A 57,671-nucleotide genomic window follows, 5' to 3' on the forward strand; every position below is an offset into this window, starting at 1 on the left:
AGCAGTGGAAGCTGAGCAAAAGCGATCTAGAAGAGCGCAAATTCTGGGGCGACTACATGCAGGCGTATGAAGACGCCATCAACGCCACGGCTACCAAACAGAACCCCTGGTACGTGATTCCGAGCGACGACCGGATGAACCAGCAGCTAATCATTGCGCATATCATGACCGACATTCTGGAATCGCTGCCGGTGTCGTTTCCGGAGAAGGATGACGAAGAAGCCAAAAAGCTGATTAACGTAATTAAACGCCAGGACAGTAAGTAGCCCGGACGTTGGTCCGGGCTACAGCGCCTTTACGGTATAACCTTCTTTTTTCAGCAACGCAATCAGACCATCGGGGCCGGGCAGGTGCAGTGCTCCAACGGCCACGAACGTAGGGCGCAGGGCCATCAGCGCCGGGAGCTTCTTCATCCAGTTCTCATTACGTTCTTTCACCAGGTACGATAGATCGCCGTGTTTCTTTTCGTACTCCTGGCCAAGCTTCCACATCGCGTTCAGGTCGCCCTTGAGGTATAGGTCGGTAAGCTGCTTGCTGTCGCCCCGCATCGAGTCTTTTTCCTTCACCATCTTCACGAGATCGTCGGCCTGCTTCTCAACCGGATCATGGTCGAGCAGCATTGTCATTTGCTGATCCATGGTTTCGAGCGCCGAAACCGTCTTGCCCAGCTTTTTACCCTCCGACGCAAAATATAGATCGAGGGGCTGGCCCGTGAACCGGCGTAACGTATCCGATTCTTTTTCAGCATACCCCATGCTTAACATGGTCGACGTCATGATTGGCTTCATCATGTTAAATAAAGCCAGGTCTGCGCCCGTTACTCGCCTGAACTCATCGGCTACCAGTTTGTAGTCGGCTGCCGAAAGCATCCGATCCAAGCTCTTGCCAGGCATGATCGCCCGCATAGCCATGCTGAACATTGCCGACGAATCGATGGTGGTTTCAACGACTACCCCCTGCGACCTAGCATAGGCGTCGCGAACAGTGGGCTTCTGATTCAAATAGCTGTCTTTCAGGATATGATACGTACCGAATAGATACGAAGGTTGTTTCAGGCCGTTACCAGATACCTCCCACAACAACGACTGGGCGTAGGTGGGGCTGGTTAGCAAAAAGAGTGCAACGAGAAGTTTTCGCATTGAATATGAACTAATTATTAATTAAAACGATGAAGCCTGTCTCTTTCTTATCGATTTTATCCTATTAATAAGACCATTCAGCACTTGATTTCGTGGGTTTATCTAATTTCTGAATAAGCCATAACCGATCGCGTCTACTTTTGTACGGTGCTCAACAAAGGGAGGAGCCATTGGTTAACTACTGTACGCTCACCAACTACAACTGTATGTATTACAAACAATTACTTTGGCTACTTGTTGCAACGTTTTTAGCCCTGCCGATGCAGGCACAGACAACCCAGAACGCACTCCAGCCAACTACCAGTCAGGATAAACAGACCATCAGCGGATACATCAAAGACGCGGCTAATGGGGAAGGATTGATTGGCGTCTCCGTTTATGTCAAAGAAACCGGTACAGGGGCTGTAACAAACAGCTATGGATTCTACGGCATCACGCTCCTGCCCGGCACCTACACCGTCGTGATCTCCTACGTAGGCTACGAAACACAAACCAAGACAATAACGCTCGGTGGCCAGAATGTTCGGCTGGATATGGAGTTGAGTCAGGAGGGCCGGAACCTGCAGGAGGTTACCGTATCGGCCGAGCGCGAAGCCAACGTCAAGAACATTGAAATGAGCGTCAACCGCATCGATACCAAAACGCTCCAGCGTATCCCGGCCCTGCTGGGCGAGGTTGACGTTGTGCGGAGTATTCAGTTGCTGCCGGGAGTTTCGACCGTGGGCGAAGGCGCTACCGGCTTCAACGTGCGGGGCGGTAGCATCGACCAGAACCTAGTCCTGCTCGACGAAGCACCGGTCTACAACTCGTCGCACCTGTTCGGCTTCTTCTCCGTATTTAACCCTGATGCGGTCAAGGACGTCAAGCTGATCAAGGGAGGGATTCCCTCAAACTACGGCGGTCGGATCGCGTCTATTCTCGACGTACGACTTAAGGAAGGTAACGCGAAAAAGCCGGAACTAAACGGCGGCATCGGCCTAATATTTAGCCGTTTGTCTTATGAACGCCCGCTGTTTAAAGGCAAAGGTTCGTTCATTGTGGCCGGACGCCGGTCCTACGCCGACATTCTGGCGCAACCGTTTCTGAACAACGACCTTCGGGGTTCGAAATTCTATTTCTACGACCTTACGGCTAAAGCCAATTACCGCATCAACGACAAGAACACGGTGTTTTTGTCCGGCTACTTCGGCCGCGATGTGTTCGGGGCTGACTTTGGTTTTAACTGGGGGAGTGCTACGGCCTCAGTGCGCTGGAACCACGTGTTCAGCGACAAGCTGTTTCTTAATACGACGGCCTACTACAGCAACTACGACTACTCGCTCGACAGCGACCTGAAACGCAAAGAGCCCAATGACTTTTTCCGCACCGATTCGCGCATCGTCGATTACAGTCTGAAGCCGGATTTCTCGCTGTTCCTGGGCAAAAACACCATTACGTTCGGCGGGCAGGCTATTCTGCACGATTTTCAGCCCGGCACGGCTACTGCTGCCAGTTCGGGAAGCATCCGGACGTTTGGATTAGAAAGTAAATACGCCCTGGAAAATGCCCTCTACATTGGCAATGATCAGCAGATTTCGCCCCGGCTGCAACTTCAGTATGGTCTGCGTTATTCGCTCTTCAACTACATCGGCCCCGGCGAAGCGTATGCCTTCACGACGGACGTACCGCTCGGAACCAGACGGTTACCCATCACAACGGTTCAGTACCGATCGGGTAATAACATACAGACTTACGGCAACTGGGAGCCTCGTTTCTCGGCTAAATACGAACTGACCGACAACAGCTCACTCAAACTGAGCTACAACCGACTAGCCCAGTACATTCATTTAGTATCCAACACGACGGCCTCAACGCCACTGGACATCTGGACACCGTCTACGAACAACATCAAGCCCCAGATCGCCGACCAGATTGCCGGGGGCTACTTCCGCAATTTTGGCCGTTCGCGCAATGAGTTCGAAGCGTCGGTGGAGGTATATTATAAGTGGCTGCAAAACCAGATCGATTACATCGATGGCGCTAACCTGATTCTGAACAAATTTCTGGAAGGCGACCTGCTGAGTGGACGCGGCCGGGCCTACGGAGCGGAGTTTTACCTGAAACGAAACACGGGGGTTGTGAACGGCTGGATCAGCTACACGCTGGCCAAAACTGAACGACAGGTCGAGGGCATCAACAATGGCAACTGGTTCCCAACCCGCTTCGACAAGCGGCATACACTGACGTCGGTGCTTCTGTTCGACCCGGCCAACGCCAAGCGCTGGAACTTCTCGGCTACGTTTACGCTCGCCAGCGGTACGCCCGCTACGTTCCCAACTAACCGGTTTGAGTACCAGGGCTACGTCGTTCCGCAGAACTTTGGGAATACCCGCAACAACTACCGCATTCCGCCTTATCACCGGCTCGACCTGGCCGCTACGTTGCAGGGGCGCCGTCGGCCGAGCAAGCGGAAAGAAGACAACTGGGTGTTTTCAGTGTATAACGTCTATGCCCGCAAAAATCCGTTCTCAGTGTATTTCCGCCAGAACGAAGACAACCCGCGCGTAACGGAAGCGGTTCGCTATTCTGTGTTTGCCACGCTTATACCATCGGTAACGTACAACTTTAAATTCTAGTGGCTGATGCCAGCCAACAGAAACACCATGAAGAAACTAACTAGATTATCCATTCACCCAGCTCTCCTCCTTGCCTCCCTTCTTCTCTTAGGAGGTTGCGAAACGGTGATAGACGCAAACCTGGACGAAGGCCCGGCGCAGTTGTCGGTCGACGGTTTCATTACCGATCAGCCTGGTCCGCAAACGATCCGCCTGACGCAAACGACCAGTTACTTTAACAATGGAACGCCCCCGGCCGCTACCAGCGCAACTGTTACGTTGACTGATAATGTCGGTAATACGTTCTCCTTCACCGATTCCGACAACGATGGCTATTACGTCTGGCAACCCCCGACGCCGTCTGCTACGCTGGGTCAGATCGGCCGGACGTATCAGTTATCAATCCGGTATCAGAACGACGAGTACCGCGCCACGTCGACCATCAACCGGGTACCCGTTGTGGATTCCATTATTTTTCGCGAGGAAAAGCTAAACCCTTTGTCCGACGAGACCGGTTATCAGGCCGAATTCTTTGCCCGCGACCTACCCGGTCAAACGGACTACTACCGCGTTCGGTACTTCCGTAATGGCGAGCTTCAGAACCGCCCGGGAAACATCATTACGCTCGAAAACGCGTCGTTTCAGGGCAGTGCCGATACGGATGGCCTGGTCTTCATTCGCCCCTTCCGGCAATCAATCAACCCGGAAAATTTTTATGACATGGGCGATTCCGTTACGGTCGAAATTCAATCGATTACCCCCGATGCGTTCAGCTTTTTTCAGTCGGTGAGCGGGCAGATCACCAACGGTGGTTTGTTTGCTACCCCAGCCACAAACGTACCTACGAACGTTGTCAACACCACCCCAAACGGCCGACCGGCTACGGGCTATTTCATTACGTCGGCGGTGCGGAGTAAAACCGTTCGTGTTGGCTCCGAAACGATTCGAGAGTAAGTTTGAACAATCGGCAGCGCTGGTAACTACTATTTGTATAAATGAGACTTTAGAGTATATTTCTCGAGGTATAGTCTAAAGTCTCATTATGAAAATCGTTACTTTATCCATCCTGTTCACATTCCTATTGTTAACTAGTCAGTTGGCACAGGCACAAGGCATTGTGTTTGAGCAAACTAACTGGCCCGAAGTAATCAAAAAAGCACAAAAACAAAAGAAGCTAATCTTTCTGCACTTCGACAAACCTGGGTGCACCGGCTGCAACGAAGTAGCCTCCAAGGCTTTCAATAGTCCATTAATCCGTGAGAAGTTTTCGTTAAATTTTATCAGTTTCCGCACTGATGGCTCCGTTGGAATTGGTAAGGAATTAGCCGATAAACTGGAAGTGGAGTGCCTGCCTTCTTCGGTTTTTCTGGATACGGACGAGACCCCGCTGGCTCGATTCTGCGGAAGTACAACCATGGACCGGGTATACCTGGAAAAGGCCGAGGAAGCCCTGACAACGCATCGGGATTCTCCTCTTAAACCAATAGCCGAAGCTTACAAAAAAGGGGACCGATCGGCAACGTTGATGCGTACATACATCGAGTACCGGCGCAATGCGGGCTTATCGCATTACGAGCTTTTAGATGAGTACATCCGTAGTCTTCCAAACGATTCGTTACGTTCAGCGGATCTACTGCGCTTCCTTTTTGAGCAGGGTCCGATTGTAGGTAGCCGAGCCGATTCAGTATTCCGGCTGAATCGCTACCGGCGCGACAGTCTTTATCGGGCCGTTGGCTGGAACAAAGCCGTTGAATTGAATAACCGAATCATTAACGGGTCTATTAAAAAAGCGATTCGGGACAAAGACGTTAAGCTTGCTTATCAAACAGCCTATTTTACGCGCGGAACACATACAAACAATCCGAAAGCTGGAGCGGCTGCATTTGAATGGACCATGATCAGATACTACAAAGGTGTCAAAGACACGGCCAACTACCTGTCCACCGCTGTACGCTACTACGATACGAATTTCATGCCTGCCAGAGTAGACTCAATTCAGAAGTTAGACGAATTAGAGAATCAACGCCGGATGAGGGGTATGATGCCACCAGTCTCTAAAGGTCAAAAACCAGGTACTATGGTGTCATTTATGGCAAATCCAAACACGCAACGTTTTGTATCCGCCTTAAACCAAGCCGCCTGGGATTTTTACGAAATGACCCGCGAGCCAAGATACCTCGAAAAGGCACTTGAATGGTCGAAACGAACGCTTGAATATCGTGAAGACGCTAGTTTTATGGACACATATGCCCACATTTTATACCGTCTCGGACGAAAGCAGGAAGCGTTGGAATGGCAAGAGAAAGCGGTTAAACGTGAACAAGAAATGAGTTCTCCACTGCTCAGTTCAATTCAGGAGTCGTTACGCAAGATGAAAGACGGATCTTTATAGCCGACTACCGCTTATTTCCAAAGGACAAGTCCAACCGGCTTGTCCTTTTTCTGTTTCTTTGGTTTATGAATTATATTGAACTCCAGGTGCAGGTTTCTCCTGATTTTACCGACATCCTGATGGCCGAACTGGCCGAACTGAATTTCGAGTCGTTTGTCGAAACGGACGAGGGCCTGAATGCATACATCATCGAGTCTGAGTTTAATGCCGTGGCCGTCGATGACCTGATCGCGAAATACGGTTCGCAGACCGCAATAGCCTACCAAGTCAGTACGTTAGAGAAACGTAACTGGAACGCCGAGTGGGAACAGAGCTACCAGCCTATCGAAGTAGCTGATCAAGTGCGGGTTCGGGCGTCGTTTCATGAACCGGACGACCGGTTTCAATACGACATTGTCATCAATCCGAAAATGTCGTTTGGTACAGGGCACCACGAAACCACGGCCATGATGCTGGAACAGCAGCTTCGGCTCGATCACCAGGGCAAAACGGTGCTGGACGTGGGTACTGGAACCGGCATCCTGGCAATTCTGGCGGCTAAAATGGGCGCGCGGGCGGTGCTGGCATTTGATATTGAGGAGTGGGCCGTCGAAAATACCCGTGAGAATGCGGACCTGAACCACTGCCCGCAGGTTACGGTGTTTGAAGGGACAATCGCCGACGTAAGAAACGCAGAACGGTTTGATATCGTCCTTGCTAATATAAACCGGAACGTGTTGTTGGCCGAAATTCCAGCCTATGTGTCGTTGCTCAACGACGGTGGCCAGTTAGCGGTCAGCGGCTTTTACGAAATGGATGCCCCTGATATTGAACAAAAAGCAACCGAAGCCGGTCTAAAATCAGTGCAGCTACTGACTAAGAATCAATGGGCTTCGATATTATTTGAGAAAACACAATAGAGTGCGGCCAGGTCGCCGGTCCGTTCCGTCAACTATGCTAATGAAACGTATTTACTACATACTTCTGTTAACAGCCGCGGCAACGACAGGCGCTTATGCGCAGGCCGTCCGAATATCGGATAAGCCTGAGCAGTTTATGACCGATGTGCAGAAATTGATGGCAACGGGCGGGCCGGTGGCTGTCAAGGCCGGGACTGACCTACAAGCGCTGTGGAGCGAAAACCGGCTTTCACCTCAACAGAAGGAACGCGTGATGGCACTGAGCCGTAAGCTGAATCAAAAGCGGCTGCTGGCGGCTTCACATTTTGCGCCGTTCTACGAGTCGTTGTACCACGCCCTGTATACGCAGCAACCCGCCGTTGCAGCATCTGAAATTGACAACCTCCTTACTATCGCCGAGAAACTAGTTGATGCAGGCGATCCAAAAGCGTTTGCCCGGAGCTTACAAACCATTCAGCGGTTCCTCGAACGGCGCGAATTCTACGCCAGCAACTACAATCGGCTCTATGCACAAGGTGGGACGTTCGGCTTCCGCTACGTTGATGGTACCCAGCCAACCAGCACAACCGGCACCCCAGCCACGGCCGACTCGTTGGCTCAAGCCAAGGCGGCTCAGGAACGGTCTCGCTTTGATGGCTGGGACGATCCGATTGCCGCCGACTCAAGCGCTCCCCGGGCTGTGGGGGCTATTTTCATTCCCCAACGCCGTCCGATACCAACGGTATCGGGGCCGGTTATTACCGTCAAAGACGTATCACTGGCGATGGTGGCCAACGGCGATTCGGCCGTGCTGACCAGCACCAGTGGTAATTTGCTGCTGAAAGACGGGCTGTTTGTCGGCAAAGGCGGTAAGTTCACGTGGGAGTCGGTAGGTCGTCCGGACATCTTCGTTACGTTCAGCGACTACGCCATGACCACGATGAGCCCCAAGCTCTCCGCCGACGACGTGACGCTGACGTATGGCACGGCTACCAAGCCGGTCAAAGGCGTTTTTGAATACGTCTGCAAGAAGAAAGCTGGCCCGGCAACGTACCCCCGTTTCATGTCGTGGCAGAACGACGCGAAAATTCCCGGCCTCGGTACCGACGTTGACTATCAGGGCGGTTTGGCGCTGTCCGGCACGCAGATGGTCGGATCGTCGGCCAGTGGGCAGCCGGCTGTCATCACGGTTAAGTTCAAAGGCAAACCAGCCCTCAAAGCCCTTAGCCGCCGGTTTGATTTCAAAGATTCGACCATTTCGGCCCCCGTGGCTGCTTTCACGGGCTATATCGAAGGCGATTCAGTGACGCACCCGGCCGTGGAGTTCCGGTATGATAAGGCCCAGCGAATTGCGTGGCTGAACCGGATCGACCGAACAAACTACGCCTACGTACCCTTTGCCGATACGTACCACAAATTTTACATCAATCCGGAAGTAGCCCGCTGGGACCTGGCGCGGCAGAAGGTTGATTTTTATCAGATCGGTGCCAAACGTGAGGTACCGGTACGTTTCGAGTCATTCGACTACTTCCATCCGCAACGGTACTCCGACCTGACGATGGACTACGGGTTCCACCCGCTCCAGATTGTCGGCAACTTCGTGTCCACGAAAAAACAGCAGACGTTTCTAGACGACGATATTACCCAGTTTGCCAAAAACATAAATCCGGTGGCCCTGCGCGGGGCACTCAACCGCATGGTGATGGAAGGCTATATTGACCGTGATCTGAAAACCGGGCAGATGCGCCTGAGCCGCAAGGGTGTTCTCTACGTGCTGGCCAACGTACGGCAACGCGACTACGATAGCTTCCAGGTGCGGTCAACGTTTTCGTCGAACGACAGTATCAAGAACGCGACTATCAACCTCAACGACAAGATCCTGACCATCCGGGGGGTGGATGCGTTCACCATCTCCGACTCACTGAAGATCTTTGGCGTTCCCTCCGATAAAACCCTGCGGATTGGCAAAAACCGGGCCTTTACGCTCAACGGTCAGTTTAAAGCCGGAACACTTCGCTACGCAGGATCGGGCCTGAAATTCGATTACGATAAGTTCTCGATGAACCTGAGTAAGATTGACTCCATTACGTTCCAGTCGCAGAAAGCGGTCGCGCAGGGGAAATCAGGCGAAGTAGGTGGTGATATCAAGTACGAAACGCCGGGAACGGTCTTCCTGGGCAGCGCTGATAACAAATCGGGGCGTATTAAGGGTAAAAAAACAACCCAACGCCTGGTCGTACCTGAGGGTATTACGGTCTACTTCAATCAGCCGGTTCGGGGTAATCTGACGTACAACCCGAAGGTTTACTTCAAAACTCCTCCTATTGACAACGATAGCCTTGGCAACGGTGATATTGCGTTTGTCGGTACGTTCTATTCGGATGGTATGTTCCCGCCGTTTAAAGCGGAGCTAAAAACCATGCCCGACAACACCCTCGGTTTTGTGCATAAAGCACCGGCTACAGGTTATTCGCTTTATGGTGGAAAGGCAAACGTAAAATTCGCGGGCGATCTGGTGATGGACAAAAATGGGCTACGAGCCGAGCAGGGCACCCTGACTCACCTGACCACCAACCTCGACGCCAAAGGGATGCTGTTCATGACCGATTCACTGCTGGCTTCGGGCGAGAAAGGGGAAATCAGGGAAGGACTCGTTGGCAAAACGTATTTCCCACAGGTACAATTCACCAACTACAGCCTGAAGTGGTTACCCAAGGCTGACAGCATGGTCATCGTTACGCAGAAAAACAGCTTCAATTTTTACAACGCCACCACAAACCTGGAGGGTAATCTGGTCGTGCGGTCAACGGGCCTGTTTGGTCAGGGAACGCTGCGCCGGAAAGATTCGGAGGTTGTTTCAAACAGCATCAAGTTCAATAAAGAGGGTTTCCTGGCCGACAATGCCAAGTTCAAAGTACTGTCGGACAAAGATGCGAACCGTCCTATGTTGCTGGGTAATAACGTAGACGTCGACTTCAATCAGGCAAAAGGAATTGTTGGGCTGGCTATTAATCAGCCAAAGCAGCAGAGCATCGACGATACCTTGTCTCAATCCAGTCTGGAGCTTCCGTTTGCCGCTTACAAAACCAGCATCAGCAAAGCGCAGTGGAATCTGAACGCCAAAACCATCGCCATGAAAGGCGATGTGAAAACATCAACCTTTACCGCCACGGCCGAGGATCAGGAAGGGCTTACGTTCAACGGGGCAGCGGCTATCTATGATGTCGACAAAGCGACCCTGAACATCAGTGGTGTTCCGTACATCACCTCCGCCGACGCCCGCATTTACCCCGATAAAGGCCTGGTGAGTATTAAGCGGAACGGCGAGATGATGGCGCTTAAAAACGCCCGGCTCGAACTGGATACCGTCAGCCTTCACCATAAGCTCAAAAACGGCAACATCCAGATTCTGTCACGAACCAAGTTTGCCGGCGATGCATCTTATATGTTCGCAACGGCCAAAGGTGATACGGCTACGATCAAGATGGGCAGCTTTGAGTTGAAAGAAGCGCCCGTACTCACCGCCGACAACAGTAAGCAACCCAGCCGCCGACGGAATTCACAGAAACCGTTGACCACGTACTTTACCGTTGCCCGCGCCGACGTAGAAGAAACTGATAACCTGCAACTGGCCCCGCAGATGCTGTTCAAGGGTAGCATTGTGATGCAGGCGCCGGACAAAGACGTTGCACTGGATGGTGCGATCAAGCCGGCACTCAAAAAACGGCCGGATCTTGTCGGCGACTGGATTCCGTTCAAAGAGAAAGTAGTCGAACGGCTGGAAATCAAAGTTGATAAGAACCTCAAAAATGAGGGCGGTCAGCAATTAACGGCCGGGATTCACTTCCGCGGAGGCAGTGGAGGGCTATATCCGACCTTCCTCTCGGCAAAGGAAGACCCACGCGACGATGATATTTTCACGGCAACGGGTGTAATGCGCTATGACGACAAAGCCAAGGTTTACCGCATTACGTCAACCACGGCAACGGTGGTTGAAGAAACGGACTCTACCACAACCGCTGCCGACAGTACGGCCAATGATGACGAGGTAGCCGTCAATACCAACGTATTCACGTTTAATGATGCCAAGGGTATCATGACGTTCAGCGGCAAGCTCAACCTGCTGAATGTCGCTCCACGCGAGTTTCTGCTGGCATCCGGCTCGGCCCGCGTGAATATCGACAGCATCCAATACCGGATGAATACATTGATGGCGTTCACATTCCCGGTGCCGGAGCCGATCAATGCCGCCATTGGGCAGAAAATTGTGGCTACCAATCAGGAAGAAAACAACGATGAGGCAGCCGACGATGATTTGAATCGGCTCTCAGATAAACTGACTCCGCTGATCGGCCAGCCCGCAGTTGACGCGTACCGGCTCAAGGCCCAGAACCAGCACGTACCGCTCAGCCAGGCCTCACCCAAGCTGAATTCGGCTTTAGTACTGGCCAACGCAAACCTGCGGTGGTCGGATAAATTCGGAGCTTTCTACAGCACCGGTCAGTTGGGCGTATCGAACATTGGCGCAACCGATATCAACGCACAAATGGACGGTTTCGTGGAAATTCGTAAATCAGCGAACGGCGACGAAGCTAGTGTGTACCTTGAGTCTTCGCCTGATGTATGGGTCTTTTATGACTACAAACCTGGTAATGGTCCCGGCTCAATCGGACAACTGGCCATCATTACGTCAGAGCAAAGTATTAACGATCAACTGCTAGCCGGATCAAAGAATAATAACAAGGCTGCTGTCGAGATCGTAGCGGCTACGGTTGATGAAAAAACCACTTTCGTTGACCGATACCTCGATCAGTACAAAACAAGGGCAAAACCCGCTCCCAAAGCGAAAGCAAAGCCCGGCGAGAAAACTCTGACGAAGGAGGAAAAGAAAAAAGAGAAGGAAAAAAAGAAGAGGAGAAGGAAGGCTTCTGACTTCTCCTATTTAAACAGAAAGTCCGGCCAAATGTGCCGGGCTTTTTTGTTTATACAAGAGCAGTTCATAGCTTATAACATTACTTCAGACTAGCTTTTACGCGTGTCCGTATCCTCACTCCAACCCTTAATGTGGTCGACGGTTGCCGGGCTTAGCTCCGCCATTTAAGGCGTCTGGATCAGCAGCGCTAAACCCGGCGACGGTCGACCGCTTTAGGGGGTTATGGTTAAGCGCATTACAAAAATGAAACTGATACTAACAACCTTGATCTTGATTGAGGTAAGAATTTATATGAATTTTTCAATCATTTTAAATATTTGTTTAAAAAAACTATTCAAAAGTGTTGCGTGTTAAAATGTGAACAAATACTTTTGAAGCGTCAAATGAAAAGAGACATGAATTGTCCCCCTTTCCAGAAAACAGAGGAGAAAATCAAGGAAGCTGCCAAGAAGGTATTCTTGGAGAAGGGGTTTGATGGTGCCACGTCTCGCGATATTGCAGAAGCGGCCGGTATCAACATTGCACTGACTAATTATTATTTCCGGAGCAAAGAGAAGCTGTTTATGAACATCTTCGAAGACATGATTCAGTTATTCTTCGAAGGTTCGGTCCAGATCCTGAACAAGCCAATCAGCCTCCGCGACAAGATTGTAGAGCTGATTGAGCATGACTTCGAATTGATGAAGAAGAACCCTAATCTGGTCATATTTATCATGAACGAAGTACATCGGAATCCAGAGCGATTGGTAAAAGCAATTGGCTATATAAAGCAATTGCACCATACGCTATTTAAGGTTCAGGTTCAGGAAGCGATTGATAAAGGTGAGATCCGCCCAGTCAACTCTCTGAACCTGATGACTATGATTGTAGCGAGCGTCCAGTTTCTGTTTGTCAGCAAACCGATGCATATGCAGATCTGGCAGATGTCAGAGGCTGAATTTGACCAGTTTACTATCAACCAGAAGCGATTGATCATTGACATGGTCACCAGCTATTTATTTGAAACCGAAAAAGCTTAACAATTTTTTTTGCCCGCCTTTTAAACAAATATTTAAAATGAATACTTATTGATCATGTTTAAAATAACTCTTTAGCACCAGCCATGAAATCCTCTCAACGGTTCCTCTTTGCCGTGTTATATCTGAGTGGTACACTAACGCAAGCTCAGGACTTAACACTAGACCAGCTAATTAACAAGGCATTATCCAGCAATTTCGATGTGCAGGCAGCGCGACTTGACGAACAGAGAACAGAAGCGCAAATTGCCGAAGTTAGAGCAGGTGCCCGCCCCCGCGTGAATGTATCGGGCGATTACCGACGTTACCTCAAGATTCCGGGCCAGGTTATTCCAGCTTCGTTGTTCGGAGGGCCAGAGGGGTCCTATGCCGTAGCAGCATTCGGGCTTCCGTATAATTTGTCGACAACGGCTCAGGTTACGCAGCCTTTGTACAATCAATCGCTAACCATCGGGCTAAAGGCGGCCAAAGTAAGCCGTGACCTAACGGCTTTACAAACGCAAAAGACGAAGGAAGACGTAGCCTACGATGTGGCTGCTACGTACTATAACCTCCAAACGACGGCTCAGCAGATCGCGTTCCTGCGTAGCAATCTGGCTTCGACAGAACGGCTTATTCGCATCACCGACCTATTACGTCAAAACCAACTGGCAAAGGGCGTTGACGTTGACCGGCTGCAAATCAGCAAAACATCAGCGCAGGCACAAATTGAATCCGCTCAGGCGACTTACAATCAATTACTTAATGCCCTCAAGTTGCTGACAGGAACTCCACAGGCAGACTCATTACAGATCCGAACGACTATCGAAGAAACCACCCCTGTCGCCCCCGGAAACGAGTTCGTGATCAACCGAACTGACCTGCAGCTACTGGATCATCAGAAAGAACTGAACAGTTTAGAGCAACGTAACATCAAGGCTGGTTTTTTTCCGACCGTTTCGGCCTATGGTACGGCCAACAGTTCAGTCTATGCCATTGGTGGTGATAATTCGTACATTAAAAACATACCGGGGTACTGGTTTGGTCTGCAACTTAACTGGAGCGTATTCGATGGCCTTGAGCGGAAAGCCAAATTAGGTCAGAAGCGCATCGACGATCAGAAATTAGATATACAGCTCCGGCAACTGCGCGAAGCTGTAGCGATGGACATTGCCAACGCCCGCAACCAGTTTCTGGTTGAGCAACAGAACATAGCCACGAATCGCGGTCAGGTGACACTGGCCGAAAAAGTTTACGCACAAACTCAACTCCAATTCAAGGAAGGCACGGTCGATATTACGGACGTAGTGCAGGCCGAGAACTCACTCCGCGAAGCCCAGAATAACTACCTGACCACCCTGGTCAAACTCCGCACCGCTGAATTAGACTGGAAGAAAGCCACCGGAAGCCTAATCAGCCGCTAAGTCTCCACAATTGAACAACCGATTTTTCCTAATAAGCCATGAAACGCATCCTGGTATTACTCGCTATTGTCGCTACGTTAGGCCTGACGGCCTGGACGTTGCTAAGCAACAAAGAAAAAGTAGAAGCCAAAGTGTATCGACCCGATACCAATCTGAAAGTTGGCGTTCGGACGGCCAAAGCCGAGCTACGCAACCTGTCGCAGGAATCGGAGTTTCTGGGGTCATTTGCCCCAAACCGCGAGGTGGAAATCAGACCGCAGGCCGGCGGGCAGATCATTCAACTGCCTGTTGAAGAAGGCCAATACGTACGCGCCGGCCAGTTGATTGCCAAGATTGACGACGACCAGCTTCGGTATCAGGTTGAAGCTCAACAAGTGACGATGGAAGGCCATCAGAACGATCTGAAGCGCTACGAGAATCTGGTAAAAGGCGACGCGACTCCGGCGGTTAATCTGGAACGTACCCAACTGAACATCCGTGCAACTCAGGCACAAATCAAACAGCTCCAAAAGCAGATCGCCAACGCAACCATTACGGCTCCATTTGCTGGGATTGTGACAGAGAAGATGGTAGAAAAGGGCTCTGTTGTTTCGGTTGGGTCGCCGATCGCCAAAGTGACGGACATTTCTACCCTGAAACTGGTCGTCGACGTACCCGAAAAGTCCATCAATCAATTCCGGGTCGGCCAGACGATCACTATTTCAACGGAGGTTTACCCAGATGCACGCTTCACCGGCCACGTTTCGCTGATTGCGGCCGAGGGCGATGCTGCTCATAATTATCCGGTTGAAATCACTGTCCGCAATTCCGATAAGAACATGCTCCGGGCGGGTATGTATGGCTCCATTGAGAATACTAACAAGCTGAAAGGGCAAACGTTAGCTATCCCGCGTCAGGCGATTGTTGGATCGGCCAAAGAGCCACAGGTATACGTAGTAGAAAACGGCAAAGCGGTATTGAAGCGGGTTGGGATTGGTGTAACTACCAACGACTACTACGAAATTACGAAGGGTCTGCAAGCGGGCGATCAGGTTGTCACCAGCGGTCAGATCAACCTACAGAATGGCACACCGGTCGTTGCACAATGATTAAAGAGCGAAAGAACGAATGAGTGAAAGAGCGGCTTTCAGTGCAGTAAACTGATTTTCCTCCTCTTGCTACTTCAGTTCGTTCACTCTTTCGCTCAATTACTCTTTCACTCTTTGGCTATGAAATTTGTCGAAACCATCATCAAACGTCCTTCGGTGATCATTGTCCTCTTTGGGATACTGACCATTGGCGGCCTGTTCAGCTATCGGCTGCTGAGCTATGAGTTGTTACCGGAGTTTTCTGTTCCTACCATCACGATCACGACGTCGTACCCCGGCGCGGCTCCGTCGGAAGTAGAAACGGAGGTAAGTAAGAAAATTGAAGACGCCGTATCGGGTCTGGATAACCTCGACGACGTTACGTCGAAATCGTTCGAAAACGCATCGGTCGTCATTGTCCAGTTCAAAGCGGGCACCGACATTGATGCGGCCCTGGAAGATGCGCAGCGGGAGATCAACAAAATGGTGAGTGATCTGCCCGACGATGCCGAAGCGCCGTCGATGTCGAAAATATCGCCCAGCGACCAGCCGATCATGCAATTACTAGCCACGTCGACACTGCCGAATGAGGTGTTTTATCAGCAGGTTGAAGACAAGTACCTGCCGGTATTGCAGCAGATCAAGGGCGTCGCCGACATCTCCATGGTAGGGGGCGACAAGCGGGAAATCCGCATCAATGTCGACGACGACAAGCTGAATTACTACGGTCTGTCGCTGCTCCAGGTATCGCAGGCCATCAACCAGGCCAACCTCGACTTCCCGACGGGTAAGGTAAAGAGCACAACGGAGAACATGACGCTACGCCTGGCCGGTAAGTTTACGTCGCTGAACGACATCCGGAATCTGGTCATCGCTACGCCCCAGAACGGCAGCCCGATTCGGGTGGGCGACGTAGCGAACGTAACCGACGGCCTGACCGATCCGGAAAGCATCAGCCGCTACAATGGTCAGAACGGTATCGGTCTGTTTATCAAGAAGCAATCCGATGCCAACGCCGTTGAAATCAGTCGATTGGTGCAGGAGAAGCTGGCTCAGATTGAAAAGCAGAACGCTAAAGATAAGGTGAAGTTCGCCATCGCTTACGACAGCAGCATTTTTACGCTGGCATCGGTAGAAGCCGTAACACACGACCTGATTCTGGCGGTAGTGCTCGTAGCGGTCGTTATGCTCCTGTTCCTCCACAGTTTCCGCAATGCCGTGATCGTAATGGTATCCGTACCGGCGTCTTTGATTTCGGCCTTCCTCTTTATGTACGTAATGGGCTATTCGCTCAACCTGATGACGCTGCTGGCCCTGTCGCTGGTGATCGGTATCCTGGTCGACGACTCCATTGTGGTGCTCGAAAACATTCAGCGTCACCTGGAAATGGACGGCCCGACGGGTCGGAAAAACCGCTGGCAGGCCACTATTGACGGTGTCAGCGAAATCGGGTTCGCGGCCGTGGCTATTACGCTGGTGATTGTGGTTGTATTCGTACCCATTACGTTTGTCAGCTCCGTAATTGCTGATCTGCTCCGTCAGTTTTCGCTGACGGTTGCGTTTGCTACGTTGGTCAGCCTACTGGTCAGTTTCACGCTCACGCCCTGGATGACGTCCAAACTGGCGAAGTTGGAGCACCTAAATCCGAATAATCCCTTTCAGGCTTTTCTGCTCTGGTTTGAAAAGCGGTTGACTGGCCTGACGAAATGGTATCATAACAGTCTGGCTTGGGTACTGGGTCATAAGCTGGCCTTTACGGGTATCCTGGTAGCCATCTTCGTGTTCACTGGCTGGGTTATGAGCTTAGGAATTATTGGTCAGGAGTTCGTAGCGCAGGGCGACCAGGGCAAGTTCCTGCTTACAATGAAGCTGGATAAGAGCGCATCGTTGCAGGAAAATAACCTGACGGCCCGCCGGATCGAAACGTATCTCCGCAAAAAGTCCGACGTAAAAACCATTTTTGCCAACGTAGGTGGGGCCAGCACGGGCCTGAACAGCACCGGCCAGGGCGAAACCAACCGGACCGAGCTGACCGTAGAGCTGACACCGGTTGAAGAGCGAGCGAACCATCAGCCCACGGAAGATTACATGATTGCCGTTCGGAGAGAACTCGCTCAGCAGTTCCCGGGCATCGAGTTCAACTCATCTATTATCGGGATGGTCAACGCTGGCTCAGCACCCATCGAAATTATTCTGAGTGGCGATAATGTCAACGAGAACCTGGCGGCTGCCGAAGACCTGAGCAACCGGCTCAGAAATATGCCGGGAGCCAACGACGTCAACGTATCGGTTGAAGCCGGGAATCCCGAAGTTCGGGTCGAAATCGACCGGGAGAAGATGGCCAAACTTGGTCTTTCTATCCAGACGGTAGGCGCTACGTTGCAGAATGCGTTTGCCGGTAACGACGATTCCAAATTCCGGGATAACGGCGAAGATTATGCCATCCGTGTTATGCTTGATGCCTTCGACCGGAAAAATCCGGACGATGTGAAGAACATCAACTTCTTTAGTCCATCGGCCAACCGGTCGGTGCGGCTGGCCGAGTTTGCCGACGTATCGCTTAGCAGCGGCCCATCTGTTTTAGAGCGCAAGAACCGGCGTTCGTCGGTTACGGTTACGGCCAACACGCTCGGTATCGGCTCCGGAACACTCACCAACACCATCCAGGCCGATCTGGCAGCGAATCCACTGCCGGCCGGCGTTACGGTAGCCTGGGGTGGCGATGCGAAGAACCAGAACGAAAGTTTCGGTTCGTTGGGCATTGCCATGCTGGCAGCCTTGCTGTTGGTCTACTTCATTATGGTGTTGCTGTACGACAGCTTTATCTACCCGCTCGTAGTACTTTTCTCGGTACCGGTAGCTGTTGTGGGGGCGCTGCTGGCCTTGGCCCTGAGCTCCTCGAATATCGGCATCTTTGCTATGCTGGGTATGCTGATGCTGATCGGTTTGGTGGTGAAGAACGCCATCCTGATTGTTGACTTTGCCAACCAGCAGAAAGCGCAGGGCATCCCCTTCAGACAGGCTATACTTCATGCCGGAGAGGAACGCCTGCGGCCAATTCTGATGACGACCATCGCCATGGTGATCGGTATGATACCCATCGCGATTGCGAAAGGTGCCGGGGCCGAGTGGAAAAACTCACTGGCCTGGGTACTCATCGGCGGCCTGAGCAGTTCGATGGTGCTGACTGTCTACCTGGTGCCGATGATGTACTACCTCGTCGACCGGACGAAAGAGTGGTACAGCAATCGGTTCGGGAAAGCCAAATCGAACGAAGCGGTACCTGAAGTGGCCGTATCCTGACAAACTAATGTGACGACGAAAGAGCGGGACGGCTCTCTACCGGGGCGTCTCCTTCTTTCGTTGAACAAGACTGCCAACCAACATAACCTCTCCTCGCGATGACACTTCAACAAATAAACAATCGTCTACAGGACATCCTCGCCAACATGGGTATCAGTCTGGCGTCGCTGACTGACCAGGCCCATTTAACCCGCGATCTGGGACTCGACTCACTGGACGTAACCGATTTATTGGTCAGGATTGAGCATAAGTTCAGTATCCGGATTCCGGACGACGATTGGTGGAAGCTGCAAACCATCGGTCAGTTGAAAAACTATCTGCTCAACGAGACGGCTTTTGACGGGTAATTGATACGGTCTATGTACCGCCCTTTCGCCTTTAGTACGTTTTTGGACCGCTTATCATACTTCAATTGATCGTAGGTATAAGCAGGTATTAAATTTCGGCTCCTACCCCCACTCCACTTATCAACTATGGCATCAACAATCAATTCCATTCCACTTTTATCAATCACGACTTTGCTGGCCGACTACGATCAGTGGCTGGCTTTTCTAAAAACCTCTCAGCGAACTTCCCGCCGGTATGAGCGTCAACTCACGAAGATTGGGAAGCGTTACCCGTATCTGGCTTCACTGAGCGACTATTTGCGTAGTTGCATGCGGCAGCGCAGTCAGTTTTTTGGGCGGCTGGCAGTCTTATTGTCCGAGAAGGCCGACAAACTGCGTAACGAACCGACCAACGATGTATTGATCCAGCGACTGACGCAGGCGCATCCTACCATGCAACAAGTGATCAGTCAGATGAAACAGGCTTTTGCGGACCTTACCGAGTCATATCGTACGCTGCCAGTTCCGGTAGTAGCCGCCGATACCCTGTCGCTAATGCCGCCCATAAGCCTGCAGTAGTTTTCATGACCCATAATCAACTACCGATGAATACATACCAACGTTTAAAAGAGCTTATTCTCACTCAGGGCATCGTAACGGCATCGGCCATTCATCCAAATGCTAACCTATCGCATGACTTGTCGTACAATCTCAGAGACGTAGCGGAACTGACCCGAATGGCCGAACAGCATTTCGGTGTACAAATTACTCTCGAAGAGTATAGTACGTTTGAGACCGTTCGGGACATCGTTCATTTCCTTAATAATAAGCAGATTGAGCGCGACCTTACGATACCTTTTTCAGACTACTCATCATTGGCCTTGTAGGGTGGTACTAACATGGAGGAGCAGATAAAACAACTACTAACTCAGCTAACTGGCCTACCGATGTCGGCCATTACACCCGATACCCATCTGGTAAGAGACCTTGGATTAGACAGCCTCGATGTGGTTGACCTGATCATGCAATTGGAACAAACCTTCGGGATACGTATTCCTGATCAGGATTATTCGCTATTGGGTACGTTCCAGGACGTAGTGTCCTACGTACACGTTGCAACCACGAGCCCTCGAGAACTGCCGGTTGCGTAAATCGGTGTTGTCAGCAACACGTTTTAAGTCCAGGTCGATTTGTGTCAAGGCTAAGGCCGTAGTCCAGTCAATAGTTATCCCGTTTGCGATCACAAAAGCAAAGCTCCGTAAGATCGGCCTATTATCATTACAGGCTGCTCTTACGGAGCTTCGTTGTTTGATTGATCTGGTAGTAATTATTGACAGGCCGTCCCTATGGGATTATGAAATTGCCTCAATTCAATGATCAAATCACTTCTTCAAATCCGAACGCCGACAGCTTCACAAATTCACTTACGCGGGCCTGAATTTCGTCCTGCGTCAGATTCATAATACGTTCGGCACCAAATTTCTCCACGCAGAACGACGCCATTGCCGAGCCATAAATGATACCCCGCTTCATGTTGTCAAACGAAATGTTGTCGGTTTTAGCGAGGTAACCGATAAATCCACCCGCAAACGTATCGCCCGCACCAGTGGGATCGAACACCTCCTCCAGCGGTAGGGCCGGCGCGAAGAAGATCCGGTCTTCGTGGAAAAGGAGGGCTCCATGCTCACCTTTTTTGATAATAACGGTTTTCGGGCCCATCGTCCGGATTTTGGCCGCAGCCCGTACCAGCGAGTATTCGCGGGTCAGTTGCCGGGATTCTTCGTCATTCACGACCAATACATCTACCTGCTTAATCAGTTCCGTCAGGTCGGGATACGCGATTTCAATCCACAGGTTCATCGTATCCAGTACGATTAGCTTGGGGCGGGTACGCAACCGCTCAATCACCGTCCGCTGGATGGCCGGCGCCGTATTCCCCAGCATCAGGTACTGGCAGTCCTGATACGATTCGGGGATAATCGGATCGAAGTCTTCCATCACGTTGAGCTGAACCTCTACTGTATCGCGGGTATTCATGTCATTGTGATACTTCCCCGACCAGAAGAAGGTCTTTTCGCCCTGACGAATCTGTAGGCCTTCGGTATTCACACCATGCTGTTGCAGGTCGTTGATCATGCTCTGCGGGAAATCGTCGCCGACTACCGCAACCAGGTTATTTTTCTCGGCGAAGTATGATGCTGACAGCGTGATGTATGTAGCGGCTCCGCCGATGATTTTATCAGTCTTGCCGAATGGGGTTTCCAGCGCATCAAACGCCACCGACCCGACGGTGAGTAAGCTCATTTACTTGTGTTGAAGTTTAGAAGTCCCAAAGATAGCAACTTACCCTCAGCGGTTAAACGGATACTCATTTATCCAGTGAAAACCTCGATTCACGAGGAGAAATCTGCCAACCGGCTGCCGTCGCAGGCGGGCGTAAACAGAATCCTGCCTGAAGCGCCCCTGAAACACCAGCGTGTTGGTGTCGGGTCGGGTGTACCGGAAAACTGATTGCTCTGTAGCGCCAAAACGCGGGCGTACAACAGCGCGAAGCTTAGCCGTATCAACCTCCAGGGTATATCCGTACAGCGAGTCGGACATCATTCGAAAATGTATAGTACTGAAGTTATGATAACCCGATATAATTACCTGCCGCCAACGTGTAGTATCGGTCATCATTGGAGCCAACGTATCACCGTTTAAGGCAAATGTCTCAACCTGGTAGAGGCCATAAAGCGGGCCTTTAGGGGCGTTATCACCGTATTGTTTGTTGGTCAGGAAACCATCAGCTATGTTTTTGTAAAACACAAAACCAATCAGAAGTGCCTTGATGACAACACGGCCAATGCGCCAACGACGCGATGTTCGAAAAGGTGTTAGATCAAGAGCAGGCGCGGGCCGATTCAGTAATAAAACATTGATCAGTCGTTTTCCTTCGGTGGCCAAAACAAACAAGGTCATCAGGAGTAAATTCGACGAATACAGCTTCACTGGTACATCGAAACAGAAGTTTATCGCGACAATATTGCCAATGACTGCAATCAAAATAACAGCTCCCAGCGCCGTACTACGCCGAAAGAGCAACAGTCCTCCGCCGACAACTTCGGCCAGGCCAGTAAACCAATTATAAGCCGTTGAATAACCCATAAAGGTCCAAGCCAGTCCCATGGGCGACGACTGGCCGTAGGGTTCTAGTAGCCGTGTCAAGTTCGGGAAGGGGAATTGCGTTTTGAACACCTTGGCAAAGCCATAGCCGAACATTATAGTGGCCAAATAATACCGCAACACTACAACCAGCCAGTAAAGCAAGGTATTGTAATTAGCCCGACGGCGATCAAGCAACGACCATACAATCAGTGCGGCTACTGCCACAGCAACGTAGCAAAACACCTCAACGTAATTGAACGTAGTATCACCACTGCCGTTGGGAAAGACGGTTATTTCGTACGGCAAGTGAATGATATTTCTACCTACCCATGGCACTATTGAGTTTTTAAATGGGATGGGAAGGATGTACAGCAGGAAATAGACGAAGAAGAACCGGAAGGCAAGCTTTTGGGCACTATTCCACTGCAAAGGATAAACAAGGGCCTGGCTCATCAAAAAATATGATTGGACTGGAATAAGTCAAAAAATAATAACAACCATATACAAAGCCAAGCCCAGTCTTTGTCTTAAATAATCGGATGGCGCTTAAACTCCTTCGTCCGGTCAAACAGGTACCGGTACGTTATGTGACGCTTGATGATGACGCCCCCCAGCAGCTTAGCGAACCGAATCATCTTGACGTTGAAATCGCCAATCCAGTTCAGTTCCAGGTGTTCGTACTGAAAGTTTTGTGCCCACGCAATTTTAGAAAACGCAATGGCAATCGCTGACTCAATCCCCTTTCCCTGAAAATCAGGAACCACACCGAATATGACGCCAAAGGCTTTACTGTTCGTTTTCCGGAGCTTGTAGTAGAGAAACTTCAGCTTACCTAACAAATCCATTTTTCCGTCGACATGCTTGAAGTACTGATTCAGTTCAGGCAGCATGACAAAAAACGCGATGGGTTGCTCCGTAGGAACATGATAGCCAAACCAGACCAGTTGCTCATCCATGACCGGCTTCATCTGCTCCATTATTTTTAACGCCCGCTCAGCCGACATGTCGTTCACACTTAAATGCTTTGCCCAGGCTTTGTTGTAGATCTCCGCAAAATCGGCAGCAAACTTGGGCAAGTTACTCTTTTGGATCGTGCGAAACTCGTATGTGGGGTCTTCCAGAATTCGCTGCGACCGCTCAAGTACCGTCGGATGCAGAACTTTTCTAACTTTTTCTTCTGGAATCGGCAGGTAAAACGTGTGCTGCTGGTAGTACTCCCGAAATCCGTAGGCTTCAAAAAGCGGAATGTAGTAGGGCTTGGTATACGGCATCCCATAATTGGGTTCCTCATTGAACCCATCTACTAACAGGCCCCACCACCGGTCGCGGTCGCCGAAGTTAATTGGGCCGTCCATGGCTTCCATTCCCTGGCTCGCCAACCAGTCGCGGCAGGCATCGAACAGTTGGAATGCAGCCGCCTGGTCATCAACGCACTCGAAGAAACCCATACCACCCGTAGCCTGCTCGTTGTCGGCAACAGCCGTTTTGCGGTTTATGAAGGCCGCTACGCGTCCTAACGTATTCCCCGTATCGTCGAGCAACAGCCAGCGCACGCATTTACCCTCTTTAAACAGCTTATTGACACCAGGATCGAATACAGTATTGATGTCTTTGTCCAACGGGCGAATCCAGCACGAATCATGCTGATACAACCGGACCGGGAACTGCAAAAACTCCTTCTGATAAGCTGGGTTTGAACCAACCTCAACTAATTTCATAATTTTAAATCTGTTCAATCTGCACAATTCGGCAAATCTGTGGCTAAAGATAGCGAAAACCGTAACGCACCTCTTTTTCCGGGCAACATTGCGTAGTTTTGTGCGTCAATTGATTCGTATTCAGTTAATGGCACAGCCACTCAAAATATACAATACGCTCACCCGCCAGAAAGAACTGTTTGTACCGCTCAATCCGCCATACGTCGGCATGTATGTCTGCGGCCCAACGGTTTACAACTACGTCCATTTAGGTAATGTCCGTACGTTTCTGACCTTCGACACCCTGTTTCGCTATCTGACGCACATCGGCTACAAAGTCCGCTACGTGCGTAACATTACCGACGTGGGCCACCTTGTCGGCGACGGCGACGAAGGTGAAGATAAGATCGGGCGCATGGCCAAGCTCGAAAAGCTGGAGCCGATGGAGATTGTGCAGCGTTACACAAACAACTTCCATCAGGTGATGGAACAGTTTAACATTCTGCCGCCCAGCATCGAACCAACGGCCACCGGCCACATGGTCGAACAGATAGAGGCCGTTGAGAAACTACTTGAAAAAGGGCTCGCCTACGAGTCCAACGGCTCCGTGTATTTCGACATCGAAGAATATAACCGGCGGGGTGGCCGCTACGGCAAACTCTCCGGCCGAGTTCTGGATGATCTGCTCAACGAAACCCGCGAACTGGAAGGGCAGTCGGAAAAGCGGAATCCGCTCGATTTTGCCATCTGGAAACGAGCCGCCCCGGAACACATCATGCGCTGGAACTCTCCCTGGGGGGTTGGGTTTCCCGGCTGGCACCTGGAGTGCACCTGCATGAGTACTAAGTATCTGGGCACACAGTTTGATATTCATGGGGGTGGTATGGACCTGAAGTTCCCACACCATGAATGCGAAATTGCGCAGGGCGACGGCCTGACTGGCCATGATCCCGTTCGGTACTGGATGCATTCGAACATGCTGACCGTAAACGGCCAGAAGATGTCCAAGTCGCTGGGTAATTCGTTTCTACCGAGCGAGCTGTTTGCCGGCGACCATTACCTGCTCGAACAGCCCTACAGTCCAATGACGGTTCGGTTCTTCATGCTCCAGTCGCACTACCGCAGTACGCTCGATTTTTCAAACGAAGCCCTCAAAGCGGCCCAGAAGGGATATCGTCGGCTGGCTAATGGACTCCGTGTTATCAAGACGATGACGTACCAGCCAAACGATGCCATCGCCCCCGATCAGACTAAGCAGGAAGACATTCGCCAGGCCGTGCAGTCCTTCTATGAGGCCATGAACGATGACCTGAACACGGCCGTTGGCATAGCGCAGTTGTTTACCCTGTTAAAGTATGTTAATATGCTCTATCTGAACCAGCTTCAGGGAGCTACGCTGGGCGAAGAAACGTTTACGCTATTGAAGGAGTCGTTTGCTACGTTCTTCGAGGACGTACTGGGGCTGCAGGAAGAAGGCGTAACGAGCCAGCCTGTTCTGGAAGGCCTGCTGACGTTGTACCGCGAGTACAAAGAGCAGAAACAATACGACAAAGTGGATCAGATCCGGTCTTATTTCAAGGCACAGGGCCTGTCTATTAAAGATATGAAGCACCAGATCGACTGGGCATATGAGGAGTAACGACTGGGCCAATCTCCAGATTGGCCCTTGTAAATAGTCAACTAAGCCAACCTGGAGATTGGCCCGGACAAACCAATGACCAAACGATTCATCAGCTTTATGCTGGCTCTTACGCTGGCCGTTTCCGGTTGTAAAACCAAACAAAACGAAAACACCAATCAAACTGAGCAGCAAACTCCACAGGTGTCAGCACCATCTTTCAACGCGGACTCAGCCTATACGTTCATCGAACAGCAACTGGCCTTTGGGCCACGTGTGCCGAACACACCCGCTCACCAGCGCGGTGGCGACTTCCTGGCAGCCAAACTCAAGGAGTTCGGGTGCGACGTAACGGTGCAGAACTTTACGGCTACGACCTGGGACGGTAAAAAACTGAATGCCCGTAACATCATCGGTAGCATCAATCCGCAGGCGCAGAAGCGTATCTTGCTGGCCTCACACTGGGATTCGCGCCCGGTAGCAGATCAGGACAGTGCAGCCGCTGATAAAACAAAGCCCGTTCCTGCGGCTAACGATGGAGCCAGTGGTGTCGGCGTTTTGCTCGAACTGGCCCGTACCATTCAGCAGGCGCAACAGAAGCCCAGTGTTGGTGTGGATATCGTATTCTTTGATGCCGAAGACTGGGGCAATAGCGAAAAAGCTGGTAACGATTTTGAACAACCAACCGGCAATAGCATTGACTACATTGGTTTTTGCCTTGGTTCACGGTATTGGGCAAAGAACCCACACAAACCAAATTATACAGCCTACTACGGTATTTTACTCGACATGGTTGGGGCCAAAGGCGCGACGTTTGCGAAAGAAGCTTACTCGATGCAATATGCTCCGAGCGTTATGAACAACGTTTGGCAAACCGCAAGCCGATCGGGCTACAGCCAGTACTTTGTCGATACGCAGGGTACAGCCGTGCTCGACGACCACATCGCCCCCAATACGATCGCTAAAATCCCGATGATTGATATAATCCATACGAACCTGAATTCGGGCGGTTTCTTTCAGGACTGGCACACTACCGAGGATACGATGGAGAACATTGACCGGGGTACGTTAAAGGCCGTTGGCCAGACGTTGCTGCAAACGCTGTACAATGAACAATAGATTGATGCCATGAAAAGCAAGCTCTATTGTTTCATTGCGCTTCTTGCTATTAGCTGCGGTCCCCCACCCGATCGTTTTGGCGAGCTTGATCTCAAAACCTGGCGAGACGATCGGGGCGGTTGCAATGGCAAACGGGCGGATCTGGTACCGGCTTTTAAAGCCGTGCAGCAAGATTTGAAGGGAAAATCCGCGAATGAGATTGGTGAACTGCTCGGGCGGCCGGACGTGAATCAGATTGCTGACCGCAATCAAAAGTTTTACATCTACTTTTTGGCGCAGGGTGATCATTGTGGCAAACCAGGCACTAAATCAAATGCCCCCTCGGTTGCCATTCGAATGAGTGCTATTGGGCTGGCTACCGAAATTACCTACCAGAACGGTATACCCTGATGTAACAGTGACCGGGCCGCATTCAGCCTCTGTTACAGATAAAACTTCTTGCGCACGATCATCTCCTCTACTATCTCCGGCACCATGTAGCGAATTGAGCGATTTTGCCGGATGCAGTCGCGAATGTACGTAGCTGAAATATCCAGCAGAGGAGCTTCCACCATCCGGACGCTGGTATGTTCGCGAAAAGGGCTGGCTACGGCCTTCGGTCGTGGATATACGTACAGTCCAAAGTATTCCAGAATGCGTTCGTAGTTTTTCCAGTTAGCAAACTGCTCCAGATTATCTTCCCCCATGATCAGCTTGAACTGGTGCTGCGGATATTTTTCCTGTAAGCGGATCAACGTATCAATGGTGTAGCTGGGCTTAGGCATTGAAAATTCAATGTCGGTTGCTTTCAGGCGACTGTTGTCGGCTATGGCCCGCTCGACCATATCGTACCGGTCGAACTCGTGCAGCAGACTTTTGTTTTTCTTAAACGGATTTTGGGGAGAAACCACAAACCAAACCTGTTCCAGATCGGTCGTAGTAGCCATCACGTTGGCAATGATCAGGTGACCGATATGGATCGGATTAAATGAGCCAAAGAATAAGCCGATTCGCACAGGAGTATTAATAAACGAAATGCCACCCTTTAGCAGAATGGCATTTCATACGTTCAGCAAAGATTAAAGCACTGTCGACCGAGCCGGAACCCTGGATTCATTCACAAAGTCATCGACTAGTTTCTGTGCCTTTTTCAGAGAAGTTTCCAGGTCATCGTTGACTAAAATGACGTCAAAGCGGTCCTGGAAGCTCATTTCGAAATGCACTTTAAACAACCGCTTCGACAAACTTTCTTCTGTTTCCGTGCCGCGAGCCAGGAGCCGCTGGCGCAGCGTTTCCTCATCCGGAACCTTTACGAAGACAGCGAGTGCCCGGTCGCCATAATAGTCTTTAAGTTTCAGACCGCCCTGGACATCTACATCAAACAGCACATGCTTGCCCTCATCCCAAAGCCGCTGAATTTCTGACTTGAGCGTACCGTAGAAAGCACCGGTGTACACCTCCTCCCACTCGACAAATTCGTTATTATCGATTTTGGTTTTGAACTCCTCGGGCGTTAAGAAGTAGTAATCTTTCCCATTTTGTTCGCTTCGACCGCGACGGTCGCGTGTACAGGCCGAAATGGAAAAGCCGAGATGTTCGTTCTCGGCTAATAAGTGCTTGACAATCGTTGTCTTGCCCGAACCAGAGGGGGCAGAAAAAATGATAAGCTTACCTTCCAATGTTGGTGATTGATTGAATGACTAATAGCTGACTTGTAGAAAACATACAAAGCTATTCAGCAACTCTACCAAAATTAGCTAAAACTTGCAATTCGTGCTTTTATCGTTGCTACCAGTTTTTCAGGGCAGCACTTTTTCTCCATTCGTCCCTGCAACAACTCTTTAATCTCTTTCTCTAAATGGTACATCTGGATGCAGGGCTGACAGGTTTCGAGATTAACCTTCAGCTTCTCAAGCTGCTGTTCAGTGGCTTCTCCGTCCAGAATTAACTGAATCATCTTCAAGCAGTCTGCCTGATGGTCACAATGCTGTTTCATCTTGGGCTGTGTCTCGGACGAAGATGATATGGGCAACGACGTTTGCATTGGAAAAATTTTATTTATTCCAAGAATAAGAATACGTTATGTTGTCTGTAGAACCAAAATTCCTCAAGAAAAAGTTCGGTTTATTCTTCGTTTTCTTCGTTATAACCCATTGAAGAAGCGTAATCACGCAATTTTTCTTTTAACAGGTTACGGGCGCGGTGCAATCGCGAACGAACGGTACCAATTGGAATATCCAGGATTTTGGCCATCTCCTCGTACGTGAATCCTTCAATATCACAGAGGATAATAACCGTCCGGAAATCCACCGGTAATGAGTTAAGGGCGGTTGCAACTTCATCGCCGATCAGATCAGACACGGCTTCGGCCCGAAGGTCGACCGTGTGCTCCACTTCAGCCTCCTCAGAGTTATAGGTCGTTTCAACGTCCTGATAATCTACTTTAGCCGGCTCTTTGCTTTTCTTCCTGTAATCGTTGATGAAGCTGTTCTTCAGAATGCGAAACAACCACGCTTTTGCGTTAGTTCCTTGCTCAAACGACGATATAAACCGAAACGCCTTCAGATACGTATCCTGTACCAGATCGTTGGCGTCGTCTTCGTCCATCGTCAGACGGAAGGCAAAGTTGTACATTGAGTCTATGTGGGGCATAAACTCTTTATTGAAGATCTGATACTTCTGATCTTCTGTATAGCCGCGAGTTGGCGTATCTGACATAATTTCGGGCATAGTCGCCATAAAATTACAAGTTAATTGCCGTTCACCATCAGCGGTACCAACGACTTCATTACCTTTTCCTAATAAATTCGTTACGGCTTGTCCGATATTGACTGCAAAAATCAATCCTTTGTTCAAAAAAAAGGTTTGAAAAAGACAATGTCTGACGAATTGACAGTGAACGTTTTAAAAAGAGACAATGTTAAAAGCCGGTCCGTTGCCTAACATACGAAGTTAGCACCGGACCGGCTTTCTCTGTCAGCCAAAAAATAGCGGAAAATTTAAGCGGCTACGTTTTTAAAGTAGCGCTTCAACCAGGAATCCGCTGCCCGAATCGTCCAGTTGGCTTCAAATTCGGCCTTGGTTTTAACAAGTGTATTATAGACAAGTGTGTTGGGGGTCAGAGAACCGGCCGTCACAGCCCCTTTAATATCGGGCAAGGAAACCGCCTGAACGGTTCCATCGGCTGTCTGTAAAGCTGCCGATCGGTCAAAAAAGTCTACCGGTCCGTTGTTATGGCTAACTTGTTGACCAATCGCCTGGAGTGTTCGCACTGAGGAATCAATTGAGCAGCCGCTTGGCAGATTATATCCTTCATCTACAGCTACGACCACAAACCGATTAGCCACTACCTTTGCCGAAGCCAGCAATGGCTGTCCATGAGCGGCCCATTGGGCCAACGCCGACTGAAGTGCCTGCTGAGTCTCTGACACTTCGTCATCTGACAGGGGCCGATTTGCCTGGTACACCCATACGCGGGCTTGATCAGGCAGCTTATTAAAGTCAATCCACATGGTTTTTATTGCTTAGGGCAGGGGTTTGGGGCAAGGGGTACACCTAATATTCCCTCTGCCCTCCACAAATTCACAACCCTTCACCGCGCGCAATGAGTTCCGAAATATCGTAGACTTTCACGGAATCCTCGCGGTTCTGGTTTTTAACACCGTCGGACATCATGGTCATGCAAAACGGACAGGCCACGGCGATGGTATCAGCACCAGTACCTAATGCTTCCTGCACCCGCTCGACATTTACATCTTTATTACCCGGCTCTGGCTCCTTGAAATACTGAGCACCACCTGCTCCGCAGCAAAGGCCGTTGGTCCGTGAGCGTTTCATTTCAACCAGATCAGCGTCCAGCGCAGCCAGCACCTCGCGGGGAGCTTCGTAAATTTTGTTGGCACGGCCCAGGTAGCACGAATCATGGAACGTAATCCGGCGGCCTTTGAACGACTCACCATCTTTCACCCGAACGCGACCTTCATTGATCAGTCCCTGCAAAAACTGGGAGTGGTGAACCACTTCATACTCACCTCCTAACTCTGGGTACTCGTTCTTGAGCGTATTGAAGCAGTGCGGGCAGGCCGTAACGATCTTCTTGACGTTGTACCCGTTCAACACCTGGATATTGGCCATCGCCTGCATCTGAAACAGGAACTCGTTTCCGGCACGACGGGCTGGATCACCCGTACAGGCTTCTTCCGGACCCAGCACGGCAAATTTGATACCTACATGGTTCAGGATACGGACAAAAGCGATTGTTACGCGTTTATACCGATCATCAAATGAGCCGGCGCAACCGACCCAGAACAGAATTTCGGGTTCTTCACCGGCCGCAGCCATATCGGCCATGGTCGGTACTTTATAGACTTTTTCAGTTGTTGCTTCCATTGCAAAAAGGTGCCAGATTATACTTGATAGACTCTGGACGGATCTTTTTCACTTATGCAGCAATGTGTTGTTTTACACGGTATCGATCTACTGTCGCCTGCCGGAAAGCTAGCCATACGAAGTAAGCCACACCCGCAACAGTGCCGACTTCCATGACGTATTCAAGCAGGTATTGGCCGTTTGTCAACATCTGAGGGTTCGTATAGAGCGGTGTCCCGAGCTTCCACCAGTACGACGGCTGAATGGTTACCAGCGCATTTAGTACCAACAAAACCACTACCTGTTGTCTGTTCCGCCAGTCGATTACCCCAAACGAAAGCGGCAGGAGATAGATAAACGCGTAATTGCCAAATGAGCTTTTATGCACGAACATCATGAATCCGAAACACAACACCCAAAGTATAGGTAAGGCGCGTTCATAACCGACGTTTCGAAGACGTAGCTGCCAACCACCGTAGGCGGATACAGCCAAAACGGCCACTAAACCAATAGCACTTAACGTACTGGCGTAAGGCATGAAGTCACCGATTATAGGAGCCATTACCGTGGGCAAATTTGGCGCAAACGGCATGTTTGCAAACATCAGTGGGGTTAGCATCCCTTCGCCGGTCAACCAGTAAAGAATGGCCAGACCAGGCAATCCAATTACCAACAATCCGGCAACGTACTGCACTGGCCGACGTACCCAGAAGAACAGGGCGGCTACGATTAGTATTGCCAACGCTTTCGTAACCAGCAGGGCTACCGCCATAAGCAGACCCAACCGAAATTCGCCTGGCCTGCGTGACCACATCCATAAACTCACCGCTCCGAATACCCACATCCAGATGTCTTCCTGGCCTCCAAGCACGCAAAAGACGAGCGGAGCAGGCAACAGCAGGTACAGTAGTCCAACTAGTTGGGCAAGCCCACCGAGCCTGGGCCGATAGAACCGATACGTCAGCCCGAACGCCAGCCCCTCCATGAGAATCATCAGCAGTACGATTGCTTTCGCACTGTGCCAGATAACCAGCGGAAGCGCTGTCACGTAGGCAAACAACGGACTGTAGGGCGACCAGAAATCCCGGTAAACGACCTCGCCCCGAAAGGCGTGACTGGCCGAATCATAAAATACCGGAACATCCGAACGAGGTTCCAGCCCGAGTACGGTGTATATGACAACAAACGGCACAAGACGACAAAGAACAAATGCACTCAACAGTATCCGGTTGGCAGTTGCTTCGGGCAGATTCACTAACTGACTTCTTCGCCAGTAAGCAAGACCAAACGCGACGCTTCCGCCAATGGCCACCAAAACTTTAATCAGAATAATATTCATGAACTCAACAGATCAGGCCGAAAATTACAGCCCCGTCTGCGTATTAACGTTTAACAGCGGCAAAACTTTCGCAGCGGTTACTTTGTCGAAACCGGCTCATTTACCTGCTCGGCCCAGTTAAAGCGATCGCTCGGCGAAAACTTCCAGGGCGCCATGTTATTTTCGATGTTACTGAACATGGCGTTCCAGGAAGCGGGTGCCTGCGCTTCTTCCATCACCCGATAGCGACGTAGTTGCAGGATAATGTCCAGCGGGTTGATGTTCACCGGGCAAGCCATTACGCAAGCCTGACAGGTCGTACAGGCATTGATCTCCTCAACGGTGATGTAATCGCCCAGCAGTGACTTATCATCTTTATAATCGCTGCCATGCTCCTTCCAGCCGCGCTGAATATCTTCCATCCGGTCGCGGGTGTCCATCATGATTTTTCGGGGGGATAGCTTTTTGCCGGTAATATTAGCCGGACAGGCCGCCGTGCAGCGCCCGCACTCGGTGCAGCTATAGGCGTTCATGAGGTTGATCCACTTCAGATCATACACGTCTTTGGCCCCAAAGCGACCAATATCACCAGATGTTGCCTCGGCCGGTTGCTCGCCGTTGTCATTAGCCTGCGAGCCATCGGCCCCGGTCGTGAGGGGTAGACCAAGTGCGAGTTGAACCTCTTTAGTGATTTCCGGCATGTTCTGCATCTCACCTTTCGGCTGAAGATCGGAGAAATACACGTTCGGGAAGCCAAGGGCAATGTGTAGGTGTTTCGAATACGTTACGTATACCGCAAAGGCCATAATTCCCAGGATGTGAATCCACCAGGCACCGCGTTCGTAAGCAACAAGACCCGAATCACTAAAACCGGCGAACAGCGGTTTTAGATGCTGGCTAATGATAAAATCTCCAACCGGAGCGTCAGCATAGTGCCCTACCCCCCTGTCGCGCAATGCGCTGTCGGCTGCGTTCCAGGTCAGGAAGGCAATCATCAGGACGATTTCAGCCATCAGGATGATGGTTGCATCAGACACCGGCCAGCCCCGTAGCTCGCGGTGACGGCTTGCCTGTAAGCGACTCACACGGGCAATAAACCGCCGAGCCAGGAAACCGACACAGACAAGTAAAACGCCGGCAGCTAATACCTCAAATACACCGATCAGAAACGGATAAACAGCCGTGGTATATGGTGCAAATAGCCGGTGGGTCCCCAAAACGCCGTCCAGAATGATTTCCAGAATCTCAATATTAATGATGATGAACCCGAGGTATATCACAAAGTGCATAACACCTACTAATGGGTTCGTAAACATCTTTTTTTGACCGAATGCAACGAGCAACATAGTACGTAGGCGCTCATCTGGATGATCAGTACGGTTTTCGGCCCTCCCCAGTTTGATCGCCCGACTTATTAACTGAACGCGCCTGGTAATGTACCACGCAGTGACAGCAACAGCGACGATAAACAATATTTGCTGCAAGTAATCCATATGTCTGTAAGAATTATAGAGGCTGAAAATCAACAAAATGATACCTCAGCCAGCTATTTACTAAAAAATATTTCAGGAACCAGATTGCAATTCGTTTACAAACCGTTAATTTTGCACCCACGTTTGACACGCCAACGTATCAGGCGTCGACTAGCTAACGGTGATGTAGCTCAGTTGGTAGAGCAAAGGACTGAAAATCCTTGTGTCGGCGGTTCGATTCCGTCCATCACCACCTCAGAGTCAGGCAGTTACGACAAAAAGTTGTGACTGCCTTTTTTGTTGGTACAACAATGGTACAACATCCGCGTTGAGGGGCTTCTTTATAAGCAACTCATTAACAACCGGTAATGTTGATACCGCTCTTTCAAGGATTACAGCCTTCTCACCAATTTCATGTTGATATAGCGACATATACTTTCATTTTTTGTGGATGCTTCTGCGAAGTTACGTATTTTTTGATAGTATGCATGCATACTATTAGCTAAAATTTTCAACGGGATCGTCGCTTACCGCGTTGCTGATTTCGCTTCCGACTTTCTTTTTGCTCCTGCATCAGTTTCTGCACCCGCTCATCATCTGGCCATGTACCGGTAGGCTCAGCATGATCAGTTGATGAGGTTGCCGGGTGGGTAATTTGGTCAGGCTGTGTCTGGTCGGCATTTAACGCGTCTTGATTGTCAAAAAATTGCCGTGCATTGTCCTGTCGCCGTTGCCGGTCACGAGCTAACCTCGTATCGACCAGAATTTCATCCTCCGCCTGCATAAAGGCTTGCAAGGTGGCCCAGGGTTTCTCTCGTGTCGCTTGGTGGGTCTTCGCCTGCTCTATGTCCTGCTCCGCTAGATCTGTCCCATTTTTAGGTTGTTGCTTTTCGCCCCTGTCTTGGCGGCTTGCGGTCAATTCATCACCATTAGAATTATAAGCCCCAGCAAGATTCTTTTTCTTTTCAGGGCTATCGTCTTCTACGTCTTTTGTCATCTCATCTGCCGATTGCAAAAAGCTTGCGGCAACACGCCTCATTCTTTGTCGGCTCTGAGCCTCTGTATTCTCCGTGCTGTCCTGTTTGTTATCCCAAAACGCGGCTGCGGTTCGCTTGGCCATGTCATGATCAGATTGCCGTTCGGCTTTGCTCGCATCGCTGCCTCCCTCCTGCCGTTGGCGCATGAGTTCGATGGCTTCTTTTTCCGGGATGAGGTCCACGTGACGCATCCGCTCGCGAACCTCCTTAATGCGAACGCCTTTGAGCTGGCGGACCAGATCGAACGAACGCCCGTTTTCATCCACCACCATGAAAGGGTGACGCGGGACGCCCTCGGCCAGCAGATAGCCGCTCTCCTGCACTTTCTGCATAAACTCCACGCCGGTCTCGGTCTCTTGCCACAGGGTCGTCAATTTCTCTTTCAGTTCGGGGCGGTGTTGGTTGCGGTGAGGTGTCGGCTGGTGGTTGAACACCCGCTCCATTTCTTTACGGGCGCGATCCTGGGCCAGGCGGCTGAATTTGTTGTCGATCACCCTCCCCGTCTTCTGGTCGTAGCGTTCGAAGACCACATGGGCATGCGTCCGGTTCTTTTTGGTGTGCAGGACGATGACCCGCCGTTGGCCCTCATAGCCTAGCTCTTTCCCGAGAATGTCGGCGGCCTTGAACCAATCCGCGTCCGTCATGCGCCGGTCCTCGGCATAGGCCGGGTTAATCTGCGCATGAAACAAGCCTTTCTGACTTTTGGTCAGCTCGGCCGTCAAGGACATGGCGTACAAGGTCTGATGCAAATAGGCGTCGGTCGCATTCGCCCGGCCCGCTACGTCCAATATCCTGATTTGGTCGTTGCCACCCTCTCGTAAGAGATAAGCGCCAAGTTGTTGGCCGTTGCCGCGAATGTTGCCCCTAATGACCATCGTTGAGGAGTTTGAGGCAATGGGCGGTCAGCGCATCGAGCCCCTGCATGGCGGCATTGATGTCCTCCGGGCTGACGCTGGCAAGCTGCCCGCTCTCCCGGCTGGCGTTGAAGCTCCGTGCGATCTGATTGATGTTGCTGCCGACCTTGCCAAGCTCGGCCAGCACGTCCAACAGGATCTTGCGCTCGGGCGTCGGTACCCGGCGCAGCGGTTGAGTGGTAGCCATTGCCTGTAAGCGCACATAGTCGCTGGGCGTCTGGCCGGCGCGTTGCGCCTGCTCCCAGATCCGGCGCTTTTCAGTAGCCGTGACCCGCACACGGATGGTGAGGTCGCGCTTATCGTCACTCTTGAGTGGTCGGGCCATAGCGGACGCGGTTTACAGGAGGGTTAAGGGAGGGGCTGGCCTCTCCCTTACAAGCAGGGTTTGTCCGGAAAAAACGCGGAGTTTTTGTAGCTACAAACCACTTCTTGCAAAACCTCACCCAAAGATAAGCAGGCAGCCGGATTTTTGGTTTCTCAATGCGTTGGTTTTTACCTGACACAAGGTTTGGATGCGCCCTCTCGTTGGAATTATCTTTTCTGTTTTTTATTTTTAGGCATCCACATCATTTAGATTTTTATGACTTCTTCGCACAATGATGCCCCGCCTGAAACGGGCTGGCTTCAGCAATGGTTTGGCGTCACCTCTCAGGAGATCGATCAACTGTTTCGCTTGAAGAGCGACCCGGCTACCTTCAACAGATTTATGCTTTTCGTGGTCGGCCTGTTGCTGACACCGATTACGCTGGCAGGCGCTTTGCTGGGCTATGTCCGTGCTTATAACCGCTTCATGCGGCCGCTGGCGGAATACCCACGTTTGCACCCGTTACGGCCCATCGTCCGCTTCGCCATGGTACTAGGAGCCATCCTAATCTGGGTTGGCTTATTCGTTGCGTTCTTAAGCCTTGGCGTGTTGGCCATGATCATGGGCATAACGGGCCGGGTCTTTCTGATCTATGTTGGCGTCAATCTGTTGGTGACAAGCATCGTGTTTGCATCGTTTCGGCGTTGGCAAATCGGCGTTAACAATGCGCTGGTCGAAGGCAACCGTTTCGGCTCAGCCCGCTTTGCCAGGCCTGACGAACTTAACCCTTACCGGCAAGGACCGGGCCTGTATGTAGGGGGTGGCTTCGTCTTTAAGGACAAAGGTCATGTGCTGACGGTGGCTGGCACACGGGGCGGCAAAGGCACCAACCTCATCATCCCAAATCTCTTGGGACTTGGCGGCTATCAAGGCTCCTGGGTCGTAATCGACCCCAAGGGCGAGAATGCCGCCATTACGGCCCGGTATCAGCGCGAGAGCGGCAAGCAGGTCGTCGTGCTTAATCCGTGGGGGTTACTGGAAGAGCATATCGGCGAAGCGGAAAGCTACAATCCCTTAGACATTCTGGCGGATACGAGCAGCATACATTTGGTGGATGATGCGCAGATGGTCGCTGAAATGCTCGTGCCCGTTGAGCGCAACGACAAGAACAAGTTTTTCACTGATACAGCCAGATCCATCGTGACGGGTCTGATCATGCAGATTGTGACCACACAGGAAGGTGATGATCGGACACTGACGACGCTTTGGCGCTGGGCCCGCTTAGCGGGTGATGACTGGGACGAGTTAGTGGCGCGAATGCGGCTGAACGATGATCCCGTCAACGGTGAAATCGTACGCAATGCCGGGAATGAAATCGTCAAATTGATGGAAGCTGGCGAAGAAACGTTTGGGAGTATTTTATCATCGGTACTCCAGGCAACCGACTTCCTCAAAAGCCCGGCGCTTCAAAAGTCTTTACGCTCGGGCTATGACCCAAAAACCCTGTCGGATGGCGATACGACTCTCTACATCATCATCCCCGCCGACAAGCTGCAAAGCCATGCCAGGTGGCTGCGGCTGATTACGACAACTACGCTCCGGGCTGTCGTCAGAAATCCGAATAAGCGTGTCACTTTTTTACTCGATGAATTTGCAGCTTTGGGATATTTGCCTGAAATTGAGACCGCTTTGAGTACCTATGCAGGCTTCGAGATCACCGTCTGGCCGATCTTACAATCGCTGATCCAACTACAAGGACTGTACGGTGAAAACTGGGAAACCTTCACGGCGAACACAGCGATCCGGCAGTTCTTTACGATCAACGACAATTTTACTGCCAATTATGTGAGCGCGGCCATTGGCCAAACCTCCCATGTGATCACCACACGCGGATTATTTGGCGGAGTCCAAGATGCCAATGCCAACCAACGGCCGTTGGTGACGCCGGATGAAGTAAGGCGAGGGTCAGCGGAGAATATATTTGCTTTCTTTGGTGGCAACCCACCAACCGTGTTTACGAAGCAGCCTTACTTTCATAATTCAAATTTACGAGATAGAGCTGAAGCAAATCCTTACATTGCTTAACTATTATAATTCATCAAAGACTTCATAGCAAAAGCTAAAGTAAGGAAGATGTTTATTGGCTTACTGTGACACCTTTATCAATAGAAACAATATATGCACGTCCACCCGCTTTTTCAATAGCTTCCACTACGTTTTCTGTTTTGTTTGGTGCGTAGGCGAACATACATCCACCCCCTCCTGAACCGTTTATTTTACCTCCTAATGCTCCTGCTTCTAATGAGGCATCAAGCATACGATTTATTTTAGGTGTTAGTATCTGTTGTGCATCTCTCAAATTGTCATTATGTTCTAATAAAAGCTGACCAAATAAATAATGATCCACAATTTGTTTTTCATTACTCAACTTTCTTAGCAAAGTGATAGCCTTATGTGATATATCACGATTAGCAATCGTTCCATTTATAAGGTTAAAATCACTCTTGCTCAATAAACTTCGATATGCGAGTAGTTCGTCAGCTGTTGTTGTTAGCAGTGAAAAATTTGGGTCTAACAACTTTAATTGGTGAGCAATTTTTAGCGTCTCACTTTTTATTCGATTCATGGTACCTATAGTATCTTTAGGCTCTCCTGAATCTCCAAGTACAAACTTACCAAGATTAACAGATAGAGTCTCTAATCGAAAGGATGGCGACATTTGCAAATAAATAATGCCACCAACTGCTACAGCGTAATGGTCCATCATACCTCCTGGCTCGTTGAACTCTTCTACTTCTGCTTTATAAGCTAACCCTGCTAGCTCTTCGGGAGACAAATTCCTTGGTTTATCAGCTAAATGACTGAGAACGTTTAACCAGCTAACTATTAAGGCCGAAGAACTTGCGGTTCCTGAGTTAATTGGTATACTGCTATTGAGTTCTCCACTTATACCCAAAGAAAATTGAAATCCTTCTTTCAGTAAAACATTGACAGCGCTCCTAAAATAATCCCGTTCACAGGTATATGGCAGTGGCAGATTTTTCAAATCGAAGTATTCGTAACTATTGATATCAGGTAGGTTCATAAATACTTTTGGGGCAAATGTTAAATTTGCCCTTATATGCATTCTCTTAGATATAGCAGCAGCGATAACAGGTAAGCCTAAATAGTCTTGATGTTCACCAAACAAACATATACGACCAGGTGCAGAAGTGTATATAAATCGATTATTCATAAATAATGATACAAAATTAAATTTGATCAGAGTGTAGGCTACTTAAAGAATTTCAGAGAATTGACTTAAATTATGCTCTAGCTGACTAACTAAATAATTCAATGTTAAAATTTTAGCCAAATCCACGCACAATCACCAGTATCGCACTCTTCAGGTGACCCCATTGCTATAATATATTTTTTGAATCCAACTATTCTTGAGCAATCTTCATACTAACTCTATTGAATTTAAATATAAACTTTAAGCTGGCAAGAATAACGCGTACAACCGCTGTTCTGCCCAACTCGCTTCCTACACATAAACGGTTCCGCAAGAATAATTCCGTTCATTATTTAACACCATTACTACAGGTATATATCGTTCTTAGAGATAAAACGGTTGAACATCCACCACAGACTCGCCTGTCAAGAAGCTTTTGGTATAAGAGACGGCTAACTGATTGCCTAGTTTTGATAGTGCCAGTAGATTGATGCGTTTGGTGATAATGCGAACGGGTATCCTTTGTTGATCATCTGGGACGGGGCCAGTATTGACCGCTGTTAGGCGGTTAAGGACTGGTTGTCGGCAAATCCGGGTCGAGTCCATCTGGAACAACTGCCAGCCTATAGTCCTGAACTGAATACGGCCGAATTGCTATGGAGTCATCTGAAACGAAGCTTAAAAAACACCATATTTACAACATTAGCCGACTTGGTGGAGGCCATTAAAATCCAACTTACTGAGTTAAATAAGAAACCAATCCTACTCAAAGCCTTCTTCAACAAGAAAGATATTGCTTTCTTTACAGATTAATTCACCTGTCTATATCTAGATTTACGTCCATTGTTTCTTACAAGTTACAATTATTAACTTAAGCTAAAATAATTGAAATTTAAACATATTTATCTATGATACAGAAAAGAGTCGCGGTAGTGACAGGTGTCACAGGAGACATAGGTATAGCAGTCGCTAATGCTTTGATAAAGGATGGCTTCTACGTAATTGGCGTGGCTAGAAATGAAAGTAAACCCTATTATTTAGATAGCATTCAAGACAGATCTAGCTTTCATTTTTACAAATTAGACGTAGCTAATATTGAAGAAGTGCAATATTTCTTTGCCTCCACTCTGATCTTAAACTGCAATATAGAATGCCTAGTGACATGCGCTGGTATTCTGGAAATGAAAAATATATATGATACCGATGAGGTTTCTTGGAATAAAATAATTGACATCAATTTAAATGGAACGTTTTATTTTTTTAGATTATCAATCCAAAAAATTCGTAAAGACGGAAATAAAGCTAATTTATTTGCTATAGGCTCAAGATGGGGCCAAGATGGTCACAGAAATTCTATTGCTTACAATACATCAAAATCGGCTTTAAAAGCATTTGTCAAATCCGCCCAGTTAGATCTTTTAGGTTCATCAATCAGAGCTTTTTTGATATCCCCAGGAAGCGTTGCCGGTAGTATGTCTAATTCAGTAGATAATAGCTTGACGACAAAATTAATTGAACCAACTCAAATAGCAGACTTAATTCGATTTGTAAATAAATCGGATACTAATATAATTTTTGATGAAATAACGATAAAAGCTAATCCTTATGATTTAGAGCCAAGAAGTAGTATTTAGTGCCTTAGACAAAAAAATGCCTTCTACACTCCGATTACTTATAAAGTACATAAAACTATGTAGTATTTAATAAATATACTGAAGCAATTATATCAAGATCTTTGCCACTCTTTTCTAGTAACGAAATGTTCTTCTTTTCTATTAGGTTTAACATTTCAAACCCTAGTTCGTCTCCTATAGTTTCATAAAATTTTGTGAAGGCAGAAAAATCTTTTAAAAAGCATGGTCCACCTGCTCCACGGCCGTTTTTATGAAATGGCTCTAAATAAGCTAATAAACTATCAGTATCAGCAGCAATAGCCGTTTTTATCTGTCCCCATTCACCCCCCATATTTTTACACACATCATATAATAAGTTATGAAAAACTATTTTTAAGTAACCACCACAATTATGAGCATATTTAATTATTTCTGCTTCTACAGCATTACATATTTGATTAAATGGAGCAAAAGGTAAGATTCTCAATAATAGATTTGCAGCGTTGACATATTCAATACTTTCGCTAGGAAGACCTAAAATATTTCTTTTAGGAAAAGCGGCATCATACTCAGCAGAAATCGTTGACAGAAACTCAGGTGAATGAATTAATATGACGTCAGGATTTTCTTTTTGAAGCTTGTTAGTTGTACCTGGTATAACTGTAGATTTAATTACAGCAACTTTATTCTTACCAACTAATTTAATAGCTTCCTTCAAAGCCGAATCGTCAAAACCTAATGATGTGGTAGGTGTGGGTACAGCAATTAAAACTATATCACATTCTTCTATATTTTGTCTGTTTTCTATATATTCTACATCAAGTGAATAACAAACAGGTGACAATCCGCGTGATTTAAAATTGTTAGCATATGCTTTACCAACCCACCCCATACCTATTATTCCAATCTTTGGAAAATTATCGATTACATGCTCCATATGATATCTTCAATCAATTGTAAAGTTAAATTTATAAAAAAAGATATGGCTAATCAGGTTCTGAAGTTGCCACAATATAAATCACCGTATTCTGCAGTTTTTGTACAAATAGTGAAATGCGCTAGACTCAAACAAGTTACTATATAATTTTTTCAAGTTATATATATTTTTAAAAAAATAGTGCATTGGATAGCAAATATGCTTCCAACCGTTAAATTACACCTTCATGTCAATTTATATTTAAGAGCCTGTTAAAAATAAGCCTTCAGGCTTAGAAAGCAGCATCAGTGTATCTTGTGGGTTGATCTGATTAAAGATGTATCCCCACAGACCTGATGTTTTGCTTGCAAGTTACCCAAGAAATCTAGGCTGACAAGCGTAAACGCAAGTATTCACTCCATGTTATTATCAATAATACGTTGTTCTTCCTGACCAAGACAGGATGCCAATGGCGACAAATGCCCAATGATTTGCCATTCTGCTCTTAACGCTACTACTTCTGGAAGTGGCGTAACGGTGGGACTTGGAAAGGACTTAAGAAGGCTTTAGCCGAACGTAAGCAACGAAAAGCCTCGCCCAGCGTTGGCATATTAATTCACTAAGTGTAAAATGCAATGAATTAGGCGTAGTGCCCAAAGGTTGTGATGACTATAAAAGGATTAATGGGCGTAAACGCCATATTGTGGTCAATACGTTAAGACTGGTCTTGGTGGTCGTCGTCCACGTAACGAATATATGGCAGTCCAGCCGCTCGACTAGTAGTAAGTCAATCAGCCCATCAGAGATTTAAGCGCTTGAGTAAGATCTTAGTTGACAGTGCCTTTGATATGAAGCTGTCCCGTTGGATGGAAAAGAGCTATGGACTGGTTTTGGAAATAGTAAATGTGAGCGAATTAGTAAGCTTTCTGACTGTGCCCATGCGCTAGAAAATGTAGCGGACATTTGTCTGGATAAATTCGTCGCGACAACTCAGTAAAGACTACAAATGCGGAGTTAAATTCTACGAACAATTCGTTAGATTTATCCAATATTAATTGGCTACTAAAGCATTTTTAAGGAGATCGTAAATTATTAAAATAATAATGAGGTCAAGTACAATTCGTTTCAAATTGGCATACGTATTAAATAACCTTATTATAAAGTTGATTTATACTTGACTATTTACGCTAGTATTTTTAAGCATATCTCTATGCTTAAAAATAAAAAAACTAAAATATACAAATTTCTTTTCATCCTAATAAAAATACGCTATCCTTTGATTGTTCTAGTTAAAAAAGGAATTATCTTATGGCCACTCAAACAAAAACTATTTTAGCTCAACTCTCATTAATAGACCAAGTTAGGGCAATTGCATTAGAGGGATTGAAATATGCAAAGGATTCATATGACATTGATCGGTACACCAAGCTTTTAAACCTTGCTGCACTTGAATATGCAGGTATCTTAAATATAGATAGAGATGATTTATTAAAAAAATTTGAAAATGAGGTTGGAGTTGTAACGCCAAAATTAGGTTCTGAGGCAGTAGTAATAAATTCTAAAGGAGAAATTCTCGTTCTTAAGAGAACCGATGATCAATCGTGGTGCTTACCCTGTGGATGGGTCGATGTTGGAGAAAGTCCTGCTCAGGCAGCGGTAAGGGAAACTAAGGAAGAAACAGGACTAGATGTTGAAGCAAATTTTTACATTTCTATATCTCATAAAGGCCCTCACACAGCATCTCATCTACAACACCAAATTAACATTATAACCTTTATGAAACCAGTAGAATCTAGTGTAAACATCATTCTGAGCCGTGAGCATACAAATTATCAATGGATAAAATGCGGTGAATTTTTGAATTGGCATATAGGACATGATCAACAATTCGAAAAAATATGTAACTTCCTCAAATCAAACCAAAATAATTGTATTTTTATCACGTAGATCATTTATGTATATTAAACTTATGCAGTGTACTTCCTAATATTATTTAATACTAAATTTCTTAATTGCTTATCAAGTAGCGCGGCGACAAAATTAGCCTCTATTGAACCTATCCTATTACCACAGTCAAACCGTTGGCCTTTTATTAAAACTCCGATTAATTCTTTATTATTTATATAATTTTCAAGCGCATCTGATAGACCAACTTCTGTGTAATTGTATTGTCCTTTGCTTAGTAACAATGTGTTTCTTTCCAACACATCTAAAACATTATTAGGAAAGATAAACCTTCCAGTTATAACTAAGTTTGACGGTGCTTGTTCTTTTGTTTTTGGCTTTTCAATAACATAGTTGATTTGCCCGCTTTTTTCATCCATACTTACAACACCAAATTTTTTTAATTCTTCATCTGTAGTCTCTTCAATACCAACTATTGCTGAATAACCATTGCTCTTATTAACCATTTCCCTTAATCCACCTTGTAATGGCAAAATCAAATCATCTGGGCAAAGAACCGAAAACTTACTTTCTTCCTTTAAAAGTTCTTTAGCAGCTAAAACCGCTCCTCCTAAACCATTTTGAACTCTTTGCTCTACGAAATACACATCTTTATGGGTTAAGTCCATAATCTCAAGGGCCGGTATTAGTTCTTCTCTACCATTTTCTATTAGAAGTTTGTAAGTATCGCTAAAATCTAAAAATTGCCTTTTAAGAAGGATTGTAGAAATTGGATCTGAATTAACTACAAATATAAATTTTTCTATACCAGCCAATAATGCTTCTTGAACACAATAATGAATTATGGGATTTCCTGCCACAAAGTGGAAGTGTTTAGGAATAGCTTTTGATCCAGGCAGAGCTCTTAAGCCATTACCAGCAACAGGAAAAACAGCCGTTTTAATATTATCAGCCATAGTATAGAGCGTATTAATGTGTAAAATTAGTATGCATATAACTAAAGTGATATCCAATCAACTTTTCATACAGGATGCTTCGGGAAGATGTCTGTCGGTTTTTCATTAACGGTAGCCATTGCCATATCCATTACGGTAACAGGAACTCTACAATTACAGCCGCATGGTCAGAGGCCTGTGTTCTAGTGTTCTTGACGGTTGGATAAGGTACCCATTTTGTCTTAGAGTAGACACCGCGTCGCTCCAGCTTGACATCTTGAATATGCTGTTTCAACGCATCGGAAACTAAGATATAATCTAACTGCTTGCTGTCAGTTCCATAGGTGCCCCGTTGACTAGCAGGAAGGTTTAGAAGTGTGTTGTATAAATTGGGTTTTGTTATTAAGGGCTGCATTGAAGGGCTACTTGGGTCAGAGTTCAAATCTCCGGCCACGATCACATAGTCATTTTTAAGATTGTGCCGGTCTAGCAACTCTGCCACCCGTTGGGCTTGTCCAAGCCGTCGTCTGTTGCTTTGCAGATCGTTACCTGAACTGTAACCCATCGATTTAAAGTGGTTGATCATCAGATGGAGCGGTTTCCCGTTCGGAGCGACCAATTCAACCTCCAGGCAATCACGGGAAAACGTCTTCAACGTCTTGCCTTCATAGAGAGTCGTTTCGTGTATATGGCTACAAAACGATGTTACCGGTATGCGTGATAGGAAGGCGACATCAATGCCTCTTGGGTCATTACCGTCAATGAGATAAACGTATTTGTATTCCGACTTGCCCGCCGGCTCCAAAAAGTCCTTATACAACAATCCATCATGAAATTTTTGCAGTAGGCTCCGCTCCTCTACTTCGATCAGACAGATGACATCGGCATCCACATCGCTGATCACCCGCGCTGTGTTTTCGACTGCTGCATCCGAAAAACCCGTTCGCGTCAGTTCGACACCGCCCAGCCAATCCTTTGCGCCAATAACCGCATTTGAGTCGTGCTTACCGCGTAGATCGTTGACTGTGGCAAACCCTTTCAATTTTTCTTCAAGCTCTTTGATCCGGGCTTTATCGAAGATGTCGTTTTTTAGGGCTTCTTGTAGTTCTGCTACGTAACCGAGCAGTTCTTTCGATGTGGCTGGGGTTTGCGCAAATATCCTGGGCCTACTGAAGAGGTTTTCGCAGTTAAAGGTCGCAACGCGTAGATTGTGTGGCATGAATTAAATGTTTTCGGTATGGACGAGGTAATTCCTTCAATTACAAGGGCTAAGCTAAGCGATTAGGCTTTTCTTGGACTGACCGAATAATATATTTTGATAAGCTTACTTAAGATTTGAAGGCATAGAATAAAGACCTTACTCTGATTGCTCGTCATGCACTCTCTTTAATAAACGCGTTCAAGAAATCGAGTCTGGTGATTCTGCGGCATGATATTGGACATGATACGCATGATCCAAAGCCGCTCTGCCAGCCAAGCGAAAGAGTATTTCAACGACTCTTTGCAGCGGTCGGATTATTATTTGGACGGTCAAGAACACTCCGGCCAGTTCTACGGCAAGGTTGCCAATCGTTTAGGGGTAGCGGGTGAAATCACCAAAGACGTGTTTCACGCCTTGTGCGAAAACATCAACCCCGTTACCGGCCAGAGCCTAACTCAGCGCAATGTCGCCAATCGCACGGTCGGCTATGACATCAACTTCCATTGCCCCAAAAGCATCTCAGTCCTACATGCGCTGAGTGACGATAATCACATCCTGGAAGCGTTTGAGGCAAGCGTCGCGCAAACCATGCTGGACATTGAAGCTGATGCTAAGACACGGGTGCGTAAACAGGGTAAGGACGAAGATCGGCCAACTGGCGAACTCATATGGGTCAGCTTCCTGCACCAAACCGCAAGGCCGGTGGGTGGCATTGTCCCTGATCCGCACGTTCATTCGCATTGCTTCGTTTTCAACGTGACCTGGGACGATGTTGAGAAAGAATTCAAGGCCGGGCAGTTTCGCGACATCAAACGCGATATGCCTTACTACCAGGCCCGGTTCCATAAGGTGTTTTCTGACCGGCTGATTGATTTAGGTTACCGTATCCGGCGCACTAAAACCGCCTTCGAGGTGGTTGGTGTGCCGGAGCGGGTGATTGACCTGTTTTCCAAGCGAACGGACGAGATCGGACGAATCGCCAAAGAGCTTGGCATTACGGATTCGTCGGAACTAGATACATTGGGCGCTCGGACTCGCGCTAAGAAACAAAAGGGTCTGACCATGGCCGAACTCAGACAAGAGTGGCGCAAACAGATCTTTGCGATGGGAATGACCGACCAGGATGAAGGTAAGCAGCCTATCCGCTTTTCGCCCGTCAAAGAGCCCTCTCCCCTCACCCCGCAGAACTGTGTCGACCATGCCCTGTCCATGCGCTTTGAGCGGGCATCGGTCATGCACGACCGGCGTATCCTGGAAACCGCTTACCGGCAAGGCCTCGGCCATGTGTCGGTGACGGTCGATCACATCACCGATTGCTTTAAAGCTGACAAGCGGATCATCAGGATTACCGAGAACGGCAAAACGCTTTGCACGACCCGGCAAGTTCTGCTTGAAGAACAACGAATGGTCCGCCTGGCCCAAGAGGGAAAAGGCGTGCTGCGGCCACTCTACACGATTACGCCCAAGATTGCCTTACAGGGTGAACAACAGACGGCCGTCGCTCATGTGCTGACAACGACTAACCGGCTATCGATCATCCGAGGTCGGGCGGGAACCGGCAAAACCACCCTGATGCGTGAGGCTGTCGCCTTGATTGAGCGAGCGGGATGCCCGGTGACAGTGGTAGCGCCCACCGCCCAGGCGGCACGGGGCGTGTTGCGGGACGACGGCTTCACGGAGGCTGAAACCGTGGCCCAGCTCTTGGCCTCTTCGCAGTTGCAGGAGAAGTTGTCAAACGGCCTGTTATGGGTCGATGAAGCCGGGCTACTCAATAATGCGGACATGACCGCCCTGCTCAAGCTGGTCATTGCTCAAAACGCCCGGCTGGTGTTGAGCGGAGACACAAGGCAACATGCCAGCGTCATCCGGGGCGACGCTTTACGCATCCTCAACGCCGTGGCTGGCATTCAAGCGGCAGAGGTCAGCCAGATCTACCGCCAGCGTCACCTTGCGTATCGGCAGGTCGTGCAAGCCCTCTCCAATGGCGACATCAAAACCGGCTTTGACCTACTGGACGCCATGGGAGCGATCAAGACGGTCGATCCGGCCAGTCCGTTTGCAAACCTGGCTAAAGACTATGTGAGCGCCCTCAAGCAGGGCAAAACGGCGCTGGTTATCTCACCCACCCACCAGGCTGGGGCACAGGCAACCCATGCCATTCGTGAGGAGTTGCGTAAAGTTGGCAAGATCGGCCCAGACGAAACACCCGTCACCCAACTGGTCAACACCAATCTGACAATGGCTGAAAAAACCGACAGCCGCAATTACCAAGCCGGTCAGATCATCCAGTTCAACCAGCACGCCCCTGACATTCCGCGCGGCTCGCGTTGGGAGGTGACGGCAATCCAAGACGGTCAGCTAGCCATTAGAGATGAACGCGGTTCCACCCAACTGTTACCACTTGGTAACAACCCGGTTTTCGATGTGTTCCAGGCAACAACGCTTGGCCTGTCGCTAGGGGACAGCATTCGTATTACGCGCAACGGTATGGATGCGGATCGTAAGCGGCTCAATAACGGGCAGTTGCTGGAAGTCATGCGTGTCAATCCGGGCGGTAAGATCTTAGCCCGAAACAGGATCAGCAAAGCGCGGTACCGGTTGCCCCATCAGTTTGGCCATATCGCCCACGCCCATTGCATCACCTCCCATGCCGCGCAAGGCAAGACGGTAGACGCTGTGTTCATTGCGCAACCGGCCAGCACCTTTGCCGCTACCAACCGCAATCAGTTCTACGTATCGGTGTCACGGGCAAAAGAGCGCGTCCACATCTACACGGAGGATAAAGACGCTTTATTGATGCAAGCCTCAGAACCAGGAGATCGGCTATCGGCGCTGGAGTTGGTCAAACCCAAAACCTTCCCTGTATCCGTTGCTAAGCAGATGATCCGTTCGCGCATAAAACGCCCCGTCGCACCGATGATCAAACCGCAGGAACCTGATCCTCCTGTCAACAAACGGAAGCCCGCTCATGTGCCATGTCCATGAGTTCAAGTCGAATTTCCCAAAGTCTGATCCAGCGGAACCAGTAACAACTGTAACCGCTCAGGAACCGACAAACGCTGAGAATCACCTACACGAAGTAGACAATGATGTAAGAAACCTGTGTTTTGCCTGGCCCGATGGCAAGCGCGCTTTTTTCAACTACGTTTATCTCATGAAAGGCGAGTTTGAGCCGGGCAGTGACAAGAACATCATTCAGCTTGATTTTTCGTCCTATAAGGTAACGTTGCAGGGTTATGGATTAAAACCCTTATTTCTAGCCTTACTTAACCATCAACCTCGTTTCATTAAGGCAATTGATGCACGCTATGCTCACGCCATCGGTAAAAGCGCAACTGTTACAGCCATTCGCATTGAGGTTAATAACGAATGAAATTTATTCCTTTCATATCTGTGATCTTAGTAAAAGTAAGTAAATAATTTATCGTATGATCTATTAAGAATGGAAGCATGACTTTGAGTCTAAACGAAATAGTAGCTCAGCATAAGTAATAACCCCTACGTGGCAATTATTACAAAGAAAGAACGTCGTGGCGATGACGGAATAACTAAAATTATGCACCTAGAGCATTCTGGTTGACAATATGAGTAAATCTATTATGAAGGTGATCAATATAGCACAAGCTTTTGAGTAAGAGCTTGTGCTATTTTATACAACCTATTTCTTGTGCTAATAAGCACCTACTTTTGAAAAACTACATTCATTGTAATACAAGTCTAACGTCATCGTTATCGCTACAACTAGACGTGTTGTATTGTAGACACGGCAGACCTAATCTCAATTTGATGCTACTTTCTCCCGATGGAAAAACACCACGGTCATAAACATCAAAAACGAGTCTATATGTTGTTAAAGATGGCATTGAAGCGATTGTCCATTGATAACCACCATCGATTGCGCTGGTGACTTCTGTTAAATCGGCTGGATTTCCCTGTACTGATACTAATTCGTAATTGAAGACATTAGTGTTATTTCCCGGCATTGATACTCTCAAATTAAAATTTTGATCGTACAACTCATTATTCGTAATTATAACTTGAAAACGGGTACGCGCTCCACCCTTTGCAACTATATAAGAAAAACAACCATCCAAACTCACGTTAAAATCAGCGTTCGTTGCAATTGAAGCTGAGACGGTACCTTGAGGGCATGTATATGTCCTCGCTGAACTGTATTTGTTTTTCTTGGGTTGTACTTCAAATTTTTGTTCCACCGGCTGACAGCCAACAACAAGACCTACCCAAAAGACAGTTGACAATGAAATGAAAGTAGTTTTCATGATGTTTTGTTTTTATTTAAATGTAAGAAAAGTATCATTACCAGATACAATTATTTATTAATAAATTGTTATAAATTTTAACAAAGCTGAATACTAGATAAATAATTTTGTAAACCGTCGCTCGTTATAATAACAATGAAAAACTTCTTCGACGTCATGAATAGTTGTTTTAAAAACCTTAGCATTATTGGTTTCATTTTGTTGAACGCAGCTTGCCAAGAGGAGTTATTGCAGCAATTAACTCCTCCTGGCAACCGTCCTGCATCTCTAGAGGATACAAATAAGTGCCAAGCCCCTCCTATTGTACAAAATATTATTGGCGAATGGAAATTTTTTACGCTAGATGCTATAGGGCGATCAAAAACCGGAACTTTGGCTTTTGATCAAAATCAAACTTTCACTGATTCAGATACGCTATTTTCTGTGTCACTTCCAGACGGTTATGAGAAGAGAATATATTTGAAATGGAGCGTAGAGACGGATGAATTTGGTGAGTATAAACCTTACGGCGAGATGGTCTGGTTAAGACTCTATGCAAAAAATCAAAGCGGTGTAACCGAATACGTACAGGGCAATTTCTTCCAAGTCGCCATCAATGAATGCAAACGGATCGAACTAATACGTCCCAACGATAAATTCAAGCTTGTTCTATTTAGGTAGTCTGAAGGTTTAGCAAGTCACTTGTATAGATCTGGACTCACATTTTATAATTCCAATCAAACTGGCCTCCAAGTTCACCGCAGGTTATGTTTCAACATGAATCACTGAACAATGGTCCGTCCAAGGGACACCCCTTAACTGACGATGTCATTGAAGTATGCGTAGATATGTATTATACAAACTAAAATGCGTTAATTTGTATAAGGACCTTTGAAGTTTCCTTGCATAAAGATCTGAGTAGGGTAAATGAGGCTATAACTGACATCTTTATCAATGATCATGAAGTTTAAATTAAAACTTCCTTCTACATGATGAGCTTGCGTATCCAAACGAGTAATATTGACCCAATTGTCAGCCTTTAGATCAAGAGTAATTCGATCTTTTGGTGCATCACAATCATACGTGCGAAAAGTAGGCATGATTGAAAGATCATACACTGACGGCTCAAAACGAAAACGACCAACTTGGGCCGGAACAATAAAGTGAACACTTTCCATTTGGCACTCGAAACCGTCCATCGCTGTAAAACCTATTCCCAAAATACGAGAACCTATTCGATCAAACGGAGAGGATGGGTTTTCAATAATTCGTTGGCTGATATTTGTGTAGGGCCAGTGATTCCAATTGTGTCCTTTAAATGTAAATGCATACTCTCCCATAGCCAATACAGGCGTAGGTGTATTAGTAACCGGAGGACCTTGCCAAGCCGAGGTAAAAACAGGCTGATAGGTTGAAATAGGTTTACCCGTACTCTTTATGTAAGGATATTCCCCGTTGTAATCTTCGTGAGAAACCGTCTTATCGCTCGTGCATGTGCAGAGCGATAAGACGACCAGAAAACATAAGCCTACAAATTTCATTCGTTTGCTATTTGCTGAGTAACACTTTTAGGCTTCGTCGTTGCGATCCAGCCTGAAGATTAATAACATATAAACCTGGACTTAATCCTGTCACATCCAACTGCTTTTGATGATTTCCGGGCGCAAGTTTTCCCAAAAGCAACTTTTTAACAGTTGACGCACGGGAATCTGTTAGCGTTAAGGATACAACCGCTTCCTGAGGCAACATAAACTTCAAATTTACAGTATTATTAATAACTGGATTAGGCCAAGACACTAACGTGACGGAATTCACCGTCTCAGTTTCTGGCGCTTCAGTGCGACAACCGCTACAAATGTTGACCGATACATATTTGTATATTGTGCTCACTTGCCCTCCCGGCAAAGTGATACGACAACGTAGATAATAAAGCCCATTATCCGATGATGAAATATAAGGATATATGATTTCAGACCAACCCATCGGAGAACCAAATGTAAATCCATCACGGCTAACACTCCATTCAAATGAAATCGGCGTAATGCATTGATAGGCAACCTCGAATTGATTGGTTCCGCTGTTACCCACATAAGACGTTCCCTCAATATATCCATAAAACGGATTTGTTATAGATTGTCGAAAATTGCCGATTGTTGCGCTTACCTCGCCTATGCGACGAGCCACGTCATTAAGCGTAGCAGTACCTGTTTGTGTACCATTGAATGTAACATTGGGATTAGAAAAATGAAGAATTCTACTCAAGTCCCCATTATTTCTAACCGACATTAACGTACGTATAGTCTGGTTCGGTAGTTGATAGCCGTGTGCGTAGCTAGGAGGATTAGAATCAAAATTGTGGTCATGTCGACCTCCAAATATGTGCCCGGCCTCGTGGAGAAATGTGTAAGCCCCGGCAAGACTGGCTTGATTTATTTCCACTACTGCATAGGCGGAACTATTGTTAGCGGGAATGTCACCAACTACCGAGCCGAAAGTAGTTGTATAAACATCGCCTGTAAGCGTCATCACAATGTCTGCGTTAGTTTGATTTCTCAAGTTTTGTGCATCGGCTCGCTGACTAATTCTAAAAGCATCAGCCTGTGAGTCATTATCTACGCCTTCCGTGAAGGGTATGAAGGCTACCCCGGCATTGACTAAAGTATTAGTGACTTGGTTACCAATAGAACTATTATTTAGCGCTGTATTATACTGCTGGATGCACAGGTCTGCCAATTGATTAATATCAGGAGCGAAATTAGCGGCTGCCTGAGTATATAAGATAAGAACTCGCGTGGCCTCCTGACATGCATCTTGGCGAGCTCCGCTTTTTGGCTTATGCTCCTGATCATTGGCCCGTCCAACAGCCTTACACTCTTTCGATTTGCTTAAATCAACCTCCATCAAAAGGCTGACGCTTTCATCAGTGCCATACAGTTGATAATTACCATACTTGCTTTCAATAGAGCCGGACAACTTGCCTTGTTTACTGACGAAGATTGCTTGATAAAGCCCGTCTTCTGATTTACCAACCCATGTAAAATCTCGTTCTGATTCAGCTTCAACTCGACGGGCCAAAAAGGTGATAGGCCCTCCAGTGTTTGGAATAGTAAACGTGAGTTTCCCGTTCTGCTGAATTTTTGCCAAGTTTCCTACTTGTACATACATCGTCCGCTTGTGCACAGGATTTTTTTCAATTTTTTCCATTTTCCCTTGCAGGTTAGCCGAAAATCTGCTTTTGTCGGATTGCTGCAAAGTGAAAAGTTCTTGTGCCAATACCCACTGGACCTGAAGTCCAAATGCCACAAGTAGGGTGCAAGCTCTGTGTTTTGCCTTAGTTGTAAATTTTGAGATTTTCATAGACGTTTGATTAAGTTTGAAACAATCAGTAACGAGAGACCGAAAAGGCGCAGAAGCACTAAAGGGTTTTCCTATTTTTATTGAACCATAGTTATTCTGATATTTTTAGTGAGAGCCTGTTGTCAACTTCCAGCAAACTGTCTGGATTATAAAGTGAAAACCTTAAAGTGCCTTATATGAGTGCTACTTTTAAATTATGGCAGTATTTAGTTACTCGTAACTTGAACAGCACAAAGTTCTTTAATAAAATATATTATACTAAAAGTACAATACAGACACCTCAATAGCAAATTAATTTTATCAATTATTGGATTAATTATATTAAACAGATAAGAATACAATTTTTTAATAAAGTATTTATACTTAAAGCTGTAGTCTAAAAAATAAATTTTATAGAAACCTTTATAAGTATAAATTCTAGTTTTTTCTAAATTTATTAATTAGTTTTTATTTTAAGTATTGAAAAAATATAATTCAACACCTTGTCTGTCTGTGCCAATCTTACATAACTACTTTGTATAGTGTGCTTTGATTATTGACCGTCATTTAAGAAATGTATATACAACGCACATTGAACAAAAAAGCCGGGAAAAGTTTTCCCGGCTTTGCGTTTAACGCTATTTCGACTTATTCCTGCGGATGATCACCGAGACGTTTTGACCAAGAATGGTAAGCGATAGGTTCATGCCTGCCTGGTCGCTATGTTCCCAGGCCGCGCCGACCTTGATCCAGTCCGATTTGTCTGTACCGTCTTTGGCTTTGACGATATAAGCCGTATGGGTTGGCCGTTTCGAGAGGGTTTCGATTTGCGTGGTCATCATCAAGTCTCCTTTCCTGTGTGGTTGATGATGGAAGCGACTACAAGCGCATAAAGGCTGGGACCGCTCCCCGAAGGACAAAAATCGATGCGAAATGAAACGAGTGTCTATTTTTGGCCGGAGTCGTCAGAGCCTTTTTGGGCGTAGCTTAAAAAGGAGGGATTAGCGTCGTCGCAGCCGCCTGCGATTACGCTGACATCATCTATCAGCAAACACAGGACAATGAGAATTGCGACCGCGCCCAAGCGAATCCGCTTTTGGCAGAAACACCTGGCTTGATAAGAAGACTCAAGACGGTTGCAGTGCATGCAGATATTCAACGGCCTTTTGCGCATGGGATGCGGCCTGGAAGATGAAACGTTTATCATCCTGCAAGGCTTGAAGCCAGGACTGAATGTAAGCGGCATGTTTGCTTTCCGGCATTGGTTCGAAGCCAAGATCAGCGGCCAGAAAACAGGCTCCCAGTTCAGCAACCAATTCTTCCTTGGCGTAGCCAGCGTCGCCGTAAGTTTTGCGGCCCAGATCCCGGTCTAGCCGGGACGGATGGCGGGTCCAGTGCGTGATTTCGTGAGCAAGCACGGCATAGTAGCTTTCGGCACTCTCAAAGCTCTCAAAGGGCGGCATCTGGACGCGGTCGGTCGTGATCGAGTAAGCGGCCTGGCTGCCCGTATAAATGTCGGCTTTAGTCTGGGCAAAAAAGGTTTCAAGCTGTTCGTTGCGCGAAATCGGATTGACCGTTTCTGGTTCAGGACGTTTGTAGAATGCATCAGATAGCCCCTCGATCTGATCGGCATTGAAAACCACGTAACATTTGAGGAAGGGGATCTGACGGGCTTCCAACTCGCCCTGGTCGTTGGTGTCTTCCTTGATGATCTTATCGGCATAGACCACGTGCGTCCCTTTCTCGCCCTTGCGCACATTGGCTTTCAGTTCAACGGCCTGATTATAGGTCATCCAGTAAGGCGACGTATAACCCTGCTCGGCGGCCGTACCCCACAGCAGGAGCGTATTGACGCCCTGATAGGGAATGTCGTTCCAGCGAAGGGGGCGCTGGACATGACCACTTAGATGATCGGCGTTCCAGGGCTTGCGCCAGGTGAGATTGCCGCTCTCCAGATCGGTGATGATCTTGGCCGTCACGCGGGCGTAGATGTCGTTTTGCGGGCTAGCGCTGTCGGATGCGTTTCTATGGTTCGATTGTCTTGAGCGTTGGCGGGTGGTGGTCATGTGGCGTTCTCCATTGGCTGAAGGGTTATGGGGAGGGCAACGCCCGGCTCTCAAGCGAATGAACCGGCGAACGTCGCGCGGCCGGAATTTTGTCTCGCGAGGAAAAGGCCGCAGGCCTTGGGGAAAATTCTGGTTGGTGGAATGAGCGGGCCGGGTACAGTCCCGCGCCCATCCTTCAGGCGAGGGGAACACATGCCCCCCTGCCCGTGGCTCAAGCGTGGCGAACAACAGCCGCCTATCCGGGCATCAGCCCGTCATCGGCAAAGGACAGGTAGTTGTGCGGGGTAACAATCAGATGATCGAGCACGGCAATATCAAGCAGTTTACCGCCGTCCTTGAGCTTGCGGGTCAGCACCTTGTCCGGTTCGCTGGGTGTCAGATTGCCGCTGGGATGATTGTGGGCCAGAATGAGGCTCGTAGCGCGGGCTTTGAGAGCGGTGGCAAAGATGACTTTGGGATCGGCCAGGCAGGATGATATACCGCCAGTCGCAATGTCAGAGACGGCCAGACAGTGATTGTTCTGGTCAAGAAGCAGGATTTTGAACTGTTCGACCAGCTCCATGCGGTTCAGGTCCCACATGGTGCGGAGAACTTCGTAAGCGGTTGAAGATTGCCGGATTTGGATGCGGTCCTGATAGGGAGCCGGATTGCGATAGATAATCTCGACCTCATTCACCATGAACAGGGATTGCAGACTGAGCTGGTTCAAGGGCGTCTCCTACAGGTTCAGGCCAAGCGTGTGCATGTGCCAGGCGTTCACGTCCTTGTGGGGCGCATAGATGCGGTTCATGCGTTTGTGCGTGAGATCGTTCTGTGTTTTGAAGAAATCCGCGAGTATTCCGGTAGCATCCTGACCGGCTTTATCGTTATCGAGCCAGGTGTAAGCGACGCGGTAGCCGTAACCCTGCATGTAGGGCCCAACCTGCTTTAAACAGGCCAGAGAATTTAGAATGATGGTGTCGCCCTTAAACCGGTTACCCTTGAACTGCGCGATAGCGGACAGGTAATCCATCATGCCCTCAAAGATGTGAATGGTTTCTGGTTTAGGATTCCTGCCGCGAATGAAGGAGATGGCCTTGGGACCGAGCGTTCCTTTAAAATACGGGTTTCGCAGCTCGTAACCGCCCTCTTCGTTGTCAAGACCTAAAGCAAAAAGGTTTTTACCTGTGCGCTGGTTGTAGACGTAGACTTCTTTCAAATATTGATCGGCCAGTTCAAGCGGGATACCGCGTTTTTCCAGATAGTGGATCAAACCCAGTCGCTGGATGGACCTGGTCTTTTTTATGATCAGGCTGGCTTCGTTCTCGGCGGGTGTTTCGGGGTAAACAGGCTCAAAAACATATGGTCCGAGGCCAATGTTTTTCAGCCAGCGCAGAGCGTCGGAAACGGTATCGGCTTCGCGGGTGAATTTGAGGTAGGCTTGCGCGAAATCGACCGGATCGCCCCCTCGCCCGTCGCCAAAGTCATGCCAGCGATTGTCTTTGAGATAGACGTAAAAGCTGGGTGTTTTTTCCTGCCGGACAGGTGAGAGGTAGAGTTGCTTCGTGGCAGTTGTCTTCCGGGGGTGGATGCCAAGTCGGTTCAGAATTTCGGCAATAGAAATCTCTTTCGCCTGATCGATGTTCATGGCGACCTCCTGCAAAATGATGAAAAATGATTTGAGAGTTACTTAGCGCTCAAGCTGGCGTTCAATAAATTTGTCAAGTTCTGAACGACGATAACGAACCGCTCGGCCCACCTTGAGCGGCTTTAAATCATAGCGCTTTGTACAATCCCACACGGCCAGAGTATTCGGGGAAATGCGGAGGTATTTGGCCGCTTCCTTTCGATCTAATAGGGTTTCATTCGTGGTCGGCATGTTATCCCCCTGTCTATATATGATTACGCCACGTGAAGTAGGAATATAATCATGATACAAGGAATTAATACCTACAGTCAATCAAAAACGGGATTCGTTAAAACTAAACAAGAACTAAGAAGTTGGGTAAAAAACGGTAAAACCAACAGGCTGAGAACCGCCAATAATGCGGTACCGGCTCATTTAGCGATAAGCTGTGGTAGATATAAGTGCTTGAAAAGATTTGCTGGAGGGGAGCAACTTTGAACGGACGACTTCTAGCCTATTGAAAAAACAGTGTAGCTAGGACAGTAATTGTTATTTTGTTTTTATTGACAGGTACACTATTTGTGTACAGGATACAG

The 57,671-nt window shown here is 48.2% G+C and carries 50 protein-coding genes and 1 tRNA gene (1 of these 51 running past the window's edge); 24 read left to right on the forward strand and 27 right to left on the reverse strand.

Annotated features, from left to right (window positions below):
* Positions 1-266, forward strand: the 3' portion of a protein-coding gene (locus BN8_RS26695) for a PPK2 family polyphosphate kinase (RefSeq protein WP_009285069.1). Its footprint begins 610 nt before the window's first position; the window shows 266 of its 876 coding nt (coding positions 611-876); the start codon falls outside the window, past its left edge; it ends in the stop codon at positions 264-266.
* 18 nt (positions 267-284) lie between these two features.
* Here the strand turns inward: BN8_RS26695 and BN8_RS26700 are convergent, their stop codons facing one another.
* The gene (locus tag BN8_RS26700; protein WP_009285070.1) at positions 285-1,139 is read right to left on the reverse strand and encodes a TraB/GumN family protein; all 855 of its coding nucleotides are present in this window, start codon (positions 1,137-1,139) and stop codon (positions 285-287) included.
* A 260-nt stretch (positions 1,140-1,399) separates the two neighbouring features.
* Between BN8_RS26700 and BN8_RS26705 the strand changes: the two genes are divergently transcribed.
* The 13 genes from BN8_RS26705 to BN8_RS26765 all read left to right on the forward strand — a co-directional run bounded on the left by BN8_RS26705 (position 1,400) and on the right by BN8_RS26765 (position 20,202).
* Positions 1,400-3,754 (forward strand): TonB-dependent receptor, encoded by a 2,355-nt coding sequence (locus BN8_RS26705; RefSeq protein WP_229368392.1) that lies wholly within the window; start codon positions 1,400-1,402, stop codon positions 3,752-3,754.
* A 27-nt stretch (positions 3,755-3,781) separates the two neighbouring features.
* The gene (locus BN8_RS26710; protein WP_040006899.1) at positions 3,782-4,687 is read left to right on the forward strand and encodes a DUF4249 domain-containing protein; all 906 of its coding nucleotides are present in this window, start codon (positions 3,782-3,784) and stop codon (positions 4,685-4,687) included.
* A gap of 88 nt (positions 4,688-4,775) precedes the next feature.
* A complete protein-coding gene (locus BN8_RS26715) occupies positions 4,776-6,125 on the forward strand; it encodes a thioredoxin fold domain-containing protein (RefSeq protein ID WP_009285073.1) in 1,350 nt (449 codons plus the stop codon).
* Between the two features lie 65 nt (positions 6,126-6,190).
* On the forward strand, positions 6,191-7,024 hold the full coding sequence (gene prmA, locus BN8_RS26720; RefSeq protein ID WP_009285074.1) for a 50S ribosomal protein L11 methyltransferase: 834 nt from the start codon (positions 6,191-6,193) through the stop codon (positions 7,022-7,024).
* 34 nt (positions 7,025-7,058) lie between these two features.
* The gene (locus BN8_RS26725; protein WP_009285075.1) at positions 7,059-12,029 is read left to right on the forward strand and encodes a hypothetical protein; all 4,971 of its coding nucleotides are present in this window, start codon (positions 7,059-7,061) and stop codon (positions 12,027-12,029) included.
* 302 nt (positions 12,030-12,331) lie between these two features.
* Positions 12,332-12,955, forward strand: a complete 624-nt coding sequence (locus tag BN8_RS26730) for a TetR/AcrR family transcriptional regulator (RefSeq protein WP_144051810.1) — start codon at positions 12,332-12,334, stop codon at positions 12,953-12,955.
* A gap of 83 nt (positions 12,956-13,038) precedes the next feature.
* A complete protein-coding gene (locus BN8_RS26735) occupies positions 13,039-14,355 on the forward strand; it encodes a TolC family protein (protein ID WP_009285077.1) in 1,317 nt (438 codons plus the stop codon).
* A 38-nt stretch (positions 14,356-14,393) separates the two neighbouring features.
* Positions 14,394-15,443, forward strand: coding sequence for an efflux RND transporter periplasmic adaptor subunit (locus BN8_RS26740; protein WP_009285078.1), 1,050 nt, complete (start codon positions 14,394-14,396; stop codon positions 15,441-15,443).
* Positions 15,444-15,563: 120 nt separating this feature from the next.
* The gene (locus BN8_RS26745; RefSeq protein WP_009285079.1) at positions 15,564-18,725 is read left to right on the forward strand and encodes an efflux RND transporter permease subunit; all 3,162 of its coding nucleotides are present in this window, start codon (positions 15,564-15,566) and stop codon (positions 18,723-18,725) included.
* A 98-nt stretch (positions 18,726-18,823) separates the two neighbouring features.
* Positions 18,824-19,072 (forward strand): acyl carrier protein, encoded by a 249-nt coding sequence (locus tag BN8_RS26750; RefSeq protein WP_009285080.1) that lies wholly within the window; start codon positions 18,824-18,826, stop codon positions 19,070-19,072.
* Between the two features lie 126 nt (positions 19,073-19,198).
* Entirely contained in the window at positions 19,199-19,630 is a 432-nt protein-coding gene (locus tag BN8_RS26755; protein ID WP_009285081.1) for a ubiquitin family protein, read from the forward strand.
* Positions 19,631-19,656: 26 nt separating this feature from the next.
* Complete coding sequence (locus BN8_RS26760) at positions 19,657-19,938, forward strand: acyl carrier protein (protein ID WP_040006555.1); 282 nt, start codon at positions 19,657-19,659, stop codon at positions 19,936-19,938.
* 12 nt (positions 19,939-19,950) lie between these two features.
* A complete protein-coding gene (locus tag BN8_RS26765) occupies positions 19,951-20,202 on the forward strand; it encodes an acyl carrier protein (RefSeq protein ID WP_040006556.1) in 252 nt (83 codons plus the stop codon).
* A gap of 226 nt (positions 20,203-20,428) precedes the next feature.
* Here the strand turns inward: BN8_RS26765 and BN8_RS26775 are convergent, their stop codons facing one another.
* The 3 genes from BN8_RS26775 to BN8_RS26785 form a co-directional block, all read right to left on the reverse strand.
* Positions 20,429-21,355 (reverse strand): PfkB family carbohydrate kinase, encoded by a 927-nt coding sequence (locus BN8_RS26775; protein WP_009285084.1) that lies wholly within the window; start codon positions 21,353-21,355, stop codon positions 20,429-20,431.
* A 45-nt stretch (positions 21,356-21,400) separates the two neighbouring features.
* Complete coding sequence (locus BN8_RS26780; RefSeq protein ID WP_009285085.1) at positions 21,401-22,651, reverse strand: DoxX family protein; 1,251 nt, start codon at positions 22,649-22,651, stop codon at positions 21,401-21,403.
* Between the two features lie 74 nt (positions 22,652-22,725).
* Complete coding sequence (locus BN8_RS26785; RefSeq protein ID WP_009285086.1) at positions 22,726-23,916, reverse strand: hypothetical protein; 1,191 nt, start codon at positions 23,914-23,916, stop codon at positions 22,726-22,728.
* Between the two features lie 127 nt (positions 23,917-24,043).
* Here BN8_RS26785 and cysS point away from each other — a divergent pair, with 127 nt between their 5' ends.
* Positions 24,044-25,534 (forward strand): cysteine--tRNA ligase, encoded by a 1,491-nt coding sequence (cysS, locus tag BN8_RS26790; protein ID WP_009285087.1) that lies wholly within the window; start codon positions 24,044-24,046, stop codon positions 25,532-25,534.
* A gap of 75 nt (positions 25,535-25,609) precedes the next feature.
* Complete coding sequence (locus tag BN8_RS26795) at positions 25,610-26,632, forward strand: M28 family peptidase (RefSeq protein ID WP_009285088.1); 1,023 nt, start codon at positions 25,610-25,612, stop codon at positions 26,630-26,632.
* Here the strand turns inward: BN8_RS26795 and BN8_RS33445 are convergent.
* The 9 genes from BN8_RS33445 to BN8_RS26840 form a co-directional block, all read right to left on the reverse strand.
* Positions 26,582-26,920, reverse strand: coding sequence for a hypothetical protein (locus BN8_RS33445; protein ID WP_192579091.1), 339 nt, complete (start codon positions 26,918-26,920; stop codon positions 26,582-26,584). The genes BN8_RS26795 and BN8_RS33445 overlap by 51 nt on opposite strands.
* A 134-nt stretch (positions 26,921-27,054) precedes the next feature.
* Positions 27,055-27,627 (reverse strand): nicotinate (nicotinamide) nucleotide adenylyltransferase, encoded by a 573-nt coding sequence (nadD, locus tag BN8_RS26805; RefSeq protein WP_009285090.1) that lies wholly within the window; start codon positions 27,625-27,627, stop codon positions 27,055-27,057.
* 63 nt (positions 27,628-27,690) lie between these two features.
* Entirely contained in the window at positions 27,691-28,290 is a 600-nt protein-coding gene (gene gmk, locus BN8_RS26810) for a guanylate kinase (RefSeq protein ID WP_009285091.1), read from the reverse strand.
* 74 nt (positions 28,291-28,364) lie between these two features.
* Positions 28,365-28,655, reverse strand: coding sequence for a hypothetical protein (locus BN8_RS26815; RefSeq protein ID WP_009285092.1), 291 nt, complete (start codon positions 28,653-28,655; stop codon positions 28,365-28,367).
* Between the two features lie 80 nt (positions 28,656-28,735).
* Entirely contained in the window at positions 28,736-29,350 is a 615-nt protein-coding gene (locus BN8_RS26820) for a sigma-70 family RNA polymerase sigma factor (protein ID WP_009285093.1), read from the reverse strand.
* A 260-nt stretch (positions 29,351-29,610) separates the two neighbouring features.
* Positions 29,611-30,123: a hypothetical protein gene (locus BN8_RS26825; RefSeq protein ID WP_009285094.1), complete on the reverse strand. Its 513-nt coding sequence runs from the start codon at positions 30,121-30,123 to the stop codon at positions 29,611-29,613.
* 70 nt (positions 30,124-30,193) lie between these two features.
* Complete coding sequence (locus tag BN8_RS26830; protein ID WP_009285095.1) at positions 30,194-31,000, reverse strand: (Fe-S)-binding protein; 807 nt, start codon at positions 30,998-31,000, stop codon at positions 30,194-30,196.
* A gap of 52 nt (positions 31,001-31,052) precedes the next feature.
* Positions 31,053-32,318, reverse strand: coding sequence for a hypothetical protein (locus BN8_RS26835; RefSeq protein ID WP_009285096.1), 1,266 nt, complete (start codon positions 32,316-32,318; stop codon positions 31,053-31,055).
* A gap of 77 nt (positions 32,319-32,395) precedes the next feature.
* A complete protein-coding gene (locus BN8_RS26840; protein WP_009285097.1) occupies positions 32,396-33,790 on the reverse strand; it encodes a 4Fe-4S dicluster domain-containing protein in 1,395 nt (464 codons plus the stop codon).
* Positions 33,791-33,949: 159 nt separating this feature from the next.
* Here BN8_RS26840 and BN8_RS26845 point away from each other — a divergent pair.
* Positions 33,950-34,022, forward strand: a tRNA-Phe gene (locus BN8_RS26845).
* A 258-nt stretch (positions 34,023-34,280) separates the two neighbouring features.
* Here BN8_RS26845 and BN8_RS32095 read toward each other — a convergent pair.
* Positions 34,281-35,681: a relaxase/mobilization nuclease domain-containing protein gene (locus BN8_RS32095; protein WP_009285098.1), complete on the reverse strand. Its 1,401-nt coding sequence runs from the start codon at positions 35,679-35,681 to the stop codon at positions 34,281-34,283.
* A complete protein-coding gene (locus BN8_RS26855; protein ID WP_009285099.1) occupies positions 35,671-36,045 on the reverse strand; it encodes a plasmid mobilization protein in 375 nt (124 codons plus the stop codon). Before BN8_RS26855 ends, BN8_RS32095 begins: the two co-directional genes overlap by 11 nt.
* A 255-nt stretch (positions 36,046-36,300) precedes the next feature.
* On the opposite strand from BN8_RS26855, the gene BN8_RS26860 reads away from it, so the two are divergent.
* Positions 36,301-38,109: a type IV secretory system conjugative DNA transfer family protein gene (locus BN8_RS26860; protein WP_009285100.1), complete on the forward strand. Its 1,809-nt coding sequence runs from the start codon at positions 36,301-36,303 to the stop codon at positions 38,107-38,109.
* Positions 38,110-38,161: 52 nt separating this feature from the next.
* Here the strand turns inward: BN8_RS26860 and BN8_RS26865 are convergent, their stop codons facing one another.
* On the reverse strand, positions 38,162-39,286 hold the full coding sequence (locus BN8_RS26865) for a GHMP family kinase ATP-binding protein (RefSeq protein WP_262493858.1): 1,125 nt from the start codon (positions 39,284-39,286) through the stop codon (positions 38,162-38,164).
* 531 nt (positions 39,287-39,817) lie between these two features.
* On the opposite strand from BN8_RS26865, the gene BN8_RS33985 reads away from it, so the two are divergent.
* Positions 39,818-40,051 carry a transposase gene (locus BN8_RS33985; protein WP_009285102.1) on the forward strand — a complete coding sequence of 78 codons (234 nt, stop codon included), beginning with the start codon at positions 39,818-39,820 and terminating at the stop codon, positions 40,049-40,051.
* 95 nt (positions 40,052-40,146) lie between these two features.
* Positions 40,147-40,872, forward strand: coding sequence for an SDR family oxidoreductase (locus BN8_RS26875; RefSeq protein WP_040006558.1), 726 nt, complete (start codon positions 40,147-40,149; stop codon positions 40,870-40,872).
* 55 nt (positions 40,873-40,927) lie between these two features.
* On the opposite strand, the gene BN8_RS26880 is transcribed toward BN8_RS26875, so the two are convergent.
* Positions 40,928-41,788 (reverse strand): Rossmann-fold NAD(P)-binding domain-containing protein, encoded by an 861-nt coding sequence (locus BN8_RS26880; RefSeq protein ID WP_009285103.1) that lies wholly within the window; start codon positions 41,786-41,788, stop codon positions 40,928-40,930.
* A gap of 1,287 nt (positions 41,789-43,075) precedes the next feature.
* Between BN8_RS26880 and BN8_RS32100 the strand changes: the two genes are divergently transcribed.
* The gene (locus BN8_RS32100; protein ID WP_051041135.1) at positions 43,076-43,714 is read left to right on the forward strand and encodes an NUDIX hydrolase N-terminal domain-containing protein; all 639 of its coding nucleotides are present in this window, start codon (positions 43,076-43,078) and stop codon (positions 43,712-43,714) included.
* A gap of 20 nt (positions 43,715-43,734) precedes the next feature.
* Here the strand turns inward: BN8_RS32100 and BN8_RS26890 are convergent, their stop codons facing one another.
* Entirely contained in the window at positions 43,735-44,628 is an 894-nt protein-coding gene (locus tag BN8_RS26890) for a sugar phosphate nucleotidyltransferase (RefSeq protein ID WP_040006560.1), read from the reverse strand.
* A 130-nt stretch (positions 44,629-44,758) separates the two neighbouring features.
* Complete coding sequence (locus BN8_RS26895; protein WP_009285105.1) at positions 44,759-45,826, reverse strand: endonuclease/exonuclease/phosphatase family protein; 1,068 nt, start codon at positions 45,824-45,826, stop codon at positions 44,759-44,761.
* A 231-nt stretch (positions 45,827-46,057) separates the two neighbouring features.
* Here BN8_RS26895 and mobF point away from each other — a divergent pair, with 231 nt between their 5' ends.
* Positions 46,058-48,793: a MobF family relaxase gene (mobF, locus tag BN8_RS26900; RefSeq protein ID WP_202806401.1), complete on the forward strand. Its 2,736-nt coding sequence runs from the start codon at positions 46,058-46,060 to the stop codon at positions 48,791-48,793.
* A gap of 169 nt (positions 48,794-48,962) precedes the next feature.
* Positions 48,963-49,181 carry a hypothetical protein gene (locus BN8_RS33020; RefSeq protein WP_144051811.1) on the forward strand — a complete coding sequence of 73 codons (219 nt, stop codon included), beginning with the start codon at positions 48,963-48,965 and terminating at the stop codon, positions 49,179-49,181.
* Between the two features lie 328 nt (positions 49,182-49,509).
* Here BN8_RS33020 and BN8_RS33025 read toward each other — a convergent pair whose 3' ends face one another.
* Positions 49,510-50,088, reverse strand: coding sequence for a hypothetical protein (locus tag BN8_RS33025; protein ID WP_144051812.1), 579 nt, complete (start codon positions 50,086-50,088; stop codon positions 49,510-49,512).
* A 135-nt stretch (positions 50,089-50,223) separates the two neighbouring features.
* On the opposite strand from BN8_RS33025, the gene BN8_RS26910 reads away from it, so the two are divergent.
* Complete coding sequence (locus BN8_RS26910; RefSeq protein WP_040006562.1) at positions 50,224-50,748, forward strand: hypothetical protein; 525 nt, start codon at positions 50,224-50,226, stop codon at positions 50,746-50,748.
* Positions 50,749-50,939: 191 nt separating this feature from the next.
* Here the strand turns inward: BN8_RS26910 and BN8_RS33030 are convergent, their stop codons facing one another.
* From BN8_RS33030 to BN8_RS32640, 7 genes are all read right to left on the reverse strand, one after another.
* Complete coding sequence (locus BN8_RS33030; RefSeq protein ID WP_144051813.1) at positions 50,940-51,608, reverse strand: hypothetical protein; 669 nt, start codon at positions 51,606-51,608, stop codon at positions 50,940-50,942.
* A 7-nt stretch (positions 51,609-51,615) separates the two neighbouring features.
* Entirely contained in the window at positions 51,616-53,424 is a 1,809-nt protein-coding gene (locus BN8_RS26920; protein WP_009285108.1) for a M12 family metallo-peptidase, read from the reverse strand.
* Between the two features lie 617 nt (positions 53,425-54,041).
* Complete coding sequence (locus tag BN8_RS26925) at positions 54,042-54,245, reverse strand: hypothetical protein (RefSeq protein WP_051041136.1); 204 nt, start codon at positions 54,243-54,245, stop codon at positions 54,042-54,044.
* A 285-nt stretch (positions 54,246-54,530) separates the two neighbouring features.
* Positions 54,531-55,469 (reverse strand): ArdC family protein, encoded by a 939-nt coding sequence (locus BN8_RS26930; RefSeq protein WP_009285109.1) that lies wholly within the window; start codon positions 55,467-55,469, stop codon positions 54,531-54,533.
* A gap of 235 nt (positions 55,470-55,704) precedes the next feature.
* Positions 55,705-56,178, reverse strand: coding sequence for a JAB domain-containing protein (locus BN8_RS26935; protein WP_009285110.1), 474 nt, complete (start codon positions 56,176-56,178; stop codon positions 55,705-55,707).
* A gap of 9 nt (positions 56,179-56,187) precedes the next feature.
* Positions 56,188-57,096, reverse strand: a complete 909-nt coding sequence (locus BN8_RS26940; RefSeq protein ID WP_009285111.1) for a DUF8464 domain-containing protein — start codon at positions 57,094-57,096, stop codon at positions 56,188-56,190.
* 42 nt (positions 57,097-57,138) lie between these two features.
* A complete protein-coding gene (locus BN8_RS32640; protein WP_083882534.1) occupies positions 57,139-57,327 on the reverse strand; it encodes a helix-turn-helix domain-containing protein in 189 nt (62 codons plus the stop codon).
* Positions 57,328-57,671 lie beyond the last annotated feature (344 nt).

It is taken from the genome of Fibrisoma limi BUZ 3, from assembly GCF_000296815.2.
Taxonomy (GTDB): Bacteria; Bacteroidota; Bacteroidia; order Cytophagales; family Spirosomataceae; genus Fibrisoma; species Fibrisoma limi.

What these genes read in the sequence shown, in the direction of transcription:
- BN8_RS26730 (WP_144051810.1), top strand. Translation starts at nt 12,332, where the DNA reads ATGAATTGTCCCCCTTTCCAGAAAACAGAGGAGAAAATCAAGGAAGCT.
- BN8_RS26820 (WP_009285093.1), bottom strand. Translation starts at nt 29,350, where the DNA reads ATGGCGACTATGCCCGAAATTATGTCAGATACGCCAACTCGCGGCTAT.
- BN8_RS26700 (WP_009285070.1), bottom strand. Translation starts at nt 1,139, where the DNA reads ATGCGAAAACTTCTCGTTGCACTCTTTTTGCTAACCAGCCCCACCTAC.
- BN8_RS26840 (WP_009285097.1), bottom strand. Translation starts at nt 33,790, where the DNA reads ATGGATTACTTGCAGCAAATATTGTTTATCGTCGCTGTTGCTGTCACT.
- BN8_RS32095 (WP_009285098.1), bottom strand. Translation starts at nt 35,681, where the DNA reads ATGGTCATTAGGGGCAACATTCGCGGCAACGGCCAACAACTTGGCGCT.
- BN8_RS26860 (WP_009285100.1), top strand. Translation starts at nt 36,301, where the DNA reads ATGACTTCTTCGCACAATGATGCCCCGCCTGAAACGGGCTGGCTTCAG.
- cysS (WP_009285087.1), top strand. Translation starts at nt 24,044, where the DNA reads ATGGCACAGCCACTCAAAATATACAATACGCTCACCCGCCAGAAAGAA.
- BN8_RS26925 (WP_051041136.1), bottom strand. Translation starts at nt 54,245, where the DNA reads ATGATGACCACGCAAATCGAAACCCTCTCGAAACGGCCAACCCATACG.
- BN8_RS32640 (WP_083882534.1), bottom strand. Translation starts at nt 57,327, where the DNA reads ATGCCGACCACGAATGAAACCCTATTAGATCGAAAGGAAGCGGCCAAA.
- BN8_RS26750 (WP_009285080.1), top strand. Translation starts at nt 18,824, where the DNA reads ATGACACTTCAACAAATAAACAATCGTCTACAGGACATCCTCGCCAAC.
- BN8_RS26755 (WP_009285081.1), top strand. Translation starts at nt 19,199, where the DNA reads ATGGCATCAACAATCAATTCCATTCCACTTTTATCAATCACGACTTTG.
- mobF (WP_202806401.1), top strand. Translation starts at nt 46,058, where the DNA reads ATGATCCAAAGCCGCTCTGCCAGCCAAGCGAAAGAGTATTTCAACGAC.
- BN8_RS26740 (WP_009285078.1), top strand. Translation starts at nt 14,394, where the DNA reads ATGAAACGCATCCTGGTATTACTCGCTATTGTCGCTACGTTAGGCCTG.
- BN8_RS26930 (WP_009285109.1), bottom strand. Translation starts at nt 55,469, where the DNA reads ATGACCACCACCCGCCAACGCTCAAGACAATCGAACCATAGAAACGCA.
- BN8_RS26735 (WP_009285077.1), top strand. Translation starts at nt 13,039, where the DNA reads ATGAAATCCTCTCAACGGTTCCTCTTTGCCGTGTTATATCTGAGTGGT.
- BN8_RS26780 (WP_009285085.1), bottom strand. Translation starts at nt 22,651, where the DNA reads ATGAGCCAGGCCCTTGTTTATCCTTTGCAGTGGAATAGTGCCCAAAAG.
- BN8_RS26830 (WP_009285095.1), bottom strand. Translation starts at nt 31,000, where the DNA reads ATGGAAGCAACAACTGAAAAAGTCTATAAAGTACCGACCATGGCCGAT.
- BN8_RS33030 (WP_144051813.1), bottom strand. Translation starts at nt 51,608, where the DNA reads ATGAAATTTGTAGGCTTATGTTTTCTGGTCGTCTTATCGCTCTGCACA.
- BN8_RS26795 (WP_009285088.1), top strand. Translation starts at nt 25,610, where the DNA reads ATGACCAAACGATTCATCAGCTTTATGCTGGCTCTTACGCTGGCCGTT.
- BN8_RS26910 (WP_040006562.1), top strand. Translation starts at nt 50,224, where the DNA reads ATGAAAAACTTCTTCGACGTCATGAATAGTTGTTTTAAAAACCTTAGC.
- BN8_RS26775 (WP_009285084.1), bottom strand. Translation starts at nt 21,355, where the DNA reads ATGAGCTTACTCACCGTCGGGTCGGTGGCGTTTGATGCGCTGGAAACC.
- BN8_RS26760 (WP_040006555.1), top strand. Translation starts at nt 19,657, where the DNA reads ATGAATACATACCAACGTTTAAAAGAGCTTATTCTCACTCAGGGCATC.
- prmA (WP_009285074.1), top strand. Translation starts at nt 6,191, where the DNA reads ATGAATTATATTGAACTCCAGGTGCAGGTTTCTCCTGATTTTACCGAC.
- BN8_RS32100 (WP_051041135.1), top strand. Translation starts at nt 43,076, where the DNA reads ATGGCCACTCAAACAAAAACTATTTTAGCTCAACTCTCATTAATAGAC.
- BN8_RS26715 (WP_009285073.1), top strand. Translation starts at nt 4,776, where the DNA reads ATGAAAATCGTTACTTTATCCATCCTGTTCACATTCCTATTGTTAACT.
- BN8_RS26940 (WP_009285111.1), bottom strand. Translation starts at nt 57,096, where the DNA reads ATGAACATCGATCAGGCGAAAGAGATTTCTATTGCCGAAATTCTGAAC.
- BN8_RS26890 (WP_040006560.1), bottom strand. Translation starts at nt 44,628, where the DNA reads ATGGCTGATAATATTAAAACGGCTGTTTTTCCTGTTGCTGGTAATGGC.
- BN8_RS26875 (WP_040006558.1), top strand. Translation starts at nt 40,147, where the DNA reads ATGATACAGAAAAGAGTCGCGGTAGTGACAGGTGTCACAGGAGACATA.
- BN8_RS26825 (WP_009285094.1), bottom strand. Translation starts at nt 30,123, where the DNA reads ATGTGGATTGACTTTAATAAGCTGCCTGATCAAGCCCGCGTATGGGTG.
- BN8_RS26815 (WP_009285092.1), bottom strand. Translation starts at nt 28,655, where the DNA reads ATGCAAACGTCGTTGCCCATATCATCTTCGTCCGAGACACAGCCCAAG.
- BN8_RS26705 (WP_229368392.1), top strand. Translation starts at nt 1,400, where the DNA reads ATGCAGGCACAGACAACCCAGAACGCACTCCAGCCAACTACCAGTCAG.
- BN8_RS26765 (WP_040006556.1), top strand. Translation starts at nt 19,951, where the DNA reads ATGGAGGAGCAGATAAAACAACTACTAACTCAGCTAACTGGCCTACCG.
- BN8_RS26710 (WP_040006899.1), top strand. Translation starts at nt 3,782, where the DNA reads ATGAAGAAACTAACTAGATTATCCATTCACCCAGCTCTCCTCCTTGCC.
- BN8_RS26745 (WP_009285079.1), top strand. Translation starts at nt 15,564, where the DNA reads ATGAAATTTGTCGAAACCATCATCAAACGTCCTTCGGTGATCATTGTC.
- BN8_RS33025 (WP_144051812.1), bottom strand. Translation starts at nt 50,088, where the DNA reads ATGAAAACTACTTTCATTTCATTGTCAACTGTCTTTTGGGTAGGTCTT.
- BN8_RS26855 (WP_009285099.1), bottom strand. Translation starts at nt 36,045, where the DNA reads ATGGCCCGACCACTCAAGAGTGACGATAAGCGCGACCTCACCATCCGT.
- BN8_RS26880 (WP_009285103.1), bottom strand. Translation starts at nt 41,788, where the DNA reads ATGGAGCATGTAATCGATAATTTTCCAAAGATTGGAATAATAGGTATG.
- BN8_RS33020 (WP_144051811.1), top strand. Translation starts at nt 48,963, where the DNA reads ATGAAAGGCGAGTTTGAGCCGGGCAGTGACAAGAACATCATTCAGCTT.
- BN8_RS26835 (WP_009285096.1), bottom strand. Translation starts at nt 32,318, where the DNA reads ATGAATATTATTCTGATTAAAGTTTTGGTGGCCATTGGCGGAAGCGTC.
- BN8_RS26785 (WP_009285086.1), bottom strand. Translation starts at nt 23,916, where the DNA reads ATGAAATTAGTTGAGGTTGGTTCAAACCCAGCTTATCAGAAGGAGTTT.
- BN8_RS26895 (WP_009285105.1), bottom strand. Translation starts at nt 45,826, where the DNA reads ATGCCACACAATCTACGCGTTGCGACCTTTAACTGCGAAAACCTCTTC.
- BN8_RS26920 (WP_009285108.1), bottom strand. Translation starts at nt 53,424, where the DNA reads ATGAAAATCTCAAAATTTACAACTAAGGCAAAACACAGAGCTTGCACC.
- BN8_RS33445 (WP_192579091.1), bottom strand. Translation starts at nt 26,920, where the DNA reads ATGATCACCCTGCGCCAAAAAGTAGATGTAAAACTTTTGATTGCGGTC.
- BN8_RS26725 (WP_009285075.1), top strand. Translation starts at nt 7,059, where the DNA reads ATGCTAATGAAACGTATTTACTACATACTTCTGTTAACAGCCGCGGCA.